Genomic DNA, 57,333 nt, shown 5'->3' on the forward strand with positions numbered 1-57,333 from the left:
CGGCGGCATAGGCGTCGAAGTCGATGGGCGTCAGGGCGCCGGAATCCGGGTTCGCCGCCGCCGCCTGCCGGGGATCGCTGTCGCGCAGGCCATAGCCGATATCGGTCGCGGTCTTCGTGATATTGACGTGCTTTTCAAGGAAATCCCAGTTCACCGCGTCGTTCTGGATGATGTAGTTGGCGATGTAGTTCAGGATCGCCAGGTCGGTCTGCGGCTTGAAGACGAGCCCGTTGTCGGCCAGCTCGAAGGACCGGTGCTCGAAGGTCGACAACACATGCACCTCTGCGCCTTCCTTGGTCAGGCGCGTGTCGGTCAGCCGCGACCACAGGATCGGGTGCATCTCGGCCATGTTCGAGCCCCAGAGCACGAAGGTATCGGCGTGCTCGAAGTCGTCGTAGCAGCCCATCGGCTCGTCGATGCCGAAGGCCCGCATGAAGCCGACCACCGCAGAGGCCATGCAGTGCCGCGCGTTGGGGTCGATGTTGTTCGACCGGAAACCGGCCTTCATCAGCTTGGCGGCGGCATAGCCTTCCCAGACCGTCCACTGGCCCGAGCCGAACATGCCGACGCTTGTCGGCCCCTTCGCGGCCAGCGCCTCTTTCCACTTCAGCGCCATGGTGTCGAAGGCTTCGTCCCAGCTGACCGGCTCGAAGTCGCCGTTCTTGTCGTAGACGCCGTTCGACTTGCGCAGCAGCGGCGTTGTCAGGCGGTCGGCGCCATACATGATCTTGGACAGGAAATAGCCCTTGATGCAGTTCAGGCCGCGGTTGACCGGGGCCTCGGGGTCGCCCTGCGTGGCGACGACGCGGCCCGCCTTGGTGCCGACCAGCACGGAACAGCCGGTGCCGCAGAACCGGCAGGGCGCCTTGTCCCAGCGGATGTCGGCATTGCCCGGCGTCTGGGCGAGGGCCGGGCCGGTCGCCAGCGGGATTCCGGCGGCGGCGGCGGTGCTGGCGGCGGCGGTGGCCTTCAGGAAGGTGCGGCGGGATTCCGAGATGGTCATGCGTCAGGTCTCCGGCTGGGTGGCGGCGAGCGGCGCCCGCTGCGTGGGGTCTTCGAAATGGTGGTAGTTGAGCGTCAGCGAGTAGACGCCCGGTATCTGGTGCAGCGCCATGATCGTGTCAGAGGCGAAGGCGGCCTCGGTATCCTCGACCACGACGACGAGGCGTGGCGTCCTCGGTCTGGGCATGGACCTCGACCCCGGCCATCGCCTCCATCGCGCTGCGGGCCTGGGCGAGATCGTCGCGGGCGACATGGACAAGGCAGCCACAGATGTTCATGCGATTTCCTCGGTTGCGGGGGTTCGGGCTTCGAAAGAGACGGCACCGGCGGGGCAGGTGAAGGCACATTCGCCGCAGCCGGTGCATTGATCCGCGTCGAGCACCGGCGCCGCCCGGCCCGCCGTCATCAGGCGAAACCGAATGGCCCGGGCGTCGCAGGCGTCCTCGCAGGCGCGGCAGGCAATGCCGTTCAGCGACAGGCAGCTGTCGGTGATCACCGCCCGCCACGGCCAGTCCGACGCGGGCGCGGGGATCAGGGCGCCGGTCTCGCAGGCCTCTGCGCAGGCATTGCAGAAGGTGCAGGCGCCCTTGGTGAAATCGAGCACGGGTTCGCCGGAAGAATGGCGGATGACGATGCCCTCGGGGCAGGCCCGGGCGCAGTCCCCGCAGCCTGTGCAGAGGCGGGAAAAATCGTCCTGGGCGCCGGGCGGACGCAGTCTTTCCGGGTCGGTCCGGGAAAGCCGGCCCCTGAGAACGCTGCGTCTGCTGAGCTTGCTCGTCATGAACTGCCTGGCTGTTTCGTTTCCGGCGGTTACAGCCTGTCGCAAGGCACCGGTCGGAGCCGCTGGTCAGGACGTGAACACCCGGAAAATGAATGCGTCGCGACTCATACAGTAAGCCAGCTCGGCCCGGTGCAGCCTTGACGTTCGTCAAGGTTGCCAAGGTTTCCTGTGCAATACCGGCCTTTTCACGTGCGGGCCGGTGGCGAGGCGCCGGGCGGGGCGCCCCGCGTCTTCCCATGCGAGGATTGCGCCCCGTCAAACCATGGCGCCGGTCCTGCGGAGGCCCTGCACCCCGAGGAAGGCCGCGATGAAGCGCCCCAAGTCCGGCAGCCCGATGCCCGCTCTGGCGGATTTCTTCGCAAGCCGTTCGGGGTCAGCGCAGCTTTTGCGACCGGCGCCCATCTTGCCCCGATCGCCTGACCGCGTCACTCCAATGCAGCGGGGGTTACGGCCCCGACAGCCGCTTTCACAGCCGCGCGTCCGGGCGCCGTTGCGACCGGTCCCGAAGGGGGACGGGTGCGGGCCGCTCAGAAGGCTCTCGCCGCGCTTTTTCAGGATGTCCGGCGCGAGGTCGTCTGAAGGCAGCGGTTGGCTAGGCTTGTTTAACGCTTGCCCCGCGCAGAGAGCCAAGCGGATAGAGCCGGGGCGCGCTGAGGCCCGCTGTCCTGACCGGACGGCGCCCGCGCCGCCTGACAGGACGCCCGGCGCGCCGGGCCGGTCACTGCCATTCGTAGACCTCGATCTTCTCGGCCTCCAGCTGATAGCCGACCTCGGCGATCTGGGTCGACAGCGCCTTGGCCGACAGGCGCCCGGAGACCCAGACCGGATCCCAGAGGGACTCGTTGGGCCAGGGCGTCCGGGTGGTGACGAAGACAAGCTGGTTCGGCGGCGGGGGCGGCGTGTGGATGCAGGCGCCCACGTAGGGCACCAGCATGAAGCCGGTGACACCGGCAGCGGTCACGTCGAAGGGGATGATGTAGCCGGGCAGCTTCACCGGCTTGCCGTCCAGCGCGGTGTTCACCTTGCTGGCGTTCTCGTCGAACTGCGGCACCCGGGTGTCGTTTACCTCGTCGATCTGGCCGGGGCCGATGATCTCGCCGTAGGGCACGCCCTTGGGGATCAGGTCGTCCCAGCCGATTTGCCGGAACGGGCTGGCCATGGCACGCCCCGGCACAAGGGTCGCTGCGGCAAGCGCCATGAAGGCGCGGCGGGTCGGGTGGATCCGGGTCATATCCTCACCATCATGCCATCGGCGAGCGACAGGCGGTAGGCCCGGAGGGCGGGCAGAAGGCTTGCGATGGCCGCCGCGACGATCACGCCTGCGAGAACCGCCAGCTCTCGTGCGGTGGGCGGGCCGACGGGCAGCCAGAGACCGAAGGCGCTGTCCACCAGCGGCTGCGCGACGACCAGCGCGCCATAAAGCAGCGCCAGCCCCAAAACCGCCCCGATGGCGGCCATCATGGCCGCCTCCAGCACCAGCAGGCCGAGGATCGTCGCGGGCCGCGCCCCCATGGCCCGCCAGATCGCCATTTCGCGGCGCCTCTCGTTCAGCGACGAGAAGATCATCGCCATCATGCCCAGAAGCGCGGTCACGACCACCATGGCCGAAACCGCCGTCAGCGCGGTTTCCGCAACGCCGACGATCTGCCACAGCTCTTGTAGCGCCACGCCGGGCAGGATCGCCAGCAGCGGCTCTTCGGGGTATTCGTTGATGGCGCGTTGCAGGCCGAAGATCTGCAGGCGCGACTTCGTGCCCACCAGTGCCGCCGTCACCGCCGAGGGCGTCAGGTCCATCTGCCGGATGCGCTCGACCGGGGTCGACTGGCCGGGGATCTGCGCGCCGGACCGCCAGTCGACGTGGATCGCCTCGATGGCTTCCAGACTGACGATGACGGTACGGTCCACCGGGGTGCCGGTGCGGTCGATGATACCCGCGATGCGGAAGGGCTGGTCGGCGTGGTCGCTGAAGCTGGCAAGGCCATGGGACAGGACGATGGGATCGCCCACCGCATAGCCAAGCGCCGCCGCGACCTCGGCGCCGATCACCGCGTCGTAAAGGTCGCCCAGACCCTGTCCCTGACCGACTTCCAGCGCCCGCCCGCCGCGATACCTGTAATGCTCGAAGAAGGCCTGCGTGGTGCCCATGACCCGGAACTGCCGGTGGCTGTCGCCCAGAGAGATCGGCACGATCCAGTCGACCTCGGGGCGCGCGGCGATGTCCTGATAGCTTTCCCATGTCACGTTGTTCGTCGCGTGGCCGATCCGGAAGACCGAATAGAGCAGCAGCTGAACCGATCCCGAGCGCGCGCCGACGATCAGGTCGGTGCCGGAAATCGTGTCGGCGAAACTGGCCCGCGCGCCGGTGCGCACCTTCTCGACGCCAAGGAACAGCGCCACCGAAAGCGCGATGGCCAGCACCGTCATGCCGATGGTCAGCGCCCGCGCCATCAGAGAGCCAAAGGCGAGACGCAGGATCATGCCGCCCGCCTTTCCGTCTGCGCGATGTCGGTCAGGCGCAGCACCCGGTCGAAGCGCGCCCCCAGCCGTTCGTCGTGGCTGACCATGAGCAGCGAAGAGCCGGTCGCGGCGATGCGGTCGAAGAGCAGGCCGAGAAAGCTGTCCTGCGTCGCCGCATCCAGCGCCGAGGTCGGCTCGTCCGCGACGATCAGCGGCGGCTGGCCGATCAGCGCGCGGGCCACGGCGACCCGCTGCTGCTGCCCGACCGACAGGCGCCCGGCGTTGGTGCCGGTGATCCCCTCGGGCAGGCCGAGCGCCGCACAGAGGCTGGCGGCCTCGTCCGGCGCCGCGCGCCTGCGCCGGGCCGGGGCAAAGCGCAGCGGCAGCAGGATATTGTCCGCCACGCTGGCATAGGGCAGCAGGTTGAACTGCTGGAAGATCACGCCGATCCCTTCGGCCCGGAACCGGTCCCGCGCCCCGGCGCGCAGGGCAGAGAGGTCGGTGCCGCCGACCGCCACCCGCCCGCTGTCCGCGGTGACGATGCCGCAGATCAGCGACAGCAGGGTCGACTTGCCCGACCCGCTTTCGCCCAGCAGCAGCAGGCTTTCGCCCTGCGCCATGCGGAACTCCGGCACCGACAGCCCGAAGGACCCCGGCCCCGGCCAGCGGAAGCGGACATCGCTCAGGGTCAGGGCCGGGTCCGTCACCGTCATTTTAGCGTCAGGGTCGGCGCGTCGCGCCCGAGGTCGGCCTGCCCGGCACCGGCCTCGGTGACGTAGTGCGCCGCGATCTTCTGAGCACCCGCGAAGCTGTCGAAGAAGGGGAAGGCGATGGCGGTCAGCGCGTCTTCGTCCTCGCAGGCGAAGGCGTAGCTGACGTGGAATTCGCTGTGCTGCGCCTTGTCCCCGTGATCGTGGTCATGTTCCGCGTGGTCGTGGTCGTGGTCGTGGTCGTGGTCGTGGTCGTGGTCGTGGTCGTGGTCGTGGTCGTGGTCGTGGTCGTGGTCGTGGTCGTGGTCGTGGTCGTGGTCGTGGTCCTCGGCGTGGTCATCCGCCGCGTCGTGATCATGATCGCCCGTATGCAGATGCGCCAAGACCTCTGTCAGGCGGCACCCGGCGGCCTCGGGCAGGGTCACGACGGTCTCGGGCACCAGCAGGGCGCGGAGGGCGGCCTCGACCGCATCCTTGTCCTCTGCCGAACTGGCCGCGTATTCGAAGCCGACGATGTCCATGCCGGGCGACAGCAGATCGATCCCGACCGTGCCGTGTTCGATGGCGATCTCCACGGTCGAGACGCCGTGGACATGGGCGCCCATCCCGCGCGTGTCCTGCGCGGCGGCGGGCAGGGCGAGCGTTGCGGCGGTCAGGGCCAGAAGGGTCGGTTTCATGAGGCGTCCTTTCGGGGTCGATTGATGAAGAGTCGAAGGGGGCATTGCAACGCCCCTTGGGCGCGCGGCCCGGTTTTCCCACTGGGGGAGGATCGGGGCGCGCCCATCACCGTCGCAGCCGGGCAGGCGTGTCGTTCAGGGACAGGGCGTTCGGGAGGCGCCTCGCCTGCCGGTCGCGGGACAGGGTTGTCCGCTCGGCCCGGTCCAGCCGTTCGAGGATGTCCTCGGGGCTTGCGCCTTCCGCCCGGGCCCTGGCCCAGATGCGGCGGCAGGAGGCGGGTGACCAGGGCAGCGCGGCCTCGGCCAGCCAGCGCCGCAGGGGGCGGGCAGGGCATCGAAGGCGCCCATCGGGTCGCCCGCGCGTGCCCGCCGGTCAAGGCCGGTCGCGCCCGGGTTGGAGCGGCGCGCCATCAGCAGGCCCCCGTCTCTGCGCGGGCCACAGGGGTCACTCCGGCGATGCGGGCGGTCCGGGGGCGTTGCGACGCGGCGTCGCGGCCAGCGAGGCGGGCGCCGGGTACAGCGGCATCGAGCATGGCGGGGCCTCCCGTGTTCCGACCGGGGCGGGTCAGGCGAGCGGGGCAGGGATGATGGGCCACCGCCATATCCGGCGTCAGTTTGTTATAACGTATCAAATACGTTATCTTGTAACGCCCGTGATGTTCAAGCCCGGATTTCGGTGGATCGCCCTGGCGGGCTGTGCGCGGGTCGCCTCTGCCCGCCCTCTCTGGGGGCGAGACCGGGCAACGGGCACCTGCATGCCTGCCCGGCGGTGCGCGGATCACAGGCGCAGGGTGGCGGACGCTTTTGGGAAACTGACGCCTCTGCGCTCGCCGCCGCCGATGACCCGCACCGGCAGTGTCCGCGCTGGCGGTGGCAAGACGAATGCGACAGCCGGGCCGAAGCCGCCACCCCGGGCGGGGTGCGAGATGGCGGCAAGGATGCGCCCTCGTCAGGCGCTTGCCCATGCGCAGGCCTGACGAGGCATCAGATCAACGGCTTCACCCGCCCAGATTTCGCCGGTCGATACATGGCCGCCGAACGAAAGTGCGCGGCAAGACGTATCGAGCGGGTCAGTCGTAATCGCGCGGATGTAGATGGATCGTCATGTGATCCGCGACACCTTGAGTGGTTTCGCGAGGACACTGCCAATCCGATTTTCCAGGGGCCAGTCTTCTTGCGCTTCGAAGAACGCGGCGATCCTCGCCTGCATATCGTCCGAGGCAGGGCCTGCCTTCCCATGCGCCACGTGGATCGCCAGATGCTCGCCTGTCGCCAGCAGCCGATCGTTGTCGTCGTAGAGGCGATGGAAAAGATGAACACGTTTCTCATCGTATCCAAGCAGTTCCGTGGTGGTGTGAAGCTTGGTCCCGAGGTGGCATTCGGCAACGTGGCGCACATGGCTTTCCAGGGTGAAGAACGCGCCAAGGACGGCCTGTTCCGGATCGACGCCGATTTCCTTGTAAAGCGAGTCGGAGGAGGTCCCCGAAGACCTCGAGATAGCGAAACTCGGTCATGTGTCCGTTGTAATCAATCCACTCGGGTTTCACTTCGCCCGACCACATTTTGCGCGGTTGTGTATTGGTCATGCCGATACCTTCTCTGTCAGCTCAGGAACGACTTCGAAAAGGTCTGCCACAAGGCCGAAGTCGGCGATCTGGAAGATCGGGGCCTCTTCGTCCTTGTTGATGGCGACGATGATCTTCAGATCCTTCATCCCCGCGAGATGCTGGATCGCGCCGGAGATGCCCACGGCCACGTACAGGTCAGGCGCGACGACCTTGCCGGTCTGGCCGATCTGCCAATCGTTCGGGGCGTAGCCCAGATCGACCGCGGCGCGCGAGGCACCAACGGCGGCGCCCAGTTTGTCCGCCAGTGTTTCGATCAGGGCGAAGTCGTCTTGCGATCCGACGCCACGACCGCCCGACACCACGATGCCGATCGCGGTCAGCTCGGGGCGATCGCTTGCCGCCAGCTTGTCCTCGACCCAGGCCGTCAAGCCCGTGCCACCGGGGGCCGCGACGGTTTCCACCGTGGCCGTCCCGCCGTCACCGGCGGCCTCGAAGGTCGAGGTGCGCACGGTGAGCACCTTCTTCGCATCCGAGGATTTCACGGTCTGGACGGCGTTGCCGGCATAGACCGGGCGCTCGAATGTATCCGCATCCACCACGCCCGTGACGTCCGGCAGGATCATCACGTCGAGCAGCGCCGCCACGCGCGGCAGGATGTTCTTTGCATCGGTCGTGGCGGGCGCCACGATGTGCGAATAATCACCCGCCAGAGAGACGATGAGGTCGGCGGTGGGCTCGGCAAGGCGGTGACCCAGCACCGCATCCTCGGCGATCAGAACCTTGGCGACACCGTCGATCCCGGCGACGCGCGTTCCCGGCGGCAGAGGCCGAGGCCCCGGCGCAAAGCACCGTCACGTCACCCAGCGCCTTCGCGGCGGTCACGGCCTTCGCGGTGGCGTCCAGCGCCAGTTCGCCCGCGTTGACTTCGGCGAGAAGAAGAACTGCCATCAGATCGCTCCCACTTCCTTGAGTTTCGCAACAAGTTCAGCGACATCGGCAACCTTGACGCCAGCCGTACGTGCGACCGGTTCGGTTGTTTTCACGATCCTGAGGCGCGGCGAGACATCGACGCCGTAGTCGGCGGCCGTCTTTTCATCGAGGGGCTTTTTCTTCGCCTTCATGATGTTCGGCAACGAGGCGTAGCGCGGCTCGTTCAGGCGCAGGTCGGCGGTCACGATGGCGGGCAGCCTGACCTCGATGGTCTGCAGGCCGCCGTCGACCTCACGGGTCACCGTGGCGGCGCCCTCCTCGATCGCGATTTCGCTGGCGAAGGTCGCCTGACCCCAGCCCAGAAGCGCGGCCAGCATCTGGCCGGTGGCGTTCATGTCGTTGTCGATCGCTTGCTTGCCGGCGATCACCAGACCCGGGGCCTCTTCCTCGACAATGGCTTTCAGCAGCTTTGCAACGGCGAGCGGCTCGATGTCGGTATGCACGTCATCGGCAGCCACCACGAGGATCGCCCGGTCGGCCCCCATCGCCAGCGCGGTGCGGAGCGTTTCCTGGGCTTGTTTGACGCCGATCGATACGACGACAACCTCTTCCGCCTTGCCCGTTTCCTTCAGACGGATCGCCTCTTCCACCGCGATCTCGTCGAACGGGTTCATCGACATTTTCACATTCGCAAGATCAACGCCGCTGCCGTCCGCGTTCACGCGGGCTTTCACGTTGTAGTCGATCACGCGCTTGACAGGCACGAGTACCTTCAAGGCTTGCACTCCCTTGCTATGATGAATGAAACGGTCGAGCGGGGTCGCCCGCTCAGGCCCAGCCAGCAGCAGCCAGATCTGTTTTCAGATCACGCTTTTCCACTTGGCATTCGGTGTTCTCGGCAGCCACGAGGCGGTTGATTGCACCGCTCTGGATTTCTTCGGAGACATGCGCGATCAGGCCCGGCATCGTCGACATCAGTGCAAGGCCTTCCATCTCGGCGGGGGTAAAGCCCATCTGCGCCATGATGCCGGCCAGCATGCCGACGTCGTTCATCACGAAATCGGGTTTGTTCGCGGCCTTCTGGAAGGCCCGGTGAACGGCCTCGTACCATTCGTTCTTCTCGCCCCAGATGCCGGCCTCGATCGCGATGGTCTTGAGCTTCTCGGCGCGCGGATCGACGCCCCGGAACACCGGATGCCCAAAGCCGGGCACCCGCTTCTTTGCGGCCCGCAGCGCATCGACATATTGCGCAGCGAAAGTCTCGATGCTTTCGCCCGAAGCCTTGAAGGCGGCGTAGCTTTCCTCGATGAAGCGCCCGGTCGGCTCGGGAGACACGGCGAATTCACCGGCACCAAGCATCGCGGCGCTCAGCCCCGCCGACATGCGCGGGTTGACCGAGACAATGCTGCGCGCGGCCAGCGTGCCCGACTTCTGCAGCCCGTAGTCAAGGATCGAGCAGCACAGAACATCCATCATCCGCGCTTGTCCGGGCGTGGGCAGATCGCCGCGCACCAGAAGATAGGCGATGGCGGTGAATGGCACCGTGCCGACAAGCTCCTGCATGGGGTAGCCTCGGATGATGATATCGTCCGAGGTTACGCCGCTGACCGAGGTGACCCAGAAGGAAGGCGAGCTTTTCATGAGAGGAGATCCTTTTTCACTTCGAACCTGCCAGGGACGTTCCTTGACCGAGTCCGGCATATTTATACGCATAAGTATGCAAGACGTACCCGTGGGTCAATCTTTAATTCCGACCTCCTGGCCGAGGTCGTCGCTAGCCCTGGTCTCCGTCAGGCCAGAGCCCGGCTTTCAGAAGCGCGGCCCTAACCTCCAGCGCCCCCTGTCCGGCAGTGTCCGGCCGGATCTGCCGTCTGGCCCGTGCCGAGGCATTGGCGCCATGTGCACGCGCAAGCCTCAGTTCCACGTCCTCGTTCAACGGTTTGAGACGCCGCCCCGGGACGGGTCGCGCAGGGCGCAGGTCCAGAGCCGCCGGTGCGGTCGTGTCCGCGTCGACGATCCGCCCCGCCAGTGCCGCCCGGTGGCTGTAGCCGCGCGGCTCCGGCCCGGCTTGGCCAATGGTGGCCACGAAGGGCCCCGACACCCGCAAAACCTTACGTTTCCCCCAGGGTTGAGCCACGTGCAGGCACATGGCCTCGCCGTCGGGCAGGATGGCGGTCACATCCGCCACGACCGGCAGGCCCAGAAGCCGCGCCAGCTGGTAGGGCACCAACCCCATGCCAAGCGGCGCCGCGGCCTGCATGCCCATGAGAATTGCGTCGGGCACGGCGCCCGCGAAGACCCGCGCCAGAGCCGCCGCCGGATCGCCCCCCGCGGGGCCGTCGAAGGCTGCGGCACGCGCTCGATCCGCTTCAGGCCCATCCCGAAATAGGGGCGCAATGCGTCATCGGGCGGGCCGCAGGAGACGTGAAGTGCCCGGGGCTCTTCGGACAGCGACAGCGCCAGCTCGACCGCCCGCGCCTCCATCGGTGCCATCGCAAATCGCCCGCTGCCAACCTCCAGACCGGTTCCGAGGCACACCGCGACGGAACGTCCGATACTACGCGACATTGCTGCCTCCCCTGTCTTCAGCGAGCATGTCCACAAGCGCCCGCATCACCGCCTGCGCATCGCCCTCGATGGCCAGATCGGCGCGCCTCATCATGGCGCAGTTCGGGTCCGTGTTGACCGCGATCACCTGATCGCATCTCGCGATTCCCTCCAGATGCTGGGGCGCGCCCGAGATCCCGAGGGCGAGGTAGCACTTGGCCTGAACGATCGCGCCGCTTGACCCCACCTGCGTTTCGCGCGGCGCATGCCCGGCATCGACGGCAACCCGGCTGGCCCCGGGCGCCGCCCCCAGCGCCGCAACCGTGTCGCGAAACAGGGCCCAATCGTTGATCCCCGCACCGCCGCTGACAATGAACTCGGCCTCGTCGAGCCGAAGGGCGGTCGTGCCGCCCGCGAGCTGGCCAAGGTCGTCGATCTGCACAGGGTCGCGTTGCCCCCGGGGGCAAAGACAGATCTGCAGCGCGCTTCCCGGCACGGGCCCACCCAAGGCTCACTGCTGCCGTCTTGAAGCTCGATCAGGCGCGTCGCCGCCTGCTCCAGCACCTGCCCGGGTCGGGCGGTCTGGGATTGGGTGGTGATCGTCGCGATATCGAGATGCCGGACCGCCAGCGCCACGGGCGCCCCGAGCCCCGCCGCAACAGTCAAGGTCAGCGCCCGTGCGGCACCGGCCCGGTGGTCGATCAGCACATGTGCGGGCGCAAGCGCGTCGATCTGGGCCAGCGCAAGCTCGGCGCTGCGCGCCAGCAGCGGGTCGGCACCCGGCATCTGCGCTTCAAGCACCAGATCAGCCCCCGGGCCTGAAATGCGGCGGGATCGACAGGGCCTTGTCCGAAGACCAAAACCGCAACCGCCTGCTCCGGCGCGTGGTACATCTGAAGGCGTTTGGCGGCCCCGAGCACGGAACTCTCGGCATAGTTCGGGGCCGCGCCTTCGGGCGACAAAACGACCAGCGCGAAAACCGGCGCATCCACCCCAAGCGCCGGACCCGAGGCGGTCTGGTCTTGCGGCCTTTCGGCTCGATGGCGGTGGGTCAGACCATTGTTCAGCCGGTCGATGCGCTTGCGCGGCTGGTGCTGTATCTCGTTCATGTCACACCTCGCAGGCGTCGAGCAGAAGCTCGACCAGATCGGCCACCCGGTCGGCCCCGCCGGCGGCGCCCGACAGCATCGACATGCAATTCGGGCAGCCCACCACCACGGTATCCGCCCCCGTCTGGTTGGCGTCTTCAAACCGCATGTCGGCGACCCGGCGTTCGCCCGGAATATCCGACACCGGCGCACCGCCGCCACCTCCGCAACAGCGGGTGTTCCGACCGTGGTGCTCCATTTCCAGGACGTCGGCCCCCGGGGCTCGCAACAATTGGCGCGGCGCCTCGGTCTCGGAATTGTAGCGCGCAAGATAACAGGGGTCATGATAGGTGACGCGCCGCGCGGCCCCGGGGTTCAGGCGCAGGGCGCCGGTTTCCACCAGCTCGAGCAAGTAGGCGCTGTGGTGAAGAACCTCGTAATCTCCCCCGAGCGCCGGATACTCGTTGCGCAGACAGTGCATCACATGCGGGTCCGGCGTGACGATCCGGTTGAACGTGTAGCCTCTCAGGGTCTCGATATTGCCACGGGCGAGGCGCTGGAACGTCACCTCGTCGCCAAGGCGGCGCGCCAGATCGCCGGTGTCCGTCTCCTCGGCGCCCAGCACCGCGAAATCGACCTTGGCTGCCCGCAACAGCGTGACGAGCCCCGTGAGTGTCGCGCGCGCGCGGTCGTCGTGGATGAGATCCCCGCACCAAAGCAAGACGTCGGTCGCCTGAACCTCCGACATCTTCGGCACGCCGAGGCCATTGGCCCACCAGTCGCGCAAGGGAGGCTGCGCCCCGTCGGGCTGTCGAAATCGCGCAGGTTCTGCAGCACGGTCTGAGCGCCTTTCGGCACATCGCCCGTTTCGACGGCCTCGAAGCGGCGCAGGTCGATGATCGTGTCCACATGTTCGATGAACATCGGGCAGGCCTCGACGCAGGCCCGGCAGGTCGTGCAGGACCACAGTGTTTCGGGCGCGATCAGCCCGCCGATCACCGGCGCTTCGGTCTGGGGCAGACCCTGCACCGGATCCCGACCGGGATGGCCCGCTCCGGCGTAGCCACGTCCCGGCGCTTCGCCCGAATTGGCGCGGGCCAGATCTTGGACCAGAGCCTTGGGGTTCAGGGGCTGGCCGGCGGCAAAGGCCGGGCAGACCTCCGGCAGCGATGCCGCATTCCACGCAGGCATCAAACGACAATAGCCGCGTCCAGGGCATCTGGGCCAGCGTTCCGGTTCCGAACAAAGGTGCATCGGGCGCCGGGGTGGCCAGCGCGGACGCGCCAGCGCCAGCGCTATCGCCAAAACGGGCGGGACGCGGATGGAACCCAAGGTTTGCAAGCCCGGCGAAGGCATGCTTGAACGGCCCCGAAAGTCCGGGAAGGCTGAACAGCCCCGCCAGGCCGACCACGAGCAGAAGCGTGACAAGCTGATGCGCCACCGGCCACGAGGCCGGGCTTGGCTGGACCTGCGACGGAAGCACGGGCAGGAAACTCGCGGCAAGCAGGCCCAGAGCCACGAGCCCCAGCCACAGCGGGAACCCTGTCCGGGGGCCGCGCGACAGCGCTGGCATCCGGCCCGGGCGGCGGCGCATGAGGTCGAGCCCCACGCCCACAAGCACCAAGACGGCCAGAACGCGCAGCGCCCATCGGAGTATCTGCGCATCGCTCTGCAGCAGGACGGTCACGATCAGGACAAACATCAGCCCGACCAGCCCTCCAGCCGCCGAAACATGCATCCGCGCCGCGCCCGCGCGCCTCTGGACCTTGTGGTGTACGTCGACGAAGTAACGGCGCGGGACACGCAACAGCCCCCGCCAGGCCACCGGGGTCGCGGCGCCTTTGCGCCACAGCCGCACGCGCCGCAATGTCAGCAGCAGAGACAAGGCTGCGAACAAGAGACCTGCCAGTGTCAGAACCGAAAGCACGGCTCACTCCTTCCCTGATAGCGGCATGGCGCACACCGGGTCCGCCTTGCCCTGATCAATGCCGATTATCCCCGAAGACGAGATCCAAGTCGTCTTCGTCTCCTGGAAAAAGCTCAGCGCCTGTAGCGACTTGTCGCGCCCGATGCCGGATTGCTTGTAGCCCCCGAAGGGCACGGTGATGTCGCTTTCGTCGTAGTTGTTCACCCAGACGGTGCCTGCCTTGATGCGTTTCGACATCGTCAGTGCGGTGTCGATGTTCGAGGTCCATAGGCCCGCACCCAGCCCGTAGATCGAGTTGTTCGCGATCTGCACGGCCTCGTCGGGCGTGGCGAAATCCATCACCGAGAGGACCGGACCGAAGATCTCCTCCCGCCCGATGGTCATGTCCTGCGACACGCCGTCGAACACGGTGGGTTCCAGGAAGAAGCCGCCGCTTTCTGCGCGCACCTGTTCTCCGCCGCACAGCAGGTTTGCCCCCTCGTCATGTGCCGAGGCGATCAGGCTTTGCACCTTGGCCATGTGCGGCTGGCTGATCAGCGCGCCAAGCGTGGTGTCCGGGTCAAGCGGATCGCCTGCGACGAATTCTGCCGCCTGCGTGATCAGCTTCTCCAGGAAGGCGTCTTTGATACTATCCTGCACCAGAAGGCGCGACCCCGCACAGCAGACCTCACCTTGATTGAAGAAGATGCCGAAGGCCGCCGCCAAGGCCGCCTCATCCAGATCGCGGCAGTCGGCCATCACGATGTTCGGGCTCTTGCCGCCACATTCCAGCGACACCCGCTTCAAATTGGATTGCGATGAATAGGCCATGAACTGCTTCCCGATCGCCGTCGACCCGGTGAAGGTGATCGCGTCCACATCCATATGCAGCCCAAGCGCCCGGCCCGTCACCGGCCCGGTTCCCGTGACCACGTTGAACACGCCGTCGGGGATGCCTGCCTCCTGCGCCAGTTCGGCCAGGCGAATGGCCGTTAGCGGCGTAAGCTCTGCAGGTTTGAGCAGGACCGAGTTGCCGGCGGCAAGCGCCGGCGCGACTTTCCAGCACGCCATGAGCAAAGGGAAGTTCCACGGCACGACTGCCGCGACCACGCCAATCGGCTCGCGGGTGATGAAGGCCATGACATCATTCGCGGTGGGCGCGACATCATCGTAGATCTTGTCGACAGCCTCGCCGTACCAGGCGATCGCGGAAACGGCAGAAGGAATATCGACTGCCAGGGCATCGGAGATCGGCTTGCCGGTATTGAGGCTTTCAAGCAGGGCCAGTTCTTCGGCATGGTCCTCTAGCAAAGCCGCCAGCCGAAGAAGAACGGCCTTGCGCTCGGCTGGCGCGCTTTGCGACCAGACACCGCTGTCGAACGCAGCCCGCGCCGCCGATACAGCGGAGTTCACGTCCTGCTCTCCGAGAATTGGGACCGCGCCCAATGGCTTACCCGTCGCCGGGTTGAAGATCTCGTAGATATCTTCGGATTGCAGCGTTGCCCGTCGGCCTGCCACGAAGGCCTCGGTCGGAATGCGCTGCGCCGTCACGCGATCATGCCAGTGCGTTTTCTGCTGCTTCATAGGCCTCCCCCTGTTTCGAGCTGCGCAACCTGCCGGTCATCGGCTCAACATGCCGATTTATACATGATGGTCAATTAAAAAACTATCAAGTATCTACTTTCTGGAGCGCATGACGGCGGTGTTGCAGAACGCAGGGCGCCTGAGGATTCATGGTTTAATTCCATGAGGTTGGGCGGGCGCCATGGGCCGCCATGCCGTCTTCGCGGATGCGGCGTTCCATTCCAGTGCAACCGCCCGATTGAAGCCGCCTGCCAAGGTGGCATCTTGGCCCGCATCGGCAACCACAAGATCCCCCAACGCGCCGAGCTATTGCCGTGGAGCGGGGCGGCGTTGGATCCGAAGGCAAAGCCCGTCGCCCGGTCTGCGGTCTTTTCGGTCCGGTTGCTGCCGAGGCATTCGGATTGGCGCCTCGGCCCGAGCAGAATGCGCCGGGTCGATACGGCGCATGCCTGTTGCCGCCAGTGATCCGCAGCGGGTGAGCCTTGGTCCGGGAACGGCGCCGAGGTCCGACTTCTTCAGCACCCTGTCGCGGAACACCCGCCTCAGGTGAGTGTTTCCATCACGCGTTTGAGATCGATATCCAGGTTCTCGATGTCTGCGGGGCGGGGCGATTGCCCAGCCTGGATCAGCCGTTTCCCGATCATGTAGCTGCGCGGTTCATTGATTGCGTCGACGGACAGCAGTGTATTGCCCTTGAAATACCAATGTGAACGGCCCTTGCCGCCCGGTGCGGTACGGACCACGACGCGGTCATGTCCAATGTTGAGCCCGGCGATCTGTAGTTTGGTGTCGTACTGATCGGACCAGAACCATGCTTCGGGAACGTAGGGTTTGGCCGCGCCGAGGAGGTTCGCCGCCACCGCAGCGCCGTGATCGATCGCGTTCTGAACGCTTTCGATCCTCAGGCGACGGTCGCCAAGGGGCAGATTGGCGCAATCACCAACCGCCCATATGGCGGGGTCGTCGGTCTGCCCATGCGCGTTGACCAGAATGCCGCCGTTACAGGCGATCCCGGATTCCCGTGCCAACATATCGTTGGGCTCGACACCGATCCCCGCAACCACGAAATCGACCGGAATGCTCTCGTCGTTGGACAGGGTGGCCGTGAACCCCCGAGGTGTTTCGGCGAGGGCCTGCAAGTCCGTGCCTTCGAGAATGCGGACTCCGTTGGCGTTGTGCAGCTCACGGAAATAGTCTGAGGTCTCGCGGGCCGCGACCCGCTGCAGAATACGATCGGACGCTTCGACCAGTGTGACAGACACCTTGGCCTTTGCGGCAACGGCAGCCAGTTCGAGACCGATGTAGCCCCCGCCAACGATCAGCGCCCTGCGGCCCGGACGAGATCTGGGGGCGTAGCCGGTCGACATCGCTCAGGGCGCGCAGGACGTGAACCTTTTCACCCAAGAGCCGCTGCGGCAGACGCCGGGGCCGCGCACCGGTCGCAAGGACCAGCGCATCATATGAGAGCGTTTCGGTGCCGAGGCGGATTGTCCTGGCCGCGCGGTCGATCGCTTCGACACGCTGCCCAAGCCGCATTTCAATGTTCTCGTCTGCGTAGAATTGAGCAGGACGGAAAAACAAGCGCTCACGCTCCATCGTCCCTGTCAGATACGCCTTGGACAGCGGGGGGCGTTGATAAGGGAGAGCGTCCTCCTCTCCTATCATGATGATTCTTTTGTTAAATCCCAGTTCGCGAAGCTTCGCCGCAACGGAATAGCCTGCCTGCCCGGCGCCGATAATGACAATCTGCTCAAACATTGACTTGGTTTCTTGCGTGCCCATGCAATTCAGGTTGATGCCTTGGAGTGTCGCGCCTCCAGAAGCCGTGTCAGCCACTCCGGGTCCATTTCGGGAACCGATGAGAGAAGCAGCTCGGTGTAGGGGTCGTGCGGCGGAGTGAACATGTCCTCGGTCCGGCCCTGTTCGACGACCTTGCCCGATTGCATGACAACCACGTCGTCGGCGATCGCGCGCACGGTCGCGAGATCATGGGTGATGAACATGTAGGCGAGGTTGAATTCGGTTTTGAGTTGGTCCAGCAGGCGCAGCACGCCTTCGGCGACCACCTGGTCCAGCGCCGAGGTGACCTCGTCGCAGATGATGAAGCTGGGTTCGGTCGCGAGCGCGCGGGCAATGCCGACACGTTGCTTCTGGCCTCCGGAAAGCTCCGAGGGGCGCCGGTCTATGTATTGGTTCGGGTCAAGCTCGATGACGTCGAGAAGGCTGCGGACCCGTTCTTCCAGCGCCTTGCCGCTCAGGCCCAGGTAAAGCTGCGCGGGTCGCCCTATCAGTTCGCGCAGGCTGAGCTTCGGGTTCAGCGCGGTATCCGCCATCTGGTAGATCATCTGGGTCTGGCGTAGCGCGCCGCGAGAGCGTTTCTTGTAGCTGTGCGCCAGTTCCTCGCCGCGGAACAGGATCCGGCCCGAACGCACCGGCAGCAGGCCGGTGATCACGCGGGCGGTGGTCGACTTGCCGCTGCCGCTTTCGCCCACGATGGCGACGGTCTGGCCTTCGTGAATGTCGAAACTCACGTCCTCCAGCACGTCGACCGCGCCATATCCGGCGCGCACCGATTGCACCGACAGCACGGGCTGTGCCTTGGGATCCGGCTCGGGGGTCTTTGCGCGGGCAAAGCTGCGCACCGCCCAGAGCGACTTGGTGTATTCGGCCTTCGGATCGGACATCATGGTCCGCGTATCGGCTTCCTCGACCTCTTCGCCGTTCTTCAGAACCTTGATCCGGTCGGCCATCTGCGCGACCACGGCAAGGTCGTGGGTCACGTAGATGGCGGCGGTGTTGTAGGTTTTTACGATGTCGCGGATTGCGGCCAGCACCTCGATCTGGGTTGTTACATCCAGGGCCGTCGTCGGCTCGTCGAAGATGATGAGATCGGGCCGACAGGCCATTGCCATAGCAGTCATTGCACGCTGCAGTTGGCCGCCGGATACCTGATGCGGATAGCGAAACCCAATGTCTTCGGGGTTCGGCAGGCGCATCTGGCGATAAAGCTCGATGGCATCGGCCTCGGCAACCTTGCGATCGAGCACGCCGTGCTGCACGGGGGTTTCGACATATTGATCGATCAGGCGATGCGCCGGGTTGAAACTGGCGGCCGCCGATTGCGCCACATAGGCAATCCGGCTGCCGCGCAGGCGGCGCAGCCTGCGCTCGCTGGCGCCCCGCAGCTCTTGTCCAACAAAGGTGACAGAGCCGCCGGAAATCCGGCACCCGTCCCGAGTGTAGCCCATGGCGGCCAGTCCGAGAGTGGATTTTCCGGCCCCGCTTTCGCCGATCAGACCAAGGACCTCGCCGCGATGCAGCGTCAGGTCAATGCCTTTGATGATCGGGTTCCAGATGCCTTTGGCACGGCCCTCGATCCGGATGTCCTTCATTTCGAGCAGGATGTCGTTTTCGGCTTCGGTATCGGTCATGACTTTAATCCTTCAGGCCGCTGGAACGATGCAGCATCCAATCCACGACGAAGTTCACGGCGACTGTAAGCAGAGCAATCGCACCTGCAGGCAGCAGCGGCGTCACGTCGCCGAAGGCGATGAGCGATGCGAATTCCCGTACCATCGACCCCCAGTCGGCGGTCGGAGGCTGAACGCCGAGGCCCGGGAACGACAGCGCCGAGATCGTGAGAAACACGAAGCAGAAGCGCAGTCCAAATTCAGCCACCAGCGGAGCGGTGATGTTGGGCAGTATCTCGCGAAAGATCAGCCTGCCCATGCCCTCGCCGCGCAGCTTCGCGGCCTCGATATAATCCATGACGACGACATTCATCGCGACGGAGCGGGTGAGGCGATAGACCCGGGTGGAATCCACGACGGCAATGATGAGGATCAGCATGGGGACCGAGGTCCCGAAGATGCTCAGGAGCACCAGGGAGAGGATCAGCGCCGGGATCGCCATCACGATATCGACGACCAGCGACAGCAGCCTGTCGAGCGTATATCCGGCTGTGGCCGAGATCAGCCCGAGGATCGTTCCGATCAGGAACGCCAGAAGCGTGGTTGCAAGTGCCAGCCCGACAGTGTTGCGCGCGCCGTAGACAAGGCGGCTGAGGGTGTCGCGGCCCAGGCTGTCGGTGCCCAGCAGGTGCTCGGCGTTCCAGGGCAGGAACTGGGGGCCGACGACGGAAGTCTCGCCATAGGGCGCGAGCAGCGGGGCGGCCAGCGCCACCACGAAATAGACCATGATCACCATGATCCCGAATGCGGCGGTCAGCGGGATTTCTTTCACGATCCGTGAGAACTCGCCTCGGGTGACGCGGGCAACGATTTCCCGACCGCCCCAGGAGAGCGCGAAGGCGACGGAGATGATGGCCGTCACTATGAGAAGGTTCATTAGAAGTTGCACGAAACCGCTCCTTTAAAGGCGATGCCGCAGGCGCGGATTGGAGAGGGTGGACAGCACATCCGCACAGAGGTTCAGCAGGATGTATGCGGCGGCAAACAGCAACGCGATGGCCTGAACGACGGGGAAGTCACGCTTGGAGACGCTGTCGACCATCAGCTGGCCGAGGCCCGGGTAGACGAAGACCGCCTCGACAACCACGACGCCGGTGATCAGGTAGGCCAGGTTCAGCGCGACTACCGTGATGATCGGCGCCAGGGCATTGGGCAGGGCGTGCTTTACGATGATGCGGGTCGGCGACAGGCCTTTGAGGCGCGCCATCTCGATATAGGGGGAGGCCAGAAGGTTGATGATCGCCGCGCGCGTCATCCTCATCATGTGCGCGGTGATGACAAGGGTGAGCGCGATGGCGGGCAGGAAGGTGCGGTAAAGCTTTTCGCCGAGTTCCATCGAGGGTTCGACACGTGCCATCGATGGGAAGTAACCGGTCTGCGCGAGCAGGTAGATCAGCACGTAGGCAATGAAGAATTCGGGAAACGAGATCGCGGTCAGGGCGGCAGAGTTCGCCGCCCGATCGAACACCGAATTGCGATAGAGCGCCGAAGTGACCCCCAGAAGCAGAGCCAGCGGAACCGCGATGAAGGCGGCGTAGAGCGCCAGGAAAAGGGTGTTGGGCAGACGCAGGGCGATCAGGTCGGTGATCGGTCGGTCGTTTGCCATGGAGACGCCGAAATCGCCCTGAAGTGCGCCCGTAAGCCAGCGCCAATAGCGCAGGATTGCCGGCTGATCCAGGCCCAGTTCGGCGCGCAGGGCGGTCAGGGCCTCTTCGGTTGCATATTGCCCCAACATGCTTTGCGCGAGGTCGCCCGGAAGCAGCTCGGTTGCGCCAAACACACAGACCGAGATCACAAACAGTGCGACAACTCCAAACAGGAGGCGTTGTCCAATCATCGTGTATATCGTTGGCATTTTCGTGCTCGCATTCTTTTGCCCCCAGCCGTGTGGCACGCCTATGGGGTATGGACGTCGGGTGATCGGCCGGCGACGCGCCGGTGCAGAGGCCGGACCCGAAATGGATGACTGATCCACCGGTCGACCGGAGGGTGGTGCTCAGCAGAGTGGCGTTTCTTGCTTCCCGGTCAGAAGGTCGCGCGATGGGCGGTGTTGTTGAAATCGTTCGTCATGCGTCAAGTTTGATCGTGAACCCGTCGACAGAGATGACCTGCCCGGAAACGAAGCGGGATCTGTCGGAGGCGAGGAAAACGGCGATGTTCGCGATGTCCTCCGGGGCGACGAAGCTGCGCATTGCCGAACAGCCGGTGTAGCTGTCACGGACAGCCTGTTCGCTTTGCCCGGTCGCGGCGGCTTCACGTTGGATGACCCCGTCCATACGCGGACCGTCCACCGAGCCCGGGCAGATCGCGTTGGCGCGGATGCCATGGGGGCCGAGCTCCATCGACAGGGTTTTCGCCAGCCCGATCATGCCCCACTTGGCCGTCACATAGGGTGCGCGGCGGGGAAGGGCGCCGATTCCGGCGGTCGACGAGGTGACGATGATGCTGCCGCTGTTCTGACGGATCATCATCGGCGCCGCATGTTTCGCTGCCAGGAATGCCCCGTCGAGGTTCACGGCCAGGCATTTCTGCCAGTCGTCGAGGGACACGTCCTGAATGGCAGCGGTGGGACCGGAAATCCCGGCGTTGGCGCAAAGCGTATCAAGCCCGCCCCATACATCCAGAATCTCGGCGAACAACGCCTCCATCGCGGTCGCGTCGGAGGCATCGACGCGGCTTTTGCGCCACGCGGCGGGGCAGCTTTCCAACGCGGCCTCGTCCACGTCTGTTACCCAGACCTTTGCGCCTTCGCGCGCCAGCCCTTCGGCCATTGCCCGACCGATACCAGATGCTCCGGCGGTGATGACGACCCTGTTCTCGGAGAGAAATGGCATTGAGCCCACCTTTTGATTCTGCTTCCGCAAACCCATTAGATCAAAAATAATACTCTACAGTCAATCTTTTTGATGGGATTGTGCAAAAGATCTGGCGTTGGCGACCGGGGTCTATGCGGAAGACCCCGATCCGCCTGATTTACTTGAACCACCAGCGGCTCACCGCATAGCGGCTGTCGAGCGGCGCGGTCGAGACATCGGTTTCGGTGACGCCGATCTGGTCGGACACCGCATCGACCACGTTGTAGAAGGCGGGCATGACGGAGGGGCCGTCCTTGTTGAGAAGGCGTTGCGCCTCGGCAAACAGCTCGGCCCGCTTCGCTTCGTCTTGCTCTGCCCGGGCCTGCGCAACGAGCCTGTCCAGCGTGGCGCTTGTGAAGCCCGACAGGTTCCAGCTGGCATCGCTGCCGTAGGCCAGGGAGATGATCAGCGCTTCGGTCGGGCGACCGGTCCAGAAACTCGCGCAGAACGGCACCTTGCCCCATACATTGGTCCAGAACCCGTCAGCCGGTTCGCGGTAGGCAGACATGTTGATTCCGGCGGCACGGGACGACTCGCTGTAGAGCTGCGCGGCGTCGACGGCGCCTGCGAAAGCGGCCTCACTGGTCGACAGCTTGATATTCAGACCGTCAAGCCCGGCTTCTTTCAGGTGGAATCGGGCGCGGTCCGGATCGTAGGAGTGCTGTTCGATTTCCGCGTGGTAGCGGTACGTCGGGCCGATCGGCTGGTCGTTCGCCACCGTGCCATGCCCCGCAAGGATCTTCTCGACGAACTCCTCGCGATCAATCGCGTACTTCAGCGCCAGGCGCACGTTCCGGTCGTCCATCGGCGACATGGTCATCTGTGCGTCGAAAGCGCAGTAGCCGGGGCTGGTGCGCGACAGGACGTTGACACCCGGTGCGCGGGCCAGACGGTTCGCAACGATCGGCGACACCTCGGAAATGGCATGCGCCTCTCCCGACATGATCGAGTTCACGCGCGCCGAGGCATCGTTCACGGCCACCATCTCGACGCTGTCGAACCAGCCGCGGTCAGAGCGGTGGTCGTTCTCGAACTTCTCGACCCGCACGCGCACGCCGGGTTCCAGCTGGACAAGGCGGTAGGGGCCGCAGCCGATGCCCGATTGCCAATCCGACGCACCGTCCTTGGTGGGCAGGATCGACAGCGCGTATTCCGCAAGGTTCGCCGTCCAATCGGCATCGCCTTCGGTCAGGTGGAAGATCACGGTGTTGCCGTCGGCCTCAATGCGGTCGAGATGGCTCATCACCGTTTTGAGGTGCGAAATCGAGCCTTCGGCGATGTGCAGGTTGATCGAGTTCACCACGTCCTCGACCGTCACGGCCTGTCCGTTGTGGAACGTCACGCCGGGCTTGATTGCAACCCGCCACACAGTGGCGTCGTCATTCGCTTCGGCGCTTTCGGCGATGCTGGGGATGATGTCGCCCGTCGAGGTGATCTCGAACAGCGTGTCATGCAGGGTGACGCGCGTGATCGTCATGAAATCGGCATGAACGATCCGCGGATCGAGGTTGTCGCTGGTGCTCGCCTTGCCGATTGCAAAGATCGCATGCCCGCCGCGCACGGGTTCGGCGGCAGCGGCAGCGGCGGCGGGCATCCACAGCCCGGCGGTACGTGGCCATTCCAAGGGCCGCGCCCCCTTTCAGGACCGAGCGGCGGTTCGGGTTCGCCGGTGCGGGTTCGCGGGTGATTTTCTTTGAGAACGGCATCTGGGGCTCCTCCGTCTGGTTCGGTAGACACTCTTGTCTGCCCGACCGTTTTGGCACCTTATGAATCTATTTTGTACTGTAAAGTTTTTTTATAAGTTCTTAAGTATAGATCGCAGGAGGATCCTGTCATGAGCCAGCCGAACTTCATCGTCATCTGTTCCGACCAGCAGCGCTGGGACGCATTGGGCGCCGCAAGCGCGCATGTGGACACACCGAACCTTGACCGTCTCGCTGCGCGCGGAACGCGGTTCAGCACCTGCTATTGCGCCTCGCCCATCTGCGTGTCTTCCCGTGCATCGATAGCGACGGGTTTCGACGTGCACCGGACCCGGTGTTGGAGCAGCGCCCAGCCCTACACCGGGATTCCCGACAGCTGGCACCATGCCCTGCGCGATGCCGGTTATCGGACCGTGTCGGTCGGCAAGCTGCACTATCGTTCGCAAGATGATGACAACGGTTTCGTTGAAGAGATCATGCCGACCCACGTGATCGACGGCAAAGGCTATCCGTTCGTGATGCTGCGCCCCGACGCCAAGAAGATGGACGGAATCGAGGATTTCGTCGACAGCGTCGGCTGGGGCGATTCCGACTACACAAGGCATGACGAGGCCGTGGCGCGACGCGCCGGGGAATGGCTGGCCGCGCATGGCGATGAAGGCCCCTGGTCGATGTTTGTGTCCTTCGTCACGCCACATCACCCGCTGATCGTGCCGGAACGTTTTCGAGACGCCTATCCGCCTGACCGGGTGCCCCTGCCGGATACCTATGTTGCGCCGCCCGACAAGCACCCGAGCGTGCAGGCCCACCCGGCGACCGCCGGTCTGGAGGGGAATCTGCATTACGCCCGGTTCTTTCGGGACGAGGCGCATGTGCGCGAGCTTCGGACCTATTACATGGCCCTAACCAGCTTTCTTGATGAATGTGTCGGTCGGGTGCTGGACGGTCTCGAAGCCGCCGGGAGGCTGGACGACACCGTCGTTCTGTTTACCTCGGACCACGGCGAGATGCTGGGTGATCTCGGGCTTTGGACAAAATCCTACATGTACGAAGGATCGGTGCGCGTGCCGCTGATTGCCGCCGGTCCGGGGTTTCCGTCCGGGATTGTCTCCGAAGCGACCTGTTCGCATCTGGATATCCATGCAACGGCGCTGCGTGCGGCGGGCCTTGCGCTGGACGAGACGCGAACCGGTCGGGCGCTGCAGGATGCGGCGGGCTTGGTTGCGCCGGACGACCGCAGCGTCATCTCGGGGTATCACGATTACGGCTCGATCACCGGGACGACAATGCTGCGCTGGAAATCCTGGAAATACGTGCATCACGCGGGTCTTGCGCCGCAGCTCTTCGATCTTGCAGCCGACCCAACCGAGATTCATGACCTCGTGCCCGGCGGGCAGCATCAGCACATCGTTGCGGCTTGCGCCGAGGAGATGCGCCGACACGTGGACCCTGATCTGGCGAGTGCGCAGGCATTCGAGGACCAACATGCGCTCATTGAAGCTCTGGGCGGACGCGAAGCCATCTTGAACGCCGCAGATCTTCCGGCTGTGACCCCCATGGCAAAGGGCTAGGGCGCCTTTTTCCATTAAAATTTGCCCGCAGGGGACTAAAAAATCTTGAAGTAGTTCTTTTTATACTGAATGGTACAATTCAGGCTGTCACGGGCCCTCCGCAGGTGGCCGCCGTGAGTTGAGGAACAGGCCATCCAGCCGGATTTCGGTGGATGGGACAGACAAACTTTAGGAGTGAGCCGTGGATTTCGCCCTGACCCAAGAACAGGAAATGCTTGTCAAAAGCGCGCGCACGTTCGTCGAGGAGGAGCTCTACCCGCACGAGGAACAAGTCGAGCGAACCGATCAGATTTCGCCCGAGGTGCGCGCACGGATCAAGAAGCGTGCTCTCGAGATGGGGTTCTACGCTCCGAACATGCCCGCCGAAGTCGGCGGCGCCGGGCTCGATGCGGTCACGCTGGCCTTGCTGGAGCGTGAACTGGGGCGGGCCAACCTGGGTCTGCAATCCGTCGTCCACCGCCCCAGCAACATCCTGCAGGCCTGCGTGGGCGAGCAGCGCGAGACCTATCTTCTGCCGACCATATCCGGTGAGAAAATCGACTGCTTTGGCCTGACCGAGCCCGAAGCGGGTTCGGATGTCCGTTCGATGAAAACGACGGCGAAAGCCGATGGCGACGATTTCATTCTGAACGGGCGGAAGCACTTCATCAGCCATGCCGATATTGCCGATTTTGCTGTCGTGTTCGCTGCAACCGGTGAAGACGACACCGCGCGCGGGAAGAAGAAGCGCATTACCTGCTTCCTGATCGACCGCGGCACGCCGGGTTTCGAAATCCTCAAGGGTTACGATTCGGTGTCGCACCGGGGCTATCACAACTGCATTCTCGAATTCGACGAGTGCCGCGTGCACAAGTCGCAGATCCTGGGCGAGTTGGACAAGGGTTTTGATGTTGCCGGTGACTGGCTGGGCCCAGAGCGCCTGCGGCTCGCGACAACCAGCGTTGGCCGTGCGCAGCGCGCGATGGAGCTGGCCCTCGACTATGCCGCGACGCGCAAGCAGTTCGGCCAGACGATCGGCAAGTTCCAGGGTATCGGCTTCAAGCTGGCTGACATGCAGACCCGCATCGAAACCGCCGAACTGCTGACGCTTCGCACGGCCTGGAAACAGGATCAGGGCATCGCGCGCGACGAAGACTTCGCCATGGCCAAGGTCTATGCCAGCGAGATGGTCGGCTTTGTCACTGACGAAGCCCTGCAGATCTTCGGCGGCATGGGTCTGATGACCGATCTGCCGCTCGAGCGCATGTGGCGGGATTCGCGTGTCGAGCGTATCTACGACGGCACCAGCGAAATTCAGCGACACATCATTTCCCGCGCCTTGCTGCGCCCGCTTGAAGCACGGTGACGAAGATGGCTGACACCTCCCGTCTCGATCGGTTTCTACGGTACGCGGCAGATTGCCGTCATTGGTGGCCGGTGGTGCGGGCAGGTTGTCCGCCAATGCAAGTTGATGGGCTTTTCCGGAGAGATCTGGCCCATCAGCACCTCCAGTGCGGAGATGGCCGGTGTGCCATGCTTCGACAGTCTCGACGATCTGCCCGGGGTGCCCGACGCCGTGTTCATTGGCGTGAATCACACGGCAACGATCGACATCGTGCGCAAGCTGAATGCCATGGGCGTCGGCGGCGCGGTGTGTTTCGCCTCGGGCTTTGCAGAGGTGGGCGCCGAGGGCAAGGCGCGCCAGGACGCGCTTGTCGCGGCTGCCGGTGACATGCCGATCCAGGGCCCGAATTGCCTGGGTTTCGTGAACTTCATGGATGGCGTCGCGCTCTGGCCCGACGAGCATGGGGCCGATCCGTCCGAGAGCGGCGTGGCGGTTCTCAGTCAAAGCGGCGCAATCGGATTGAACATGACGATGCAGAAGCGGCACTTGCCGCTTTCGTATCTGGTTTCGCTTGGCAATCAGGCGCAGTCCGGTGTCGCCGAGTTTATCGATTCCATGCTGAATGATGAACGGGTGACCGCCATCGGTCTGCTTATCGAAGGCTTGCCGGATGTGCCGCGCTTTGCTGCCGCGGCCAGTCGCGCGCTTGCCAAGGGGGTGCCCATCGTGGCGCTGAAGACCGGACGGTCGGAAGCGGGCGCGAAGATCGCGGTAAGCCACACCTCGACGCTTGCCGGTGACGACTCGCTCTACGATGCGCTTTTCGCAAGATATGGCATCGCGCGGGTCGACACGCTTCCGGTCTTCGTTGAAACTCTGAAGCTGCTGTCGATGTCGGGGCCGCTGGCGGGAAATCGCATCGTCTCGATGAGCGTGTCCGGGGGCGAGGCGTCGATGATCGCTGATCTGGCCGAATCCCGTGACCTGGACTTCGCCGAGTTCTCGCCGGAGGACCACGCGCGCATCTCGGCCACCACGCATGAGCTCGTGCATGTCTCGAACCCCTTCGACTATCACACGTTTGACTGGGGCAAGCGCGAGGCACAGGCGAGGACCTTCACGGAAGTCCTGCGTTCAGGCTATGACGCCCGCCTGATGCTGCTTGACTTCCCGCGCTCGGACCGCTGCGCGACCGAAAACTGGACCGCGGCCATTATGGCTTTTGCCGAGGCACACAAAGCCGCGCCCGGTGTCTCGCTTCTGGCTTCGTCACTGCCCGAGAACATGCCACCGGAGGTTAGCCGCCTGGCAGTCGATCTGGGCCTGATCCCGATGTTCGGGTTCGACGAGGCGCTCGCGGCGCTTGATGCGGCGGCCACCATCGGCCGTTTGCAGCGCCAGGCCGCCGCAGGGCGTGGCGCCGAACCGATGCAATCGGTGCCGGTGCTGGCCGGTGACGCCGCGAAGGTCGTCGATGAAGCCGCCAGCAAGCGATTGCTGGCCACTTTCGGATTGCCCGTGCCAGAGGGGCGCCTGGTCGGGCGCGGCGATGTGGTTTCGGCCGCCGAGGACATTGGCTATCCGGTGGTGCTGAAGGCGGCGGGCAGTCACATGACCCACAAGTCCGACCTTGGCGGTGTTGCCCTCGGCCTGGAAGATGCGGAAGCGCTGACCTCGGCAGCCGACGCCATGGCCGGGCTGTCCGATCGCTTCCTTGTGGAGCGCATGCAGCCGAAGCCTCTGGCCGAGCTCATCGTCGGGATCACCCGGGACCCCCAGTTCGGGCTGGTGCTCGTGATCGGGGCGGGGGGCATTCTGGTTGAGCTCTTGCAGGATGCGCAATCGCTTCTGTTCCCGGTCAGCCGTCGCGACGTGGCCGAGGCGATATCCGCTTTGAAGGTCTCGAAACTACTCGATGGGTACCGCGGTCAGGCGGCTGCCGACCGCGAGGCGCTGATCGACGCGATCATGGCGGTTGCGCAGTTTGCCGAGGCGCATGCCGACAGCCTGATCGAACTCGACGTGAATCCGCTGATGGTTTTCGAGGACCGGACCATCGCCGTCGACGCGCTCTTGCGAATGGTCTGACGGGACCAGCCGGCCCGGGGCAGCGTTCACGGTGACCTGCCCCGGACGCGATTGTCAGCACGACCGCCTTTGCACAGGTCTCCGGAAACGCGTCGGCGGGTCAGAACCTGACGACCTACGTGCAGGACAGCAGGCCCGCCGAGCGGAGTGGCCCGTCGTGAAGGGCATTGCCGGAGGGGGCCGGAAAGAGGCAACGCCGGGGCAATCCGCCCCGGCGTTGCTGTCGGCGGGTCAGTTCAGCTTGGCATTGAAGAGATAGACTTTCTCGTCCGGGCGCGGGCTCCAGTCGAGGCGGTCGCTCACGCCATAGAAATCCGGCTGGAAGTAGAGGTGCAGCCAGGGGCCATCGTCGTAGAACACCTGAAGCATCTCGTCGATCACGGTGCGCTGCTCTTCCTCGGTTTCGGCGACGTTGACATCGGTCCAGCGGTCGAACCAACGGGGGTCGTCCCACTGGGTGTAGTTGGTGCCGGCGTCCACCGACGACAGGTCGGCCATATCGTAGAGCGGGCTCCACAGGGCGCCACCCGAACCGATGAAGTAGAGCGGACCGGCATTGCGTTCGCGGATGAGCGGGATGTAGACCGAGGACCATTCCATCAGGTCAAGCTCGATGTCCAGCCCCACATCGCCAAGGTACTGAGCGATAACCCGGACAACGCTGGCGTCGTTCAGGTAGCGGCCCGGTCCGGCCTGAAAGCGGATCTTGAAGCGCGTGCCATCCTCGCCGCGGGGCCAGCCGGCCTCGTCCAGCATGGCCTCTGCCTTGTCGGGATCATAGGGATAGGGCGAGAGGCTCTTGTTGTCGTTGGGCGGGTTCACGAGGCCGGTCATCCGCTCGCATTCGAAGTTGAGCAGTTGGCGGCAAATCGTCGGAACGTCCACCGCGTATTGCAGCGCGCGCCGGACCATCGGGTCCTGGATTGCATCGCCGCCGGGCTGTTTCGCCATCTCGTCGGACAGGTTGAAGCCGACATACATGCGCCGGGTGCCCTGGATTGCGACAACCTCGGCGCCTTCGCGGGCATTGATCGCGTCCATCTGGTCGGGGGCGAGGTTGGTGATGATGTCGACATTCCCGGCCATCAGTTCCGCGGCACGGGTCGAGGCCTCGGGGATGATCCGCCAGCGAAGGGTTTCAAAGGCCATGTCGGGGTCGACGCGCTCGAGCTCGATATAGGCGCCGGGCGACCATTCGGCGAGGCTGTAGGCCCCCGACCCGATCGGGCTCGTGGCCGCCTGATCGTGGCTCATCGCCTCGTAGCTGTCCTTGCAGTGGATCATGACCTCGGCGATCAGGCCGAAGGCAATGGGGTTCTTTTCCTTGAGGTTGATCTGGACGCGCAGATCGTCCAGCGCCTCGGCGCTGTCGAACTTGATCGACGAGAAGACGAAGCCCGGCGTGTTGCCGGTAAAGCCGTTTTCGGGGTCCCCGGCGCGGTTGAAGGAATAAGCCGCGTCTTCGGCGGTCAAGGCCTCGCCGTCATGGCAGGTCAGCCCGTCGCGCAGGGTGTAGATATAGCCAAGACCGTCCTCGGTGACTTCCCGCGACTCCGCAAGGTCCGGGATCTCTTCGCCCTCGGCGCTGATGCTCATCAGCGTGCCGAACACGTGGCGCGCGACGTTGGAATTGTCCCGAGAGGAGATTTGTGCGGGGTCCATGGTGGTGATGTCGGCGCTCAGGCCGACGACGAGGGTTTCGTCATTGGTCTGCGCCATTGCGGCGCTGGTCGCCAGAAGGCCTGCGCTTCCCGTCGCAAGCAAACGTTTCAAGACAGACATGTGGTCATCCTTTCACCTGTTGGTCATGTGATGCCCGACTTTGGCTTTTGATTTCTGTTCTAGTCGGGAGTTTGACCGGCCTGTCTGCCTTTGCGCATCAGGCCGGATGCTAGCCGGTGCCGGCAATCAGCTCCGGGTTGAAGTCTTCCAGATTTCGGGTGTGGATCGAGATCAACTCGACCGCGCGCTCTTCGTCGCCGGCTTCCAGCGCGTCGACGATAGGGGGTGGTTGGCGGCGATTTCGGTCAGATCGCGCTTGTCGCTGCGTCGCAGGGACATGATCTGGTGGATGCGCAGGTAGAGGTTGCCCCAGGTGGCAAGCAGCAGATCGTGGTCCGACGACTTGATCAGCGACCTGTGAAATGCCTCGTCCGCGGCGATCAGCGCCTCGCGGTCGCCCGCATCGGCGGCTCTCTGCATGGATGTGCAGGCATCCCGCAGGCTGGTGACAGGGGCTTTCTTCTCGATGATCCGCCTTGCGGCCATCACCTCGAAGGTTTCGCGCAGGCTGTAGATTTCCTCAACCTCGCGGGGCGTCAGCGGTTTCACCCGCTTGCCCTTGTAGGCGATGGTTTCGACCAGCCCGTCGTTTTCCAGTATCTGAATGGCTTCGCGGATCGGCGCGCGCGATACGTTCATCTGCTGCGCCAGAGCCGTTTCCACAAGCGGGGTGCCGGGCTTCAGGCGGCCATTCACGATCGCGTCCCGCAGGCGTTTTGCGACAAGCACACGCAACGGTGAGTTTTCGATGGGGGCGATGTCACCCACGGTCGAGGCGTCGTTCAGGGAGTCGTCTCTGTCATTTCGTGGCCCTCCAGCCAGACGTGGCATTGGCGTTGCAAGCGACCGGTACGCGGCCAGAAGGCCGCCTACGGTGCTTGATCCCCTTATAGCAAGGGCCGTGTCGAAAGTTCCGGCCACCGGAAGATCGTCGACTCGCGGATTGAATACGGTGTGGCTCCATGGCGACACCTTGTCGCCTATCGCTCTGCATTCTGTACGTTGTCGACAATGCGTAGGTGGACAATGGCCAGTATCCCTTGTTGGTGTCAAGTGTTCTTTGACGGCGGGTGTCAAGCGCGTCCGACCGGTGGCGCGGGGAGGCGCGGGTCAGCCCCTGTGGATGCAGGCACTCAGATGGCCGGGGGCGATCTCCTTCAGGGGGGACCACGTCGGCGCATTCGCTGGTTGCCATGGGGCAGCGCGTGCGGAACACGCAACCCGAGGGCGGGTTGATCGGAGAGGGGATATCCCCCTTGAGCAATGTCCGTTCGCGACGGCGGCCCGGTATCGGGCGGGGCACAGCGGACATCAGCGCCTCGGTATAGGGGTGGTTCGGGCGGGCATAGAGATCGGCAGCCGGGGCCTTTTCGACCACCTTGCCAAGATACATGACAATCACCTCGTCGCAGAAATGCTCCACCACCGCGAGGTCATGCGCGATAAAGAGCATGGTGAGTTGGAACTCCTGTGTCAGGTCTTGCAGCAGGTTGATCACCTGGGCCTGAATGGACACGTCCAGCGCTGAAACGGGTTCGTCTGCCACGATGAAATCCGGTTCGACGGCCAGCGACCGGGCGATGCCGATTCGCTGGCGCTGCCCACCGGAAAACTCGTGCGGGAACCGGTCGAGGTGGTCTGCGGTCAGGCCGACCTTGTCCATCAGCATCTCGGCGCGGTCGTCACGCTCCGAGGCGCTGCCGATCCTGTGCAGTTTCAGAGGATGGGTGAGGATCTCGCGGACCTTCTCGCGTGGGTTGAGGCTTGCGTAGGGGTCCTGAAAGATGATCTGCATCCGTTTGCGATAGGCGCGCAGTTCGGAGGGCGACAGCGCCATGATGTCGACGCCGTCCATCCGGACGACACCGGAGGTGGCCTGTTCAAGACGCAACAAGGTGCGCCCGACGGTTGTCTTGCCCGACCCGCTTTCGCCGACGAGGCCGACAACCTTGCCGCGCCCGATGTCGAAGCTGACGCCGTCGACCGCCTTTACCTGAGCCACGACGCGCTGAAGCACGCCGCCGCGAATGTCGAAGAATTTCCTGAGGTCCTGGACCTGTACCAGCGGTTCGGTCATGCGTCGGTCGTTCCTTCAAGTTCCAGTTCGCGCCAGCGCAGGCAGCGCACCAGGTGGCCGGCTTCCGATTCCAAAAGGGGGCGGTTTCCCGGCAGAGATCCGTCGCAAAGCCGCAACGCGGATGGAAACGGCAGCCCGCTGGAGTGTTGGTCAGCGGCGGGATGGTTCCCGGAATCGCTTCGAGTTTCTGATTTTTCAGCGAGGAGCCGAGTTTTGGGATCGAGTTCATGAGCCCGGCGGTATAGGGCATCCGGGGGCGCCCGAAGATGGTGTGCACATCGCCGGTCTCGATGACCTGACCGCAGTACATCACGACCACGCGATCCGCGACTTCGGCCACCACGCCAAGATCGTGGGTGATGAAGATGATGCCCATCCCCATCCGGTCCTGGAGATCCATCATCAGGTCCAGCATCTGCGCCTGGATGGTGACATCAAGCGCGGTGGTGGGCTCGTCCGCGATCAGGACACGCGGTTCGCAGGCCAGTGGCCATGGCGATCATCGCGCGCTGCCGCATGCCGCCTGACATCTCGTGCGGGAAGTTGTCCACCCGGCGCTTGGGTTCAGGGATGCCGACGAGGTCGAGCATGTCGATGGCGCGCGCCCGTGCCTTGGCCCTCGACAGGTTTTCATGCGCCATCACCGTTTCCGCGATCTGCGCCCCGACGGTGTGGACGGGATTGAGGCTTGTCATCGGTTCCTGGAAGATCATGCCGATCTCTTTGCCCCGGATCTTCCGCATCCCGCGCTCTGGCAGATGGGTGATGTCGCGCCCGGCAAGCTCTATGCTGCCTGCGGTGATCTGGCCCACGCCCTTGGGCAGCAGCCCCATGATCGACAGGCTCGTCACCGACTTTCCGGACCCGGACTCGCCGACGATCGCGACGGTTTCGCCGGGATTGAGATCAAAACTGACGCCGTCAATGGCCTGAACCGACAGCGCCTTTCCCAGCCTGAAGGTCGTCTGGAGATCGCGCACGCGCAAAAGCGGTGTCTGCGCGGTGGTGGCGTCTTGGCTGATGTCCGCGGGTTCCGGCATCATCGCGCTGTTTCCCGCAACGCGCCAGCCGCTTGCGCCATTGTCAGGCTCTGCAATGCTGTCATTTCTCTCCCCTGTTCCGCATCTCTAGGGTCCGCCGCCTCTGTTCAGCGTGCCAATTTTGATTTGGCTTCTTGACGCCGGTCGGTCCTGCGTGATTTCATTGGTCTACTGTCGACAATATGGTGGCTACCTTGGTGCAGGATAAGTTCTCTTGTCAAGAAGCACGGAACCCGGAGCGCGGGGATAGGCGGCAATGAACAACGGGGGTGACTGTGGGAGAGAGAAATGAGCGCCTGTACGGTGAACGGAAAACGCAAGCGTGGCGCGACAATGTCGGCCTGGCTTGTGACAACATCTGAGGGGCGGAACGGATGTCGACTTTCCTGATACGACGGCTCTGGCAGAGCGTGATTGTGATCATCGGTGTGACACTGATCAGCTTCGTTTCGCTTCAAATCGGAGGCGATCCGACCTACCTCTTTGTGTCCGAGGCCGCCAGTGCCGAGGAAATCCAAAGGGCGCGCGAGGCGCTGGGGTTCGATAAACCGCTGTATGTGCAATACCTCAGCTTCCTGTGGGATGTGCTTCACGGCGATTTCGGCACATCGCTCAGCTATCGCCAGCCGGCGATGGACGTGGTCCTGACCGCCATGCCGGCGACCATCGAGCTTACCGTCTTCTCGCTGGTTCTGGCCATTGCCCTGTCGATCCCGCTTGGCATCTACTCGGCGTTGAAGCGCGGCAAGCCGGTTGATGGCGGCATCATGACATTTGCCATGCTGGGGCAATCGATTCCCAACTTCTGGATGGGGATCATGATGATCATGTATCTGGGGCTGTATCTCAGCTGGTTCCCGATCTCGGGGCATGTGCCATTCCTGAAGCCCCTGTTGGAGGGCGACTTTTCCACCGCCTTCGGAAACCTGCCGAGCAGCCTTTACTACATGGTCATGCCGGCAGTTGCCGTGGGCTCCTACACTTTGGCGCGCAACGCGCGGCTGGTGCGCTCGTCTATGCTCGAAGTGTTGCAGCAGGACTACGTGCGCACCGCCCGCTCCAAGGGCATCCCCGAGCGGCGGGTGATCGTGCATCACGCCCTGCGCAATGCCTGGCTGCCGGTGGTCACGATGATCGGGCTGGAGTTCGGTTTCCTGCTGGGCGGCGTTGTCGTGGTCGAGACGGTATTCTCCTATCCCGGCATCGGGCGCCTTGTTTTCAACGCGATCAACCAGCGGGACATTCCCGTGGTCCAGGCGTCTGTGATCCTGCTTGCGGTGATCTTCATCCTGCTGAACCTGATCGTCGATCTTATCTACTCGCGCCTTGATCCGCGCGTGAAGCTCTGAAGGGGGCGAGCATGGCAAATGTCGAACCAACGGTACGGATGAAGATGGCACCGGCGCGCCGGGTGTCACACCGGCAGCGGGAAATGCGCCGTGCCTTCGCCAGCCTCGTGGCCAGCCGATGGGCGCTGGTGGGAATGCTGATCCTCTTCGTGGTGACATTCGTGGCGATCTTCGGATCATGGCTGGCCCCCTTTGATCCGAACCGGCAGAACATCATCATGCGCCTGATGGAGCCGGGCGCCGAGGCCGCGCGCGGCGGCACATACTGGCTGGGGTCCGACCATCTGGGCCGGGACGTGCTGTCGCGGCTGCTTTACGGGGCGCGGGTGTCACTGCTGGTGGGGGTCGCGGCCATCGTGGTCGGCGGGACGCTGGGCACGATGCTTGGCCTGGTCTCGGGCTACTTCGGGGGCTGGGTCGACGACGTCATCATGCGTCTGGGGGATATCCAGCTGGCCTTTCCCTTCATCCTGCTTGCGATCATGTTCCTGGTCGTGCTCGGGCCGGGACTGGGAAACATCATCCTCGTGCTGGGTATCGGGCAGTGGATCACCTATGCCCGGATCGTGCGCGCCCAGACGCTCAGCCTCAAGGAAAAGGAGTTTGTCGAGGCCGCGCGCGCGATGGGCGACGGTACGCTGTCGATCCTGTTCCGTACCATCCTGCCGAACATCATCGCGCCGCTGACGGTCATCGCCTCCTTCAACGTCGCCAGCGTGATCCTGTCGGAAGCGGCCCTGTCCTTCCTTGGGCTGGGGGTGCCGCCGGACGTGCCGACCTGGGGGTCGATGCTGTCCGAAAGCCGGGATCACCTGCTGTCCAACAAGTGGTGGCTGGCCGTCTTCCCGGGGATGGCAATTGTCTTCACGGTGCTCGCCTTCAATATCATCGGCGACTGGCTGCGCGATTTCCTCGACCCGAGGCTCAAGGAAAACAGCTGACGCGGGCTGAAAGGGAATGAAAAGGCGAAGGCCGCGCGAACAGTTCGCGCGGCCTTTTTGCATGGCGCTTGGCGCTGCCTAGGATGCGGAGGTCGTGTGAAGATCGTCCAGATCATCGAAGGAACCGGAGTTCATCCGGTAGAGCCGGGCGTAAAGACCGCCCCGCGCCACCAGTTGGTCGTGATTGCCCTGCTCGTGGACCTGACCCTCGCGCAGCACGACAATGCGGTCGGCGTTGCGGATGGTGGCCAGCCGGTGCGCGATCACCAGCCCGGTCCGCCCGGCAAGCAGCGTGGCAAGCGCCGACTGGATCTGGCGCTCGGTCTGGCTGTCGATCGAGGCGGTGGCCTCGTCCAGCACCAGAATGGGTGCATCGGCGACAAGCGCGCGGGCAAAGCTGATCAGCTGCCTCTGGCCCAGCGAGAGAGAGCCGCCGCGTTCGCCAAGCATCGTGTCGTAGCCTTCCGCCATCGCCGTGATGAAGCCATGCGCCCCCACGGCGCGGGCGGCGGCCTCGATGTCCTGGCGGGTGGCATCGCTTTTGTTGTAGCGGATGTTCTCGTAGACGGAACCGCTGAAGAGCACCGGCTCTTGCAGCACCATGGCGACCGCCCGCCCGAGCGATTCCTGCGTTATGTCACGCACATCCATGCCGTCGATCATCACCGCGCCGCCCTGAACGTCGTAGAACCGTTTCAACAGTGCCATGGCGCTGGATTTGCCGGACCCGGTGGGGCCGACCAGCGCGACGGTTTCGCCGGGCCGGACTCGAAAGCTCACCCCCTTGAGCACCGGGTGATCCGGGTTGTAGCCGAAATGCACCTCCCGGAATTCGATGTCACCCCGCAGCGGCGCGGGCAGTTCCCGCGCATCGTCGGTATCGGTGATCGCCAGCGGGACGTCGAGCACCTCGATCAGGCGTTGGCCCGAGGCCATGGCGCGTTGCATGACAGAGTACTGCAAGGTCAGAGAGCGGATCGGGTCGAAGAACCGCTGAACATAGAACAGGAAGGCCACGAGCACACCGACTTCGATATGGCGTTCCAGCACCAGCGTCCCGCCCAGCACGATGACAACGGCCATGGCAAATCCGGTCAGGCTGTCGACGATCGGAACCATGACCTGCGCAATCCGCGAGGCGCGGGCATGGGCGTTCAGCGTGCCTCTGGCCTTGTCGTCATAAAGCGTGAGGTTGACGGCCTGCCGGTTGCTGGCCTGGACCGTCCTGACGCCGTGGATGGCCTCGGCAAGGGCGCCATTTGTCGCCGAGTTCGCCTCGTGCGCGACGACAAAAGCCTCGCGCGCCCGTGGCAGCCAAACGACGCGGACGATGAACAGCACTGGCAGCACGCTGAGTGTGAGCAAGCCAAGCTGCCAGTCGAGCATGAGCATGGCTGTCACGATCCCCACCAGAAGCGCGAGGTCTCCCACAGACAGAACGGAGGTTTCCAGGAATTCCTGCATCGCGTTCACGTCGCCCTGCAACCGGGACATCAGCCGCCCGACCTCGGTCTTGTCGAGGAATGACAGCGAGACGCGCTGGAGATGACCGAACATCGCCGTGCGCAGGTCGAACAGGACGTTTTCCGCGACGCGGCTAGGCGGTGTTTTCCTGCAGGTAGCTCGCGATGAAATTGATCGCCGTCACCACGAGGAAGGCGATCATGGCGTGGGTCAGGGCGTTTTCGGTGCCGGGCTGGCCGCTCATCCCGGTGTCGATGGCATAAAGGGCAATCAGCGGAATGGCCAGCTGGGTGCCGGTGAAGGCGAGGACGGCGGCGACCGACACCCAGACCTGACGCCTGTAGGGCCGTACGAAATCCCAGATCCGCGCGACCGTGCTGCGGTCGAAGACGCGGCCGAACAGATCGCGTTCGATGCGGAAGGAGCCGACAACCGCACGGGGCGGGCGGCGACCGTCGTCACGGATGTCATTGCGTTCTACTTCGAGTTCTTCGGCCATGGTCACTCTGCCTCGGTCTCTGGCGCCGTCCCGGCACCGAATTGCAATTCATGAAGCGCCGCGTAGCGTCCGCCAAGCGCCAGCAGCGCGGCATGGGTGCCTGTTTCGACGATGCGCCCGTCCTCCATCACGAGAATGCGGTCCGCGTGCATCAGCGAGCTGAGGCGATGGGCAATGATGATGGTGATCCTGTCGTCCGCCGTGGCGGTCACGGCCTTGCGAATGCGGGCTTCGGTGCCCGCGTCGATTGCGGCGGTGGAATCGTCGAACACCAGGATCTCGGGATCCAGCAGCAGGCTCCGTGCGATGTTCATGCGCTGGCGTTGCCCGCCGGAAAGCGACACGCCCCGTTCACCGACCGCGGTTTCATAGCCGTCCGGCAGACCGGCGACGAACTGGTCGAGTTCGGCACGGTCGCTGGCCCGCCGCACCGCCTCGCGCGTGGCCCGGGGGTCGCCATAGGCGATGTTGTTCTCAAGGGAGGTGGTGAAGAGAAAGGAATCCTGCTGCGTCACCACGACCGCCCGGCGCAGCGAGCCAAGCGACACGTCGCGGATGTCCTGTCCGTCGATCAGGATTCGCCCCCGATCCGGATTGTGGTAGCGCGCGATCAGATGCGCGAGCGTGCTCTTGCCGCTGCCCGGCGGCCCGATCAGACCGATGGTCTCGCCGCGTCGCGCCTCGAAAGAGATGCCATCCAGCGAGGTTCTTTCCGCGTCCGGGTAGCTGTAGGTGAGGTCCTCGACCACCAGGCGTCCCTGTTCGACCTTCAGATCGGGGGCGCCGGTGCGGCTGGAGATCGCCGGCTCGAGATCCAGAAGCGCAAACAGCCGTTCGCCGCAGGTTGCCGTGCGCGCGAATGAGTTCACCAACATTCCCAGCTGGCGCACCGGCATCTGGAGGATCGTCATGAAGGTCAGGAAGGAGGTCAGCGTGCCGACGGTGATCTCGCCGGACCGGACCATTCCGCCCCCGACCCAGAGGACCAGCCCCATCGCGATCAGGAAGGAAAAGGTCATCGCCGACGTGTTGCGGACCCTGATGCCCACCCGGTCATGTGCAAGGGTCAGGGCGCGCGCGGAGACGGCATGGTATTTTTCCATTTCGTAGGGCTGGGCGCCGAAGGCCCGGACGACCCGCGTCGAGGAGAGGTTTTCCTCCATCACCCGGCTGAGATCGGACAGCCTGTCCTGAAGCTCCAGCCAGGTGCCCCGCAGGCGCAACTGGGTCACCGAGGACCGCCAGGCGACGAAGGGCACGAAGCTGAGCGCGAGAAGCCCGAGTGTCAGCGACGTGGATAACAGCATATAGCCGCCAAGACCGATAAGCAGCGTCAGCAGGATCAGCCGTATCAGCCCGGTCGAGAAGAACATCCGCACCGCTTCCAGATCGAGCATCCCAAGGGTGATCAGATCCCCCGAATGCATGCGATTGTGGAACTCGAAGCTGAGGTTCTGGATGCGGTCGTAATAGGCCAGCCGCAGCGCATAGGCCGTCTGGTGCCCGACATATTCGCTGAAGTAATTCTGAAGGGTGGTAAAGAACCCGCGCAGCACCGAGGCCCCGAGCACAAGACCCGCAGTGATCGCAAGGGCCCGGACCGCGCCGTCATTCCCCGCGCCGGTCAGGCCACTGGGTCTGGTCGACGGCCCGCCCCAGCAGGACCGGGATCGCCAGTTGCATGGCCGCGGCGAGGGCGGTCGCCAGCGCCGCCGTCGCGACCGCGCCGGGATGGCGCAGGGCCAGGCGGGTGACCCGTGCAATGTTGCGCATTCCGCCCGACCAGGATGCTGTGTCGGCAGGCTGCATGACCTCGGCAGGTGATGGCATCTCGCTGTCTCCCATGAAGTGTGCCGACACGCACCGATCCGCCCGACCGGCGGTCGGGCGGATCTGGCAGTTCGTCGAGTATCGCCGCCCGGATATGGCCCGCGCGGCGACCTGTTCAGCCCGGGACGACGAATTGTCCGCCGCCCGGTTTGCCTGTGACCGTGCCGTCGGCATAGACCGTGCGGCCCGCCAGAAGGGTGCGCCGCAGCTTGCCCCGAAAGCGCCGCCCCTCCCACAGGTGGGCCACGTCGCGCGCGTGGCTGACGAGCGATCCGAGAGACACCTCTGTCGTGCCTTTCAGGTCCACCAGCGCGACATCCGCATCCGCGCCGGGAAGAAGGCTGCCCTTCGCGGGGAACAGCCCGTAGCGCCGCGCGCCATTGGCGCAAATCAGGTCATGCGCCCGTTTCAGATCCATCCGCCCCGCCGCGACGGCATCCAGCATCGCGGGCAGGATCGTCTCGATCCCGGGCGAGCCCGGCGGGGCGGCAAAGAAGTCCCCCTCGGCGGCCTGCTTCTCGGCTTGGGCGAAGGGCGCGTGATCGGTGGTCACGTAGTCGATGATCCCGTCCGCAATCGCCTGCCACAGGGCCTCCTGGTCGGCCTGCGTGCGGATGGGCGGGTTGACCTTTGCATAGACGCCCGCACGGTCCACATCCTTTTCGGTCGCGAAGAGGTATTGCGGACAGGTCTCTGCCGTGAAGTCCGACGTACCGGCAAAGGCGCGCAGCACGGCCACGGTTTCGGCGCTGGTGACATGGGCGATGTGCAGCCCGGCCCGGGCGGTGATGTTCATCGCCAGCAGTTTCGCGACCGCGACACTTTCGCAGACCGCGGGTCGTGCCCGGTTGTGGGTATAGCCGCTGCCCGGATCGAGCTCCGCGCGCGCCTGTGCCTCGAAATGTCCCAGGAGGTCGGCGCTTTCGGCATGAACCACCAAAGGACGCCCGGTCCCGGCCAGAAGGCACAGGGCGCGATACTGATCGTCCTCATGCGGGAAGGCCAGCCCGTCGAATTCGTCGCCCCGGCCCGGCGGGGCGGGTGTGGTGAAGATCTTGAAGGCGACCGCCCCCTGTTCCAGAAACCGGTCACGGGTGGTCGGGGCAAGATCGCCCGGCGCGGCGTAGAGGGCGAAATCGACAACCGCGTTTTCCGCGAAATGCTTGCGGCGCCGGTCGAATTCCTCGGGGTCGAACAGCAGGGCTTGGAGATTGGCATTTCGAACAGGGTGGTCACGCCGCCGGCGGCGGCGGCGCGGGTCTCTGACTGCACGGTGCCGCGCTCGGGATAGGCCGGTGCGCGTACGTGGAAGTGTATGTCGACAATACCGGGCAGGGCGACCTGCCCGGTGGCGTCGATGGTCTCGTCCGCGTCCGGCGCGGTGCCGGGGGCATAGACCCCCGCCACCTTGCCATTCGCCAACCCCAGGTCGACGCGATGCAGCCCGTCGGGCAAGAGCACCTCTCCGCCCTTGATCACCGTGGCGAGCCGGGTCATTTCAACCCCAGCTCGGTCAGCGCCTGTGCCACACCGTCAAGGTTCGTCAGATGCATCGAGGCGTAGTTCGGCGACAGCACGACACCGTGCCCGCCCGCGCGATAGGTAGCCATGACAGAGCGGTAGGCGATGTCCGGTGTGCATTTCGCCTGATCCTCACGCACGCGCGGTGCGTCGATCCCAAGCCCCATGTAGACTTTCGCCCGTCCATGCACCCCGGTCAGTGCATCCGCGCATTGGCCAAAGACATAGCTGTCCGGGTCCATGCCCTCCTGGATCACCCGGTCCAGGGTGCTTCGCGCAGGCCCAGGATATTGCTCAGGACCGCCGCAGCGGCGACCGGGTCGAAATCGCGCAGGATGGTCTGATGGAAGAAGCCGAACTCCTTGTGCCAGATTTCGCCCGCCTGGTGCTGGTAGGTGATCGGCTTGACCCAGTCCGCGTACATGGTCTGCTCGGCCCATGGCCATTGGGCGCGGCGGAACAGGTTGAAGTGGTTACGGTTCCAGACGTTCAACCCGAAGGGAAGCGACGGTTTGCACCATTTCACCAACCCGTAGAGTTCGCGGTCGAGATCCTTGTTCCGCTCCAGCCAGAAGCGTTCCCATATCAGGATTTCCGGGTTTTCCATCAGGACCCGCAGGAAGGTGATGAACGCACCGTCGTCGAACTCTTCGCCCGCGATGGCGGCCTGCATGAACTCGTACATCTTGATAAGACCGCGGCGGCAGGCCTCCACGTCGATCCCCCGGCGCAGGGCTTCGGCGCGGGACGCTTCGGAAAAGTCACCTGGCGCCTGACCCTGTATGAGCTGATCGAGAGGCGAGTTGCGTTCGTTGCACCACATCAGCCCGTCGATGTCGTAGCGCCGGACCTGGTCCTCGATCATCGAATGCATCCAGGTCCGGTAGTCGGGGTTCGATGTCGAGGGTTCGTCCTTGCGGCGCCCGAACACATCGACCTCCATCACCTGAGCGAGGTTCGGGATGTCGATGGAATTGACCGAGCCATGGCCCGCGTATTTGAAGAAGGGTTCCATCAGTTCGGGATAGACCAGCATTCCCCGCTTCTTCGCCTCCGGGATGACGAGGTCGAGAATGTCGATTCCCCGCATCTCTTCGTCCTTGGCGCGGAAATCCTTGATCAGGGTGTTCTGGTAGTAGCGCGGGTCCGGGTTGAAATAGGCCCCGCCCTGCATGGTGAAGGGCTCCGGCGTCCCGTGGTCCGGCCAGCCGTCGAGCTTGTGGCTGATCGAGCGTCCGGTCTTGAGGCCCAGCCATGATACGGTGCCGAGCATCAGCACGTTCACGCCCACGCGCTCTTTGAGCGTGTCGAGCACCGTCTCGACGCCCTCGTCGATGAAGCTGATCGGGCTGACCTGGATGCCGACGAATTTCTCGGCGGGGTCGGGCTTGTGTCTGGAGGTCATGCGGCACCTTTCTTGCGGGTTTCGATAAAGCCCGCGATGCGCCGCATGGCTTCGCGGATGAGGTCGAGCGGCTGAAGATAGGAAATGCGGATGAAGTCGCTGTCCGGCTCTCCGAACATGTCGCCGGGAAAGACCATCACACCGGTTTCCCGCAGGAGTGCCTCGCAGAAGGGCTTGCCCTTCATGCCGGTCGAGGAAATGTTCGTGTAGACATAGAACGCACCGCCGGGCGCGCCGAAGCTCAGCCCCATCTCGTCCAGAGTCTGCATCAGATAGGCGCGCCGGGTCGAGTAGTCCTCGTACATGCTGTGCATATCGTCCTGCGGCCCGGTCAGCGCCGCAAGCGCCGCGAACTGGCTGACGGTGCAGGTGTTGATCGAAAGCGTGTGCCGTGGCTCGGTCAGCTTGGCGACAAAATCCGCCGGGGCGGCCATGTAGCCGACGCGCCAACCGGTCATCGCATAGGTCTTGGAAAACCCGTTCAGCGTGATCGTGCGCTCTTTCATGCCGGGCAGGGTGGCAATCGAGAGATGCTCGTGCGGGGGGTAGATCAGCTTGGCATAGATCTCGTCCGCCACGATCAGGATGTCATGTTTCACGGCGAGATCGGCAATCTTGCGGATCACGTCGGGCGGCGTCACCGCGCCGGTCGGATTGTTCGGCGAGACCAGCACGAACATCCGCGTCCGGTCCGTTATCCCGGCCTCGATCTCGTCCGGGTTCAGCGCAAAGTCGTCTTTTTCATGGGTCGGCACCGGCACCGGGACGCCGCCACACAGATGAACGGCCAGTGTCGTAGGTGGTGAAGCGGGGGCTGGTGATCAGCACTTCGTCGCCGTCCCGCACGAGACCCAGCATGCACAGCATGATGGATTCCTGCACGCCCGCGGTCACCACGATTTCGTCGGCGGAATAGCCAAGGCCATAGTCCGCCGCGAGCGTGTCGGCGATCGCCTGCCTGAGCTGCGGTAGGCCGGTCGGCCCGGTGTAGTGGTGCTGGTTGTCATCGATCGCGGCCTTCGCGGCCTCGGTGACATGGTGTGGTGTGTGAAAGTCCGGGTCGCCGCGGCCAAGCGCAATCACGTCCTTTAGGTCGGCGGCGATGCCCAGCATTCGGGTGCGAAAAGAGCCGTCTTCTTCGACGATGCGCGGCGCCAGACGGTTTGCCAAAAGCGATTGATCGGTCATCAGTACATCCTCTTGCCGTCGATAAAGGTCATTCCGACACGTTCCAGCGCCGCGAGATCCCGGTCGGGCTGGCCGTCGACAACGATCAGATCGGCGCGTTTTCCGGCCTCCAGCGTGCCAAGATCCTCCCCCAGACCGTTCAGCACGGCGGCCACGGCGGTGATGGCGCGCAGGGCGTCCATGTTGTCGGGGCAGACGCCGACCTCGACCATGAAACCCAGCTCGGGGACGATGCGGTCATGTTCGACGGCGGGGCTGCCTGCATCGGTGCCGAAGACGATGGGAACGCCGGCTTTCGCGGCGCGCACCAGCCCGTCGAAACGCGCCTTGTCCGCGACCGCGCGCTTGCGCTCGGCGATCTTCCATTCCGGTATGCCGAAGCGGCGTGCGATCTCTTCGTTGGCCTGGATCACCAGTGCCGAAAAGGTGGTGACAATCGGCAACTTGCGGTCAAGCAGGATGCCGATCGTCTCGTCGGTCATAGACCCGCCATGCTCGATACAGTCGATGCCGAATTCCGCGACCCGCTTGATGCAATTGTTGTAGGTGGCATGCGCGGTGATCGGCAGGCGGTTGCGATGCGCCTCGTCGATGACGGCATGCAGCTCGTCGTCGGTGAATTCCAGCGTGTCGTGGCAGGCCATGATCTTGATCAGGTCGGCGCCGCGCTTGACCTGGTCGCGCACGGCGCGGCGCATTTCGTCGGCCCCGGACGCTTCCCGGCAGACCCAGTAGGTGTGGCCGCCGGTCTGGATGATGGATTCACCCGAGACCAGCAGGCGCGGCCCCGGGAAGATACCCTGCGCCACGGCCTGCTTGGTGAAAAGGTTGGCGTCGTGAACGCCAAGATCGCGCACCAGGGTGATACCGGCGCGGAGCGACTTGAGCATATTGCCCGCCGCCTTGTAGGCGCGGATTTCCGGGGCGTCGAACATCGATTGCTGCGACAGCTCGTGAATGCCGTCCCAGCTGAGGTGGGCATGGCTGTTCATCAGGCCGGGCATGATCGTCTTGCCGCCGGTGTCGACGACCTCGGACCCGTCCGGCGCGGTTGTGAGGTCGGGACGTCGGCCAACGGCGGCGATCTTGCCCTCTTTCACATGGACAAAGCCGTCCTCGATGATCTCGTCACCGACGGCTGTCAGGATCCGAGCCGTAGAACAGGCGATCCGGTGCCGGTTCGTCGAACATGCGCTTGGTGATTTTCTGGTAGTGCCAGGCGGCTGGTTCGGGCATCTCTCTCTCCCTTGATGCAATCTTGTCAGAGCGCGACGATGCGCGCGTCGATGGGAATCTGGCTCTGGAAGCGCGAGGGAATCTCGACGCCGTCCCTGTCCAGGATCATCGTGTTGATGGTGCGGTAGCCGTCCCGCCCGGGCCGGTAGACGCCGGGCTCGTTTGAAAAGACCATGCCCGGCGCCACGCGGGTTTCGTCCCCCGGGGCGAGCCAGGGCGCTTCATGGCCTTCAAGGCCCATCCCGTGCCCGATGCGATGCCGGATCGCGTCCGTCAGTCCGGCCTTGCGCAACTCGTCCAGCGCGGCTTCGTTGATGCGGGTTCCGGTCTCGCGCGCCGCCAGGGCGGCGGCGCCGGCATCGTTGCAGGCCTTCATGGCGGCCATGATCTGCCGCTGTTCGGCGGTGCTCTCGCCAACGATCAGGGTCGCCCCGCTCTCGGCATGATAGCCTCCCAGATGGCCGCCGATCCCGGCGACAAGCGTCTCTGAGCGTTGCGGCACGCGGTTCAGAACCTGCCCGTGGGGCAGGGCGGCACGCGGCCCGGAATGCACCGATGCCGTGATGCCGAGTGGTGTGCCGGAAAAGGCGTGGCCATGGGTCCGGGCAAGGGCGCTGCGAGCGTGGTCCATGGCATCCGCCATGAGGTCCTGTTCCGTGCCCCCCTGCGAGATGATGTCGCCGGCGCGGTCCAGCAGGCGAAACAGGAAGAGATCCGCAAACCGTGCGGCTTCGCGCGTCAGGGCCAGTTCCTCGGGCGTCTTGATCGCGCGAACCGCCATCGCATGATCGACGAGGTCAATCCGTGTGGCGCGCGCGCGGGCGGGGTCGAGAAGGCGCGCGTCCAGGCGGTCGATGCCGACGGCGCATGACCCGATCTCGTCGAGCATCCACAGGACCGGTTCGGTTTCTCCGGGAAACTCCGCGTAGCAGCGCAGATCGGGGATCGCGGGGATCGCGGCATTCTCGCGTTCCAGCTCGGGCATGAACAGGACCGGCTCTGCCTCGACCGGCAACCAGACGGCCATTGGCCGTTCGTTGGCGGACAGGAACAGCCCCGTGGCATAGGCGATGTTCGGGGCGTGGCAGAGGAGCAGGCCGTCAAGTCCTGCCCCCTGCGCCCGTGCGCGCAACCGGTCCCGCGCCGCTGAATGGAAGGCCCCGTCCAGCGGCCTAAGTTCGGGCGTGGTCACAGCGTGTCACCGGTATAGGGGCCCAGTTCGCGCAGTTCCTGCTTGATGCCAAGCTCTTCGGCCAGCAGCCTCATGTCAGCCAGCACCGCGTCGTCCAGCGGCACGCCGTTCCGGGACTTGGCGGCTACCCGGCGCGCTTCCTGTTCACCGGGTACGAGGATCTCTTCGACGCCGGGACGCCTTGCACGCGATTTCGCCATGTCGACGAATTCGCCCATGCGCCGGGCATAGTCGGCGGGCTCCATGAACCAGCTGATGTCGATGGCCTGGAAGTAATGCGAGACGTCGAGCTTCTGCGGGTCCGAATAGGGGGTCAGGCCAAAACCGCCGCCCGACAGAACGCCGGTCATCGCATCGGACATGAAGGCGAGCCCATACCCCTTGTGTCCGCCGATCGGCAGCAGAGGCCCCATCATGGCCGCCGTGGGATCGTCGGTCTCATGGCCCTCCGGCGTGATGGCCCAGTCGAGGGGCATCTTCTTGCCCTCGCGCTCGTGCCATTTCATCATGCCCTTGCCCGCCGTGGTCAGCGCGATGTCGAGCACGACCGGAAACCCCTTGTCGGAAGGCGCGGCGATCGACCACGGATTGGTCCCCGTCACCCCTTCGCGCCCGCCATGGGGGGCCATCTCCGGCCCGGCGTTTGTAAAGGCCATGCCGATGCAATCGTGCTCCAGCGCCTGACAGGCGTGAACGGCGCTCGATCCGTAATGTGTCGAGTTGCGCACGATCACGGTGCCGATCCCGTTGGCTTTCGCCTTGTCGATGGCCAGCCGCATGGCCTTGGCCGCGGCCACGGTGCCGATCCCGTTATGGGCATCGACGATGGCCAGCGCCGGGCCTTCCTTCACCACCGACCAACCGGCGCGGGGATTGACCTCTCCGTTGCCGATGCGCTGCTGGTAGCGGCGCAGACGCATCACGCCCTGACCCTGACCGGGGTGAAAGCGCAGCTCTGAAAAGACAAGCGCATCGGCGAAGATCCCGGCATCCTCCTTCGTCAGCCCCAGGGCGACAAAGCCCTCGGCGACGAAGGCGCGCAGGTCCTCCTTGTTCACGTTCGTCATGGGAATACGTCGATCGTCCATCAGGCCGTCAGCTCCAGCAGGGTTGCGATGTTTGTCTCGGGGGCATGGAAGGCGCCAAGCTGGCCTGCGGGTGCCGTCATCACCACGGTCATGCCGGGGCCGTAGCCCGCGCGGGGTCCGTCGGTCTGACCGACGATGCCGATGCTCATGGCGCCGCGCAGGTAGCCGTGATTGTAGCGGCTGTCGGTATCGGCGATTGCCACGACGTCACCCAGCCGCAGCGCGTCCAGGCCGTGTTTCGCCAGTTCCGCGCGATCGGTCGACTGCATGTGCAGCGATCCACCTTCCGAGGTGAGGCCCGCCCCGGCGCCGACCATGTGCGGGGGCACGGTCGCGACGACGCCGATTTTCAGCACCCCGTCCTCGACTTTCTTGGGCAGCGCATCGAACAGCGCGGGAGCGATCGACTTGATGGCCACCTCGGGGTGATCGGGCAGGGCAAGACCGACACCCTCGGCACGCACGACGATCAGGTCATCCACGGCCATCTTGCGCCGGGTCTCATCGTCGAAATGCACGATGACCTGGTCCGAAAAGCGCCCCGACTTGCCGGTGACGACGCCCTGCGCGCCGCGGGCGGCTCCGCTTGCGACCGTGGCCCGGTTGCCGACGCAGGCAAAGACGTTGAGGCCGCGGTTCTTGTTGCCGTCGGGATGCGCGATGCTGACCGATGGATGGATGCAGTCGCCGGTCCAGCCAAAGGCGCTGTCGCCGACCGAGACATTGTAGACGATGCCGCCGAACGTGGGCCAGAGGAAGGGCCGGCCTTCCGAGGTCAGGCGATAGGGTTCGGCGGGCAGGGCGCCCATCGAGGGGTTGGCCGCGCGGCCGGATACGGACACGGCGACGACGTCGAGCCGCATTGGTCTTGATGGTCATTCTCAGTCTCCCAGTCCGAGTTGGCAGGCGATGTTGGCGTTCGGGTCGATGCTGAAATCGATGCAGCCGTCAGGGGCGGACATCAGGGTCAGGATGCCCGGACCGTGCCCGGTCATGATCGAGTCGCCGTGGATGCACAGACAGATGGACACCGCGCCTTCGCGATAGCTGCGGCCCCAGTGGTGATCGGCGTGGCGAATGGCGATCACGTCACCCAGCCGCATCTGATCGATGCCGAGTTCGGCCATCAGCGCGCGATCTCCGGACATCAGGTCCTGATCGACATATTCCGAGTTCAGCTCGGCGCCCGAGCCCATGATGCGGATCGGAAGCTCCATCGCGACCGGCACGTGCAGCCGTCCGCCCGCCGTCTCGGTGATGCCCATGGCATGCAGCAGGCGCGGGCTCATCTTTTTCAGCGCCACCTGCGGATAGTCGAGCAGCGCCAGCCCCTGTCCGTGCGAGGTGATCTGGATGCGGTCGCCCTCGGCCAGAAGCTCGTGCGTCGCGTCGTCGAACTGCACGAGGATCCGGGCATGTTCCCCGATCACGATGCCTTTCGCGCCGGTTGCGAGGCCCGAGGTGACGACGGCGTCATTGCCGATGCAGTTGAGATAATGCAGCGCGAAATGGCGGCCCTGATCGGCCTCCATGTCGATGGAGACGCCCGGCTCGACGTGATCGCCCGCCCATCCGAACGCGCGGTCGCCGCACCGTACATTGTAGGTCACGCCGAACATGCCGGGCAGCACGGTCGCCTTTCCGTCAGGCCATGGAATGTACTGGCCGGGCCTTACAGAGGGTGTCGTGACCGCCCCCGTAATCGCCATCTCGACCAAGGTCGATTCGTTGGTTTTCAGGCTCTTCATTTTCGCGTGCGTCCTCCTTGCAGGCATGTGGCTCGGGTTTTTGTGTTGACTTATCGCTGATCAATTGCCACCAGTAGATTGTCGACATTGATAACCTGATGGGATACATGAGCAGGGCAGATAGTCAAGCGTCGGGGTCGGAAGTCGCGTTTCGCGGCGACGAAAACCGGAAAATCGAACGAAAATAACGAGGGAAATCAAAGCACCATGAGCTACGCCGATCTGATCGAAGTAAACGGACGGGTGAACGACTTTCTGAATGCCGGGTCCATCCTGTCCTGGGATGCGCGCACCATGATGCCCAAGTCCGGTGGCGAAACCCGGGCCAAGCAGATGGCGACGCTCGCTGTGGCGGCCCGCGACCTGCTTTGTTCCGATGAAATGAAACGCGCGCTCGACGGGGCGGAGAAGGAGGTCGCGGGCAAGGCGCCTGACGCTCCGGAAGTCAGGGCCGTCGCGGTACGTGCGCGAGGCCATCGACTACCACGAGCGCATTCCGTCCGCGCTTCTGAGTCGGAAGACGGAAATGGGCGCAGCCAATCATCACGTCTGGGCCGAGGCGCGGGCGACCGCTGATTTTTCGCGCTTTGCGCCGGCGCTGACGCAAATGGTCGAGATCAACCGCGAGATCGCCGAGGCGATCGGCTACGAAGACCATCCCTACGATGCGCTGATGTACCGGTTCGAACCGGGGACAACCACGACACAACTGAAGACGCTGTTCGGTCGACTGCGGGAGGGTATGCTGCCGCTCGTGCGCCAGATTGCCGAGGCCGAGCAGCCGCGGTCCGATTTCCTGGCCCGCACGTACCCTGTCGAGGACCAGATGGCCGTCGCGCTGAAGATGGCCGAGCGGATCGGCTACGACACGGCGCGCGGGCGCCTGGACACCACGATGCACCCGTTCGAGATTTCCTTCACGCGAAACGACGTGCGGATCACCACGCGCGTGAACCCGGAATACATGCCCATGTCCCTGTTCGGCGCCCTGCACGAGGCCGGTCATGCCATGTATGAACAAGGCGTCGATCCGGCCTATACGCGGACACCGCTGGCGACGGACCTGATCGGGCTCTATGCGGTGGGCGGTGTCAGCTTTGGCGCGCATGAATCCCAGTCGCGCCTCTGGGAGAACCACGTCGGACGCTCGCGCGCCTTCTGGCGCAACCATTTCCCGGACCTCCAGAAGGCCTATCCCGGAACGCTGGACGACGTGACGGATGAAGAATTCTACCGTGCCGTCAACCGTTCGCAGCCGAGCTTCATCCGTGTCGAGTCGGACGAGCTGACCTATGATTTCCACATCATGGTGCGCGTCGAACTGGAAAGCCGCCTTGTCGAGGGAAGTCTGGAGGTCAAGGATCTTCCCGAGGCCTGGAACGCCGCGATGAAGGAGTACCTCGGGGTCGATGTGCCCGACGATGCCAAGGGCGTCCTGCAGGACGTGCACTGGTCGTCGGGCCAGATCGGGACGTTCTGCAACTACACGATCGGCAACATCATGGCGGCCCAGCTCTTCGAGACGGCCAAGGAACAGAAGCCGGGGATCGGGGCCGCGCTCGATGCCGCCGATTATGCACCGCTTCGTGACTGGCTGACCGAGAATATCGCCAGCCATGGCCGTCGCTTCACGCGGGACGAGCTGTTGCAAAAGGCCACGGGCCGCACGCTCGACCCGGAGCCCTATCTTCGCCACCTCACCGCGAAGTTCAGCGAAATCTACGCGTTGGCGGCCTGAGGCCGCCCTGACGACATGCCTTTTGGGAGGGAACCTGAACAATGAGTATCGACTACGCCGCCAGACTGGCCGACCGCGTGAAACTGACCGAGGAGCACCTGATCACGCGGATGCTCAACATCGCGGACGGCCTCGATGATGTCATCAAGATGGGGCGCGGCGATCCCGATCTCGACACGCCCGCTCATATCATCAAGGCAGGTCAGGAGGCGCTTGCCAATGGCGCCACCCATTACACGCATCCGCAGGGCATCCAGCCGCTCCGCGAGGCCATCGCCCGGAACATCCGGGACTACGGTGGCGCCGCCTATGACCCGGACGAGATCATGGTCACGCCGGGCGGGCAGCACGGCATGTTCGTGATCGCTCTGGCGCTGCTGAACCCCGGAGACGAGATCATCGTGCCCTGTCCGGGATACAACCCTTACAGTCAGGCTGCCGAGATGACCGACGCCGGGGTCGTCAAGGTCCCGATGGGTATGGAGACGAACTTCACGCTCACCGCCGACATGATCCGGCCACATATCACCGACCGCTCGAAGATCCTCGTGCTGATCAACCCGAACAACCCGACAGGCACGGTCACGCCGGTCGAAGAGGTCCGCAAGATCGCGAAACTGGCGCAGGAGCACGATCTGATCGTCATCTCGGACGAGATTTATTCGCGGCTGACCTTCGGCAATCACAAGGTGCTGCCGGTGGCCTCTATCCCGGGCATGCGCGAGCGCACCATCACCCTGTCGGGGTTTTCCAAGGCCTATGCAATGACCGGCTGGCGGATCGGCTACCTGGCGGCGCCGCGCGAACTCATTACGCCGATGTCGGAAATCAACCACGCCTTTGCGATCTCGACCGCCGCCGTCAGCCAGCATGCCGCGCTTGCCGCCGCGTCCGGGCCGCAGGATTGCGTCGAGGAGATGCGCCGCATCTACGATGAACGCCGCCGCGCCATCTGCGAAGGCCTCGATGCCGTCGGCATGCGCTACGCGGAACCGCAGGGCGGTTTCTATGTCTACGCGGACGTGGCCAGCCTGGGGCTGGGGATCACCGCCGGCATCTTCTGCGAACGGCTTTTGGCCGACGGCAAGGTGATGATGTACCCGGGCACGATCTACGGCGATCACACCGACGATTTCGTCCGCATGTCCATGACACAGCCGGCGGACCGTATCCGCGTGGCCATGACGCGCATCGGTGAGGTCGTGGCCGCCATCCGTGCGGAACGCGCCGCACCCGCGGATGCCTGACAAGAAGAGGAGGAGACAGAAATGAACGTAAAATCCGACAATCCCAACGTGAAGGGCATCAAGCACATGGCCTTCGCCGTCAGCAATGTCGAACAGACCCTGCAGTCCTATTCGAAGTACCTGCACGTTCCGGTACGATACCGAGATCACGCATTTCCCCAAGTCGGGCAACAAGGTCGCGCTCTTTTATCTGGGTGGGATCGAGTACCAGCTTTGCCAGTCGACAGAGGCGGACGGGCGGTTCGCCTCCTGGATCAAGGAGCGTGGCGCCGAGGGGCTGCATCACATCTGCTACGAGGTCGACGACATCGACAAGGCGCTGTCACATGCGCAGGCACAGGGCGCAACGCTGCGCGAGTGCAAGGCCTGCAAGAAGACCGGAAGCCACGCCCATCCCGAAGGCTGGGTCGCCTTTCTGGACAACGATGCCGGGGGCATCGAGATCGAATTCATGCAGGTCTACACGCCCGAACAGCTGGCGACCTACGAACGTTCGGGGGCAGAAGCAGTATGAGCACGCAGGAAAATCAGGTGCTGAGCGTCGGCTCGGCCAGTGCCAAACCCGGCGAGATAGTGCGCGGCTATATTCCGGCCGGCGATCTGGCCGGCGGTGTGAAGGTCGAGATTCCGGTTGTCGTCATCAACGGCGCGAAACCCGGGCGTGTCTTCTGGGTCAACGGCGCGATCCACGGCGACGAGCCGGAAGGCCCGCGCGCCTGCCAGCTGGCGATGGAGCGGATCGACCCGGCAGAACTCAGCGGTGCGGTCGTTCTGGTTCCCGTGGTGAACCCGCTGGCTTTCTCGGCGGCAGAGCGGGGCAATCCGCTGGACACCTTCACCTATGACATGAACCGGATCTATCCGGGCAAGCCCGGCGGCTATTTTTCGGACCGGGTCGCGCATGCGCATTGGCAGGCCATGAAGGATGTGGCCGACCTCGAGATCTCGATCCACTCCGGCGGCGCGCATTCCTTTCTCGACAAGGCGATTTTCGTCGACGAGTCGCCCGAGGCGGTGGAGCTGGCCAAGGCCATGGGCGATGGCTGGGGCTGCATCATGTCGAACTTCAATCCGTCGGGAAGCCCGATGGCGGCGCTGCGCGCCGAGGGTCGGACCGGCATCACCGTGGAGCTGGGTGGCCGCTCGGCCACATCGCCCGAGCGTTTCCGCTATGTGGCCGATGAGCTGGCCAAATCGATCCTGAATATTCTCTACCACTACAAGATGCTGGACGGCACCGCCGTCTATCCCGACCCGTGCTGGAAAGGTGTTCAAGAGGCGCTTCTGGCCCCTGCTTCGGGGATTTTCCTGCCTGAAGAGGGCGTCGATTTCCTGACGATGATGAAGAAGGGCGCCCGGATCGCCCGGATCGTGAACGTTTTCGGCGACGAGGTGGGCGAGCTGAAGGCGCCGGCAGACGGCATGTTCTTCGGACTTCGCGCGCTGCCCAATGTCAACACCGGCGACTGGTGCTGCTTCTTCTGCAAGGTGGAGGGTCCGCGTGACTGACGCGAAGGGGCATATGGCGCATGAGCGCGATTTTCTGGGTTACGGCGCTGCGCCGCCGAAGCTCAGATGGCCCAACGGCGCGGGTCTCGCGCTGAATTTCGTGCTCAACGTGGAAGAAGGTTCGGAATACTCCATCGGAGACGGCGATCCGGCGTCGGAATCCGCGTTGCTGGAGGTGCGGGCCACGCGCGTGCCCGAGGGCGACCGCGATCTCGCTGCGGAAAGCATGTATGAATACGGCCATCGTGTCGGGATCTGGCGGATCTTCGACCTGTTCCGCAGCCGTGGGGTGCCTCTGACGATCTTCGCCAGCGCCGTTGCCACTGGAGCGCTGCGCCCCCGTGGCCCAGGCCATCGCAGAAAGCGAATGGGACATCTGCGCCCATGGCTGGCGTTGGATCGAGCATTACAAGCTCGATCCCGAGACCGAGACCGACCATATCGCGAAGGCGCATGCGAGTATTCTGGCCAGCACCGGCAAGGCCCCGCAGGGCTGGTACTGCCGCTATGCCCCGTCAGAGCGGACGCGCGAACTGGTGGCCGGGCACGGGGGCTATCTGTATGACAGCGACGCCTACAACGACGACCTGCCCTATTGGACAGAGGTCGCGGGCAAGGCGCATCTGGTCATGCCCTACACGATGGTCAACAACGACGCGAAGTTCCTGGCGGGGGATGTGTTTTCGTCGAAGGATTTCTCGGACTTCCTGATTGACGGGTTCGAGGTTCTGGCCGCGGAAGCGGACCGGGTGCCGCGCATGATGTCGATCGGTTTGCATTCGCGGATCATCGGCCATCCCGGACGGGTCGCGGCATTGGTCCGGTTCCTCGATCACCTCAAGGATCGCGACGACGTCTGGATCTGCCGCCGCGAGGACATCGCCCGGCACTGGATGGCGGAACAACCGTTCAGGGCCGGCGCATGACCGGCCCCGACATAACGACCGGGCAGAAGGTGACGCTGATTGCGGCGGACGCCACGGTCTTCGCCCCCTATGGCCGCTTTGTGACGGCGCCCGATGTCGCGGGGACCCGGCTGTTCTATTCCGAATGCCTGCACGAAGGCCCCAAGGGTGCAGCGCCCGTTCTTCATACCAATTGCGTCCCGCAGGCGCAGCTGCCGCTGCGCTGCACCCGGATCGAGCGGCACCCCCATGCGGCACAGTGCTTTCTGCCGCTCGATGTGTCGCGCTACGTGGTTCTCGTGATGCCTTCGGATGTCCGCGGCGCACCGATGACAGAGGCGGCAATCGGGATGGTCCTCCCGGGGGATCGCGGCGTGATCTTCCATCGCAACGTCTGGCACATGGGGGCAAGCGTACTGGACCGGACCGGTCATTTCGCCGTCCTGATGCGGCGCGGCGGCACGCAGCCAGACGACGAGTTCCGCGACATTCCCCCCTTCTTCTGCAATGACGCGCGCGCCGCGCGCCGACGAAAGGCCTACCATGACCCGGACGATCGAGCTTTACGTTCCCGCGATCACACCCTTCACCCAAGACCTTTCGGTTGATACGGGGCGATTTGTCGACCATTGTCAGGCGCTTCTGGCAGCGGGCGCACACGGCCTTGCCCCTTTCGGGACAACCAGCGAGGCCGCCTCCCTGACACTGGCGGAACGCATGACCGCGCTCGAGGCGCTGATCGCCGCCGGGATAGACCCGGTTCGGCTGATCCCCGGCACGGGCTGTCCCGCCGTCGGCGACTGCGTCACGCTTTCGAAACACGCAACCGAACTGGGCTGTCGCGGCACGCTGGTCCTGCCGCCGTTCTATTACAAGAATGTGCCCGAGGATGGCGCTTTCGATGCCTATGCCCGCATGATCGACGCCGTGGCGGATGACCGGCTGCGGGTCTATCTCTATCACATCCCGCAGATGAGCGGGGTACCCATCACCCTTGGCCTCATCGAGCGGCTGATGACGGCCTTTCCGGGGATCATCGCCGGGCTGAAGGACAGTTCCGGCGACTGGGAGAACACCCGCGCCGTTATCGACGCCTTCCCCGACCTTGCCACCTATTCGGCGTCAGAGTCGCTTATCCCCCGCAATGCGGCCGGGGGCGGGGCGGGGTGCATCAGCGCCAGCGCCAATGTGAACCCTGCGGGCATCCGCCGCCTGATCGACGCGCTTGGTACGGAGTCCGAGGCCGCCTGCCACGAACAGGTCTCTGCGGTACGGACAATCTTCGAAGGCCTGCCCCTCATCCCCGCGATCAAGGCGGCGGTGGCGGCGCAAAGGGATGACGTCGGCTTTGCCACGGTCCGGCCTCCCTTCGTGGCCATGGCCGATGCCCATCAGGCCAAGATAAAAAAGGCGGTCATCGCCGCCGGACCGCAGGGCGCCTGATGCGGGGCAGGGCGGGGACATGACCAGCGGACCGGTGATCATAACGGGAGCGGGCGGTTTCGTCTGTTCCGGCCTTGCGCTGGGATGCGCGGAAGCCGGGCATGAGGTGATCGCCATCGACCGGGCTTTCGACGGCCCGCCCGGACATGCGGGCATTCGCCAGATCAGGGCCGATCTGGCCGCCGGTCTGGAGGGCCTTGACCTTCCTCGGCCCGGCGCGGTTATTCACGGCGCGGCGCTCACGGCAGAGCCCGAGGCCCTCGGGGTCTCGGTCGCCGGACACCTCAGGGCCAATCTCTCGCTGCATCTGGGCTGTCTCGACTGGGCAAGGTCCGCTGGCGCTGACCGTTTCCTGTTTCTCAGCTCGATGGGTGTTTTCGCGCCTTCGGACGGGCAGGGGCAGGCGGCGCTGACCGAAGTGGATTCTACCCGGGGAACCGGACCCTACCGGACCGCGAAGAAGACCGGCGAAGCCATCACCGCCGCCGCCGCCGAAAGCGGGTTCGCCACGCTGTCGCTGCGGCTTGGCAACGTCTTTGGCCCGGGCGAACGGATGCGCCCCTCGCGGCCCCGGCTGAGTCTGGTCGGCAGGATGATTGCGCAGGGTCGCTCGGACGGGGGCAGGATCAGCCCGGGCTCGGGTCGGAACTTGCGGGAGTGGATGTGGCTGCCCGACCTCGCCGCCGGGATTGCGGACCTGCTGGACCAGATGCCCACCCCGGGCGGCGTGCTGCACGCAGGCACACCACCGGTGCTCTCGGATTGCGATCTGGCGCAACAGGTCGCCACCCGGATACCGGGCGCCATGGTGGATACCGACGGCCCGGCGGGGCCGCCATCGCGGCCGCCCATGGCCAGCGCGCGGACTACGGTGCTCGGCGATATCGACTGGACACCGATCGGCGACGCGCTCGACCGGCTGCTTGCCACGGGGGGCAAGGCATGACCCGCCCTGTCCGGCTGATCGTGGTGGGGCTGGGAGCGCGGGCCCGCATCTGGCTGTCGGTGATCGACGCACGAGAGGACGTGATCCTCGCCGGGCTTGTCGATCCGTCGGAGGATGCCCGGAAAAATGCGGCACAGCGATACCCGAACCTGCCCGTCTCGAATGATCTGGCCGCGCTGGTGGCCACGGTCAAGGCCGATGCCGTGCTTCTGGTCACGCCGCCGGGCGGACGCGAGACGCAGATCGAGGCCGCGATTGCATCGGGGCTGCATATCATCGCGGAAAAGCCGCTCGCTGACAGCGTTGTACTGGCGGAACGCTATGTTGCGGCGGCAGAGGCGGCGGGGCTGCACCTGATCGTCGGTCTGAACTTTCGCTACCTTCCGGTGACAATCGCGCTGCGCGACCTGCTGGCATCCGGTCGGATCGGCAAAGCCGCCTTCGCCCGCTTCACCTATGAGCGCTGGCGGGACGGCACCCTGCCGCGGCTGAACAAGTACCCGTTGACGATGGATCAGCCGATGCTGTGGGAGCAGTCGATCCACCACTTCGACCTGATGCGTTTTGTCTACGCGCAAGAGCCGGTGCGGATCTATGCCCGCACCTTCAACCCCGAGTGGTCCATGTATCGCGGTGACGCGAATGTTTCGGCCCTGATCGAATTCGACCAGGGCATGATCGTGAACTACCAGGGCACCTGGCAGGGCGGCGTCGACCGGCTGGATTTCGAATGGCGCACGGATTGCTCGGACGGGGTTGCGCTGCAACGCGAGATGTTCGGCGACCTCGTGGCCGCCACACGGACAGAGCCCGAGTATTCGACCGTGCCGCTTGCACCGCTGGAGCCATGGATCACCGATGCGACGGCACTGCTTGCAATGATCGCGAACGCGCTGCACGGTACCGTGCGGCCCCCGAATGCAC

General features: G+C 64.6%; 54 protein-coding genes and 6 pseudogenes (2 of these 60 only partly in view). 16 read left to right on the plus strand and 44 right to left on the minus strand.

Going from position 1 to position 57,333, the window contains the following annotated elements:
• The 15 genes and pseudogenes from napA to ABFB10_RS23215 all read right to left on the minus strand — a co-directional run.
• Positions 1–1,003, minus strand: a pseudogene (gene napA, locus ABFB10_RS23145) (nitrate reductase catalytic subunit NapA) (it extends 1,495 nt beyond the left edge of the window).
• A gap of 3 nt (positions 1,004–1,006) precedes the next feature.
• Entirely contained in the window at positions 1,007–1,156 is a 150-nt protein-coding gene (locus ABFB10_RS23150; protein ID WP_347168545.1) for a chaperone NapD, read from the minus strand.
• On the minus strand, positions 1,122–1,280 hold the full coding sequence (locus tag ABFB10_RS23155; RefSeq protein WP_347168546.1) for a chaperone NapD: 159 nt from the start codon (positions 1,278–1,280) through the stop codon (positions 1,122–1,124). The genes ABFB10_RS23150 and ABFB10_RS23155 overlap by 35 nt, the downstream gene beginning before the upstream one ends.
• On the minus strand, positions 1,277–1,783 hold the full coding sequence (napF, locus tag ABFB10_RS23160; protein ID WP_347168547.1) for a ferredoxin-type protein NapF: 507 nt from the start codon (positions 1,781–1,783) through the stop codon (positions 1,277–1,279). The genes ABFB10_RS23155 and napF overlap by 4 nt, the downstream gene beginning before the upstream one ends.
• Positions 1,784–2,501: 718 nt before the next feature.
• Positions 2,502–3,014 carry a DUF3299 domain-containing protein gene (locus ABFB10_RS23165; RefSeq protein WP_347168548.1) on the minus strand — a complete coding sequence of 171 codons (513 nt, stop codon included), beginning with the start codon at positions 3,012–3,014 and terminating at the stop codon, positions 2,502–2,504.
• Positions 3,011–4,261, minus strand: a complete 1,251-nt coding sequence (locus tag ABFB10_RS23170; RefSeq protein WP_347168549.1) for an ABC transporter permease — start codon at positions 4,259–4,261, stop codon at positions 3,011–3,013. The genes ABFB10_RS23165 and ABFB10_RS23170 overlap by 4 nt, the downstream gene beginning before the upstream one ends.
• Positions 4,258–4,953 (minus strand): ABC transporter ATP-binding protein, encoded by a 696-nt coding sequence (locus tag ABFB10_RS23175; protein WP_347168550.1) that lies wholly within the window; start codon positions 4,951–4,953, stop codon positions 4,258–4,260. Before ABFB10_RS23175 ends, ABFB10_RS23170 begins: the two co-directional genes overlap by 4 nt.
• Positions 4,950–5,627, minus strand: a complete 678-nt coding sequence (gene zrgA / locus ABFB10_RS23180) for a zinc uptake protein ZrgA (protein WP_347168551.1) — start codon at positions 5,625–5,627, stop codon at positions 4,950–4,952. The genes ABFB10_RS23175 and zrgA overlap by 4 nt, the downstream gene beginning before the upstream one ends.
• Positions 5,628–5,733: 106 nt before the next feature.
• Positions 5,734–5,946 (minus strand): DUF6525 family protein, encoded by a 213-nt coding sequence (locus ABFB10_RS23185; protein WP_347168627.1) that lies wholly within the window; start codon positions 5,944–5,946, stop codon positions 5,734–5,736.
• 783 nt (positions 5,947–6,729) lie between these two features.
• A complete protein-coding gene (locus tag ABFB10_RS23190; protein WP_347168628.1) occupies positions 6,730–7,125 on the minus strand; it encodes a thioesterase family protein in 396 nt (131 codons plus the stop codon).
• A gap of 84 nt (positions 7,126–7,209) precedes the next feature.
• Positions 7,210–8,143 (minus strand): annotated as a pseudogene (locus tag ABFB10_RS23195) (electron transfer flavoprotein subunit alpha/FixB family protein).
• On the minus strand, positions 8,143–8,901 hold the full coding sequence (locus ABFB10_RS23200) for an electron transfer flavoprotein subunit beta/FixA family protein (protein WP_347168552.1): 759 nt from the start codon (positions 8,899–8,901) through the stop codon (positions 8,143–8,145). Before ABFB10_RS23200 ends, ABFB10_RS23195 begins: the two are co-directional and overlap by 1 nt.
• Positions 8,902–8,953: 52 nt before the next feature.
• On the minus strand, positions 8,954–9,766 hold the full coding sequence (locus ABFB10_RS23205) for a citryl-CoA lyase (RefSeq protein ID WP_347168553.1): 813 nt from the start codon (positions 9,764–9,766) through the stop codon (positions 8,954–8,956).
• Between the two features lie 133 nt (positions 9,767–9,899).
• Positions 9,900–10,523: a hypothetical protein gene (locus ABFB10_RS23210; protein ID WP_347168629.1), complete on the minus strand. Its 624-nt coding sequence runs from the start codon at positions 10,521–10,523 to the stop codon at positions 9,900–9,902.
• Positions 10,524–10,682: 159 nt separating this feature from the next.
• The gene (locus ABFB10_RS23215) at positions 10,683–11,114 is read right to left on the minus strand and encodes an FAD-binding protein (RefSeq protein WP_347168554.1); all 432 of its coding nucleotides are present in this window, start codon (positions 11,112–11,114) and stop codon (positions 10,683–10,685) included.
• A gap of 83 nt (positions 11,115–11,197) precedes the next feature.
• Between ABFB10_RS23215 and ABFB10_RS23220 the strand changes: the two genes are divergently transcribed.
• Positions 11,198–11,494 (plus strand): hypothetical protein, encoded by a 297-nt coding sequence (locus tag ABFB10_RS23220; RefSeq protein WP_347168555.1) that lies wholly within the window; start codon positions 11,198–11,200, stop codon positions 11,492–11,494.
• A gap of 288 nt (positions 11,495–11,782) precedes the next feature.
• On the opposite strand, the gene ABFB10_RS23225 is transcribed toward ABFB10_RS23220, so the two are convergent.
• Positions 11,783–12,547, minus strand: a complete 765-nt coding sequence (locus ABFB10_RS23225) for a (Fe-S)-binding protein (RefSeq protein WP_347168556.1) — start codon at positions 12,545–12,547, stop codon at positions 11,783–11,785.
• Between the two features lie 108 nt (positions 12,548–12,655).
• Between ABFB10_RS23225 and ABFB10_RS23230 the strand changes: the two genes are divergently transcribed.
• Complete coding sequence (locus ABFB10_RS23230; RefSeq protein WP_347168557.1) at positions 12,656–12,823, plus strand: hypothetical protein; 168 nt, start codon at positions 12,656–12,658, stop codon at positions 12,821–12,823.
• Positions 12,824–13,051: 228 nt separating this feature from the next.
• Here ABFB10_RS23230 and ABFB10_RS24450 read toward each other — a convergent pair.
• From ABFB10_RS24450 to ABFB10_RS23265, 8 genes and pseudogenes are all read right to left on the minus strand, one after another.
• Positions 13,052–13,687, minus strand: a pseudogene (locus tag ABFB10_RS24450) (DUF3483 domain-containing protein); the annotation flags it as partial.
• A gap of 3 nt (positions 13,688–13,690) precedes the next feature.
• Complete coding sequence (locus ABFB10_RS23235; RefSeq protein ID WP_347168558.1) at positions 13,691–15,250, minus strand: aldehyde dehydrogenase; 1,560 nt, start codon at positions 15,248–15,250, stop codon at positions 13,691–13,693.
• A 542-nt stretch (positions 15,251–15,792) separates the two neighbouring features.
• Positions 15,793–17,008: pseudogene (locus ABFB10_RS23240) on the minus strand (NAD(P)/FAD-dependent oxidoreductase).
• Positions 17,009–17,037: 29 nt separating this feature from the next.
• A complete protein-coding gene (locus ABFB10_RS23245; RefSeq protein ID WP_347168559.1) occupies positions 17,038–18,681 on the minus strand; it encodes an ABC transporter ATP-binding protein in 1,644 nt (547 codons plus the stop codon).
• A gap of 4 nt (positions 18,682–18,685) precedes the next feature.
• Entirely contained in the window at positions 18,686–19,582 is an 897-nt protein-coding gene (locus ABFB10_RS23250; protein ID WP_430523068.1) for an ABC transporter permease, read from the minus strand.
• Between the two features lie 39 nt (positions 19,583–19,621).
• Positions 19,622–20,575 carry an ABC transporter permease gene (locus ABFB10_RS23255; RefSeq protein WP_347168560.1) on the minus strand — a complete coding sequence of 318 codons (954 nt, stop codon included), beginning with the start codon at positions 20,573–20,575 and terminating at the stop codon, positions 19,622–19,624.
• 211 nt (positions 20,576–20,786) lie between these two features.
• A complete protein-coding gene (locus tag ABFB10_RS23260; protein ID WP_347168561.1) occupies positions 20,787–21,554 on the minus strand; it encodes an SDR family oxidoreductase in 768 nt (255 codons plus the stop codon).
• A gap of 139 nt (positions 21,555–21,693) precedes the next feature.
• A complete protein-coding gene (locus tag ABFB10_RS23265) occupies positions 21,694–23,199 on the minus strand; it encodes an ABC transporter substrate-binding protein (RefSeq protein ID WP_347168562.1) in 1,506 nt (501 codons plus the stop codon).
• A 210-nt stretch (positions 23,200–23,409) separates the two neighbouring features.
• On the opposite strand from ABFB10_RS23265, the gene ABFB10_RS23270 reads away from it, so the two are divergent.
• The 3 genes from ABFB10_RS23270 to ABFB10_RS23280 all read left to right on the plus strand — a co-directional run bounded on the left by ABFB10_RS23270 (position 23,410) and on the right by ABFB10_RS23280 (position 28,261).
• A complete protein-coding gene (locus tag ABFB10_RS23270) occupies positions 23,410–24,849 on the plus strand; it encodes a sulfatase family protein (RefSeq protein WP_347168563.1) in 1,440 nt (479 codons plus the stop codon).
• 181 nt (positions 24,850–25,030) lie between these two features.
• The gene (locus tag ABFB10_RS23275) at positions 25,031–26,194 is read left to right on the plus strand and encodes an acyl-CoA dehydrogenase family protein (RefSeq protein ID WP_347168564.1); all 1,164 of its coding nucleotides are present in this window, start codon (positions 25,031–25,033) and stop codon (positions 26,192–26,194) included.
• Positions 26,195–26,245: 51 nt separating this feature from the next.
• Positions 26,246–28,261 (plus strand): acetate--CoA ligase family protein, encoded by a 2,016-nt coding sequence (locus ABFB10_RS23280; RefSeq protein WP_347168631.1) that lies wholly within the window; start codon positions 26,246–26,248, stop codon positions 28,259–28,261.
• A 231-nt stretch (positions 28,262–28,492) separates the two neighbouring features.
• Here ABFB10_RS23280 and ABFB10_RS23285 read toward each other — a convergent pair whose 3' ends face one another.
• The 5 genes and pseudogenes from ABFB10_RS23285 to ABFB10_RS23305 form a co-directional block, all read right to left on the minus strand.
• A complete protein-coding gene (locus ABFB10_RS23285) occupies positions 28,493–30,043 on the minus strand; it encodes an ABC transporter substrate-binding protein (RefSeq protein ID WP_347168565.1) in 1,551 nt (516 codons plus the stop codon).
• Between the two features lie 171 nt (positions 30,044–30,214).
• Positions 30,215–30,811 (minus strand): GntR family transcriptional regulator, encoded by a 597-nt coding sequence (locus ABFB10_RS23290; protein WP_347168566.1) that lies wholly within the window; start codon positions 30,809–30,811, stop codon positions 30,215–30,217.
• A 31-nt stretch (positions 30,812–30,842) separates the two neighbouring features.
• Positions 30,843–32,120 (minus strand): ABC transporter ATP-binding protein, encoded by a 1,278-nt coding sequence (locus ABFB10_RS23295; RefSeq protein WP_430523069.1) that lies wholly within the window; start codon positions 32,118–32,120, stop codon positions 30,843–30,845.
• A 97-nt stretch (positions 32,121–32,217) separates the two neighbouring features.
• Positions 32,218–32,535, minus strand: a pseudogene (locus tag ABFB10_RS23300) (oligopeptide/dipeptide ABC transporter ATP-binding protein); the annotation flags it as partial.
• A 19-nt stretch (positions 32,536–32,554) separates the two neighbouring features.
• Complete coding sequence (locus ABFB10_RS23305; protein ID WP_347168567.1) at positions 32,555–33,163, minus strand: ATP-binding cassette domain-containing protein; 609 nt, start codon at positions 33,161–33,163, stop codon at positions 32,555–32,557.
• A 371-nt stretch (positions 33,164–33,534) separates the two neighbouring features.
• Here ABFB10_RS23305 and ABFB10_RS23310 point away from each other — a divergent pair, with 371 nt between their 5' ends.
• Positions 33,535–34,509, plus strand: a complete 975-nt coding sequence (locus ABFB10_RS23310) for an ABC transporter permease subunit (protein WP_206563614.1) — start codon at positions 33,535–33,537, stop codon at positions 34,507–34,509.
• Positions 34,510–34,520: 11 nt separating this feature from the next.
• The gene (locus ABFB10_RS23315; RefSeq protein ID WP_206563613.1) at positions 34,521–35,450 is read left to right on the plus strand and encodes an ABC transporter permease subunit; all 930 of its coding nucleotides are present in this window, start codon (positions 34,521–34,523) and stop codon (positions 35,448–35,450) included.
• Between the two features lie 78 nt (positions 35,451–35,528).
• On the opposite strand, the gene ABFB10_RS23320 is transcribed toward ABFB10_RS23315, so the two are convergent.
• The 15 genes from ABFB10_RS23320 to ABFB10_RS23390 all read right to left on the minus strand — a co-directional run bounded on the left by ABFB10_RS23320 (position 35,529) and on the right by ABFB10_RS23390 (position 48,621).
• The gene (locus ABFB10_RS23320; RefSeq protein ID WP_347168568.1) at positions 35,529–37,007 is read right to left on the minus strand and encodes an ABC transporter ATP-binding protein; all 1,479 of its coding nucleotides are present in this window, start codon (positions 37,005–37,007) and stop codon (positions 35,529–35,531) included.
• 40 nt (positions 37,008–37,047) lie between these two features.
• Positions 37,048–37,413 carry a hypothetical protein gene (locus ABFB10_RS23325; protein ID WP_347168569.1) on the minus strand — a complete coding sequence of 122 codons (366 nt, stop codon included), beginning with the start codon at positions 37,411–37,413 and terminating at the stop codon, positions 37,048–37,050.
• 2 nt (positions 37,414–37,415) lie between these two features.
• Complete coding sequence (locus ABFB10_RS23330; protein ID WP_347168570.1) at positions 37,416–38,969, minus strand: ABC transporter ATP-binding protein; 1,554 nt, start codon at positions 38,967–38,969, stop codon at positions 37,416–37,418.
• A gap of 52 nt (positions 38,970–39,021) precedes the next feature.
• On the minus strand, positions 39,022–39,273 hold the full coding sequence (locus ABFB10_RS23335) for a hypothetical protein (RefSeq protein WP_347168571.1): 252 nt from the start codon (positions 39,271–39,273) through the stop codon (positions 39,022–39,024).
• An 85-nt stretch (positions 39,274–39,358) separates the two neighbouring features.
• On the minus strand, positions 39,359–40,039 hold the full coding sequence (locus ABFB10_RS23340) for a dihydroorotase (RefSeq protein ID WP_347168572.1): 681 nt from the start codon (positions 40,037–40,039) through the stop codon (positions 39,359–39,361).
• Positions 40,036–40,740: a hypothetical protein gene (locus ABFB10_RS24500; protein ID WP_488175605.1), complete on the minus strand. Its 705-nt coding sequence runs from the start codon at positions 40,738–40,740 to the stop codon at positions 40,036–40,038. Before ABFB10_RS24500 ends, ABFB10_RS23340 begins: the two co-directional genes overlap by 4 nt.
• Positions 40,737–41,021 carry a hypothetical protein gene (locus ABFB10_RS23350; RefSeq protein WP_347168574.1) on the minus strand — a complete coding sequence of 95 codons (285 nt, stop codon included), beginning with the start codon at positions 41,019–41,021 and terminating at the stop codon, positions 40,737–40,739. The genes ABFB10_RS24500 and ABFB10_RS23350 overlap by 4 nt, the downstream gene beginning before the upstream one ends.
• On the minus strand, positions 41,018–42,169 hold the full coding sequence (locus tag ABFB10_RS23355) for a hypothetical protein (protein ID WP_347168575.1): 1,152 nt from the start codon (positions 42,167–42,169) through the stop codon (positions 41,018–41,020). Before ABFB10_RS23355 ends, ABFB10_RS23350 begins: the two co-directional genes overlap by 4 nt.
• On the minus strand, positions 42,166–42,930 hold the full coding sequence (locus ABFB10_RS23360; RefSeq protein ID WP_347168576.1) for a pyridoxal phosphate-dependent aminotransferase: 765 nt from the start codon (positions 42,928–42,930) through the stop codon (positions 42,166–42,168). The genes ABFB10_RS23355 and ABFB10_RS23360 overlap by 4 nt, the downstream gene beginning before the upstream one ends.
• Positions 42,911–43,357 carry an aminotransferase class I/II-fold pyridoxal phosphate-dependent enzyme gene (locus tag ABFB10_RS23365; protein ID WP_347168577.1) on the minus strand — a complete coding sequence of 149 codons (447 nt, stop codon included), beginning with the start codon at positions 43,355–43,357 and terminating at the stop codon, positions 42,911–42,913. The genes ABFB10_RS23360 and ABFB10_RS23365 overlap by 20 nt, the downstream gene beginning before the upstream one ends.
• Positions 43,357–44,457, minus strand: a complete 1,101-nt coding sequence (locus ABFB10_RS23370) for a metal-dependent hydrolase family protein (RefSeq protein ID WP_347168578.1) — start codon at positions 44,455–44,457, stop codon at positions 43,357–43,359. Before ABFB10_RS23370 ends, ABFB10_RS23365 begins: the two co-directional genes overlap by 1 nt.
• Before the next feature lie 161 nt (positions 44,458–44,618).
• Positions 44,619–45,785: a M24 family metallopeptidase gene (locus ABFB10_RS23375; protein WP_347168579.1), complete on the minus strand. Its 1,167-nt coding sequence runs from the start codon at positions 45,783–45,785 to the stop codon at positions 44,619–44,621.
• Positions 45,782–46,873, minus strand: a complete 1,092-nt coding sequence (locus ABFB10_RS23380; protein ID WP_347168580.1) for an Ldh family oxidoreductase — start codon at positions 46,871–46,873, stop codon at positions 45,782–45,784. The genes ABFB10_RS23375 and ABFB10_RS23380 overlap by 4 nt, the downstream gene beginning before the upstream one ends.
• Positions 46,873–47,736 carry a DUF4438 domain-containing protein gene (locus ABFB10_RS23385; RefSeq protein ID WP_347168581.1) on the minus strand — a complete coding sequence of 288 codons (864 nt, stop codon included), beginning with the start codon at positions 47,734–47,736 and terminating at the stop codon, positions 46,873–46,875. The genes ABFB10_RS23380 and ABFB10_RS23385 overlap by 1 nt, the downstream gene beginning before the upstream one ends.
• Positions 47,737–47,754: 18 nt before the next feature.
• Positions 47,755–48,621, minus strand: coding sequence for a DUF4438 domain-containing protein (locus tag ABFB10_RS23390; RefSeq protein WP_347168582.1), 867 nt, complete (start codon positions 48,619–48,621; stop codon positions 47,755–47,757).
• 297 nt (positions 48,622–48,918) lie between these two features.
• On the opposite strand from ABFB10_RS23390, the pseudogene ABFB10_RS23395 reads away from it, so the two are divergent.
• The 9 genes and pseudogenes from ABFB10_RS23395 to ABFB10_RS23435 all read left to right on the plus strand — a co-directional run.
• A pseudogene (locus ABFB10_RS23395) lies at positions 48,919–50,359 on the plus strand (carboxypeptidase M32).
• A gap of 41 nt (positions 50,360–50,400) precedes the next feature.
• Positions 50,401–51,606 carry a pyridoxal phosphate-dependent aminotransferase gene (locus ABFB10_RS23400; RefSeq protein ID WP_347168583.1) on the plus strand — a complete coding sequence of 402 codons (1,206 nt, stop codon included), beginning with the start codon at positions 50,401–50,403 and terminating at the stop codon, positions 51,604–51,606.
• 85 nt (positions 51,607–51,691) lie between these two features.
• Positions 51,692–52,120 (plus strand): VOC family protein, encoded by a 429-nt coding sequence (locus ABFB10_RS23405; protein WP_347168584.1) that lies wholly within the window; start codon positions 51,692–51,694, stop codon positions 52,118–52,120.
• Positions 52,117–53,115, plus strand: a complete 999-nt coding sequence (locus ABFB10_RS23410) for a succinylglutamate desuccinylase/aspartoacylase family protein (protein WP_347168585.1) — start codon at positions 52,117–52,119, stop codon at positions 53,113–53,115. Before ABFB10_RS23405 ends, ABFB10_RS23410 begins: the two co-directional genes overlap by 4 nt.
• Before the next feature lie 341 nt (positions 53,116–53,456).
• Positions 53,457–54,041, plus strand: coding sequence for a polysaccharide deacetylase family protein (locus ABFB10_RS23415; protein WP_347168586.1), 585 nt, complete (start codon positions 53,457–53,459; stop codon positions 54,039–54,041).
• Positions 54,038–54,628 carry an ureidoglycolate lyase gene (locus tag ABFB10_RS23420; RefSeq protein ID WP_347168587.1) on the plus strand — a complete coding sequence of 197 codons (591 nt, stop codon included), beginning with the start codon at positions 54,038–54,040 and terminating at the stop codon, positions 54,626–54,628. The genes ABFB10_RS23415 and ABFB10_RS23420 overlap by 4 nt, the downstream gene beginning before the upstream one ends.
• The gene (locus tag ABFB10_RS23425) at positions 54,564–55,463 is read left to right on the plus strand and encodes a dihydrodipicolinate synthase family protein (protein ID WP_347168588.1); all 900 of its coding nucleotides are present in this window, start codon (positions 54,564–54,566) and stop codon (positions 55,461–55,463) included. Before ABFB10_RS23420 ends, ABFB10_RS23425 begins: the two co-directional genes overlap by 65 nt.
• Before the next feature lie 19 nt (positions 55,464–55,482).
• A complete protein-coding gene (locus tag ABFB10_RS23430; protein ID WP_347168589.1) occupies positions 55,483–56,409 on the plus strand; it encodes an NAD-dependent epimerase/dehydratase family protein in 927 nt (308 codons plus the stop codon).
• Positions 56,406–57,333 carry the 5' portion of a Gfo/Idh/MocA family protein gene (locus ABFB10_RS23435; protein WP_347168590.1) on the plus strand. 239 nt of this gene lie beyond the right edge of the window, so the window shows 928 of its 1,167 coding nt (coding positions 1–928); its start codon is at positions 56,406–56,408; the stop codon falls past the right edge of the window. The genes ABFB10_RS23430 and ABFB10_RS23435 overlap by 4 nt, the downstream gene beginning before the upstream one ends.

This window comes from Ponticoccus litoralis (genome assembly GCF_039769985.1).
GTDB lineage: Bacteria > Pseudomonadota > Alphaproteobacteria > Rhodobacterales > Rhodobacteraceae > Ponticoccus > Ponticoccus litoralis.

Coding starts and splice junctions, on each gene's coding strand:
- ABFB10_RS23230 (WP_347168557.1), top strand. CDS start 12,656: ATGATCGTGTCCACATGTTCGATGAACATCGGGCAGGCCTCGACGCAG.
- ABFB10_RS23175 (WP_347168550.1), bottom strand. CDS start 4,953: ATGACGGTGACGGACCCGGCCCTGACCCTGAGCGATGTCCGCTTCCGC.
- ABFB10_RS23270 (WP_347168563.1), top strand. CDS start 23,410: ATGAGCCAGCCGAACTTCATCGTCATCTGTTCCGACCAGCAGCGCTGG.
- ABFB10_RS23380 (WP_347168580.1), bottom strand. CDS start 46,873: ATGGACGATCGACGTATTCCCATGACGAACGTGAACAAGGAGGACCTG.
- ABFB10_RS23340 (WP_347168572.1), bottom strand. CDS start 40,039: ATGAACATCACCGCCCGGGCCGGGCTGCACATCGCCCATGTCACCAGC.
- ABFB10_RS23295 (WP_430523069.1), bottom strand. CDS start 32,120: ATGACCGAACCGCTGGTACAGGTCCAGGACCTCAGGAAATTCTTCGAC.
- ABFB10_RS23400 (WP_347168583.1), top strand. CDS start 50,401: ATGAGTATCGACTACGCCGCCAGACTGGCCGACCGCGTGAAACTGACC.
- ABFB10_RS23315 (WP_206563613.1), top strand. CDS start 34,521: ATGGCAAATGTCGAACCAACGGTACGGATGAAGATGGCACCGGCGCGC.
- ABFB10_RS23365 (WP_347168577.1), bottom strand. CDS start 43,357: ATGACCGATCAATCGCTTTTGGCAAACCGTCTGGCGCCGCGCATCGTC.
- ABFB10_RS23425 (WP_347168588.1), top strand. CDS start 54,564: ATGACCCGGACGATCGAGCTTTACGTTCCCGCGATCACACCCTTCACC.
- ABFB10_RS23325 (WP_347168569.1), bottom strand. CDS start 37,413: ATGGCCGAAGAACTCGAAGTAGAACGCAATGACATCCGTGACGACGGT.
- ABFB10_RS23260 (WP_347168561.1), bottom strand. CDS start 21,554: ATGCCATTTCTCTCCGAGAACAGGGTCGTCATCACCGCCGGAGCATCT.
- ABFB10_RS23355 (WP_347168575.1), bottom strand. CDS start 42,169: ATGACCTCCAGACACAAGCCCGACCCCGCCGAGAAATTCGTCGGCATC.
- ABFB10_RS24500 (WP_488175605.1), bottom strand. CDS start 40,740: ATGACCCGGCTCGCCACGGTGATCAAGGGCGGAGAGGTGCTCTTGCCC.
- zrgA (WP_347168551.1), bottom strand. CDS start 5,627: ATGAAACCGACCCTTCTGGCCCTGACCGCCGCAACGCTCGCCCTGCCC.
- ABFB10_RS23170 (WP_347168549.1), bottom strand. CDS start 4,261: ATGATCCTGCGTCTCGCCTTTGGCTCTCTGATGGCGCGGGCGCTGACC.
- ABFB10_RS23420 (WP_347168587.1), top strand. CDS start 54,038: ATGACCGGCCCCGACATAACGACCGGGCAGAAGGTGACGCTGATTGCG.
- ABFB10_RS23320 (WP_347168568.1), bottom strand. CDS start 37,007: ATGTTCGGTCATCTCCAGCGCGTCTCGCTGTCATTCCTCGACAAGACC.
- ABFB10_RS23405 (WP_347168584.1), top strand. CDS start 51,692: ATGTCGAACAGACCCTGCAGTCCTATTCGAAGTACCTGCACGTTCCGG.
- napF (WP_347168547.1), bottom strand. CDS start 1,783: ATGACGAGCAAGCTCAGCAGACGCAGCGTTCTCAGGGGCCGGCTTTCC.
- ABFB10_RS23390 (WP_347168582.1), bottom strand. CDS start 48,621: ATGAAGAGCCTGAAAACCAACGAATCGACCTTGGTCGAGATGGCGATT.
- ABFB10_RS23410 (WP_347168585.1), top strand. CDS start 52,117: ATGAGCACGCAGGAAAATCAGGTGCTGAGCGTCGGCTCGGCCAGTGCC.
- ABFB10_RS23245 (WP_347168559.1), bottom strand. CDS start 18,681: ATGACCGATACCGAAGCCGAAAACGACATCCTGCTCGAAATGAAGGAC.
- ABFB10_RS23430 (WP_347168589.1), top strand. CDS start 55,483: ATGACCAGCGGACCGGTGATCATAACGGGAGCGGGCGGTTTCGTCTGT.
- ABFB10_RS23310 (WP_206563614.1), top strand. CDS start 33,535: ATGTCGACTTTCCTGATACGACGGCTCTGGCAGAGCGTGATTGTGATC.
- ABFB10_RS23205 (WP_347168553.1), bottom strand. CDS start 9,766: ATGAAAAGCTCGCCTTCCTTCTGGGTCACCTCGGTCAGCGGCGTAACC.
- ABFB10_RS23385 (WP_347168581.1), bottom strand. CDS start 47,736: ATGCGGCTCGACGTCGTCGCCGTGTCCGTATCCGGCCGCGCGGCCAAC.
- ABFB10_RS23155 (WP_347168546.1), bottom strand. CDS start 1,280: ATGAACATCTGTGGCTGCCTTGTCCATGTCGCCCGCGACGATCTCGCC.
- ABFB10_RS23255 (WP_347168560.1), bottom strand. CDS start 20,575: ATGCCAACGATATACACGATGATTGGACAACGCCTCCTGTTTGGAGTT.
- ABFB10_RS23165 (WP_347168548.1), bottom strand. CDS start 3,014: ATGACCCGGATCCACCCGACCCGCCGCGCCTTCATGGCGCTTGCCGCA.
- ABFB10_RS23285 (WP_347168565.1), bottom strand. CDS start 30,043: ATGTCTGTCTTGAAACGTTTGCTTGCGACGGGAAGCGCAGGCCTTCTG.
- ABFB10_RS23235 (WP_347168558.1), bottom strand. CDS start 15,250: ATGAAGCAGCAGAAAACGCACTGGCATGATCGCGTGACGGCGCAGCGC.
- ABFB10_RS23305 (WP_347168567.1), bottom strand. CDS start 33,163: ATGATGCCGGAACCCGCGGACATCAGCCAAGACGCCACCACCGCGCAG.